This window comes from Kitasatospora sp. NPDC101176 (assembly GCF_044768035.1).
Classification (GTDB): Bacteria; Actinomycetota; Actinomycetes; order Streptomycetales; family Streptomycetaceae; genus Kitasatospora.
On record NZ_JBIWPA010000008.1, the window covers coordinates 1 to 57671 of the forward strand.

Sequence of the window (57671 nt, forward strand, 5' to 3'; positions counted from 1 at the left end):
ACATTCCGAACCCGGAAGCTAAGCCTCACAGCGCCGATGGTACTGCAGGGGGGACCCTGTGGGAGAGTAGGACGCCGCCGAACAATTCTTCGAGAGAAGCCCCCGCCGGGTGAACCGGACGGGGGCTTCTCTGTTGTAAGGTCAACGTGCAGTGTCGTCACACGGATCAGGAGGCCCCCGGGTGGAGGTCCAGGAGACGCGGGTCCAGACCGATCGCGTCCTCACCATCCCCAACCTGCTCAGCATGGGCCGGCTGGTCGGCGTTCCGCTTTTTCTCTGGCTGATTCTCTGGCCGGTCTTCGACGGCCCCAACAACGACGGTTGGGCGCTGCTGATCCTGGCGTTGAGCGGGATCAGCGACTACCTGGACGGAAAGCTCGCCCGGCGGTGGGGGCAGATCAGCCGGGTGGGGCAGCTGCTCGATCCGCTGGCGGACCGGCTCTATGTGCTGTCCACCCTGGTCGGATTGACCTGGCGTGAGATTCTGCCGTGGTGGCTCACGGCGATTCTGCTGGCGCGTGAAGTGTTTATCGCCGCGCTGCTGCCCATTCTGAACCGGCACGGCTACGGACCGCTGCAGGTGAGTTTTCTGGGGAAGGCCGCGACCTTCAACCTGATGTACGCGTTTCCGCTCCTGCTGCTCGGCAGCGTGGACAGCTGGATCGCGCGGCCGGCCGAGGTGGTCAGCTGGGCCTTCATCTGGTGGGGGACCACGTTGTACTGGTGGGCCGGTATTCTCTACGCCGTTCAGGCGCGGCGCATCATCCGGGCGAGTACCGCGGGCTCCGCGTCCGCAGTCTGAGACACAGGCTGAGAGAAGTCCCACGTCGTATCGGTGCGTCGGACGATACCTTCAGGGTAGAGATCCCTCTGGAACGGTTTGATGGACCTGCAGGTCCACCACCGCGAAGGAGGACGCACCCGTAATGAAAGCCGTAGTCATGGCAGGGGGCGAAGGCACCCGACTCCGCCCGATGACCTCGAGCATGCCGAAGCCGCTGCTACCGGTGGCCAATAGGCCGATCATGGAGCACGTGCTCCGGCTGCTGAAGCGGCACGGTCTCTCCGACACCGTCGTCACCGTCCAGTTCCTGGCGTCACTGGTCAAGAACTACTTCGGTGACGGCGAGGACCTGGGCATGCATCTGACCTATGCCCACGAGGAGACGCCGCTCGGCACTGCGGGGAGTGTCAAGAATGCCGAGGACGCGCTGAAGGACGACTCCTTTCTGGTGATCTCCGGTGACGCGCTGACCGACTTCAATCTCTCCGAATTGATCGACTTTCACCGCAGTAAGGACGCACTGGTCACCGTCTGTCTCACCAGGGTGCCGAATCCCCTGGAGTTCGGAATCACGATCACCGATGACGACGGACGCGTCGAGCGGTTCCTGGAGAAGCCGACCTGGGGGCAGGTCTTCTCCGATACCGTGAACACCGGTATCTACGTGATGGAACCCGAGGTCTTCGACTACGTGGCGGCGGGTGAGTCCGTCGACTGGTCGAGCGACGTCTTCCCGCAGTTGTTGAAGGAGGGCAAGCGGGTCTACGGGTACGTCGCCGAGGGCTACTGGGAGGACGTGGGCACCCACGAGAGCTACGGCAAGGCCCAGGCGGACGTCCTGGAGGGCAAGGTGGACGTCGAGATCGACGGCTTCGAGATCTCCCCGGGGGTCTGGGTCGCCGAGGGCGCCGAGGTGGACCCGGAGGCCGTCCTGCGGGGCCCGCTGTACATCGGTGACTACGCCAAGGTCGAGGCCGGGGTGGAGATCCGTGAGCACACCGTGCTCGGCAGCAACGTGGTGGTCAAGCGCGGCGCCTTCCTCCACAAGGCGGTGGTGCACGACAACGTCTACGTCGGGCCGCAGAGCAACCTGCGCGGCTGCGTGGTGGGCAAGAACACCGACGTGATGCGGGCCGCTCGGATCGAGGACGGCGCGGTCATCGGGGACGAGTGCCTGATCGGCGAGGAGTCGATCATCGGGGCGAACGTCCGCGTCTACCCGTTCAAGACCATCGAGGCCGGCGCCGTGGTCAACACCTCGGTGATCTGGGAGTCCCGCGGCCAGGAGCACCTCTTCGGGCTCCGGGGCGTCTCCGGGATCCTGAACGTCGAGATCACCCCGGAACTGGCCGTGCGGCTGGCCGGCGCGTACGCCACGACCCTGAAAAAGGGGGCGACCGTCACCATCGCGCGTGACCACTCGCGTGGTGCGCGTGCGCTCAAACGGGCGATGATCTCGGCGCTCCAGACCTCCGCGATCGACGTCCGGGACCTGGAGAACGTGCCGATGCCGGTGGCCCGGCAGCACACCGCGCGCGGGAGCGCCGGCGGCATCTTCCTGCGGACCACACCGGGGGTGCCGGACTCACTGGACATCCTCTTCTTCGACGAGCGCGGGGCCGACCTCTCGCAGGCCGGGCAGCGCAAGCTGGACCGCGTGTACGCGCGCCAGGAGTACCGGCGCGCCTTCCCCGGCGAGATCGGCGACCTCACCTTCCCGTCCAGCGTCTTCGACTCCTACGCGGGCAACCTGCTGCGGGCCGTGGACACCACGGGCGTCCGGGAGGCCGGGCTGAAGGTGGTCGTCGACACCGCGCACGGCAGCGCGGGCCTCGTCCTGCCCAGCATCCTCGGGCGGCTCGGGGTGGAGGCTCTGACCGTCTCCAGCGGGCTGGACGAGGCCAGGCCGACGGAGGACGCGGAGGAGCGGCGGGCCGGGCTGGCCAGGCTCGGGGAGCTGGTGGCCTCCTCCCGGGCGGCCTTCGGCGTCCGCTTCGACCCGGTCGGCGAGCGCGTCGCCTTCGTCGACGAGCTCGGGCGGGTGATCGACGACGACCGGGCCCTGCTGGTGCTGCTGGACCTGGTCGCGGCCGAGCGGCGCAGCGGTCAGGTGGCGTTGCCGGTGACGACCACCAGGATCGCGGAGCAGGTCGCGGCGTACCACGGCACCCAGGTCATCTGGACCACGACGACCCCGGACGACCTCGCGAAGGCGGCCTCCGCCGAGGGCACCGTGTTCGGCGGGGACGGGCGCGGCGGTTTCGTGGTGCCGGAGTTCAGCGGGGTGCTGGACGGGGCCGCGGCCTTCGTCCGGCTGGTCGGCCTGGTGGCGCGCACCCAGCTCACGCTGAGCCAGATCGACGCCCGGATCCCGCAGGCGCACATCCGCCGCCGGGACATCGCCACGCCGTGGGCGGCCAAGGGCATGGTCATGCGTTCGGTGGTGGAGGCGGCCGGCAGCCGGCGGCTGGACACCACCGACGGCGTCCGCGTCGTCGAGGCGGACGGGCGCTGGACGCTGGTGCTGCCGGACCCCGCCGAGGCGACCACCCACCTGTGGGCGGAGGGCCCGGACGACGAGGCGACCGAGGCGCTGCTGGACGAGTGGGCCGCGGTGGTCGACGGGGCAGGTCGGTGACGACGACACCGGTCTGACCGAGGAACGGTCCTGACCAGCGGGGCGTGCGGCGGAAGCTGTGCGCCCCGCTGTCCGTTTCACACCCTTCGGCCCGATCCGTCACTTTGCGTCGTGTTTGCAGCTCAGGGGGCGTGCACGGGGCCCGTCTCCGACGTGGGACGATGGTCCGCATGCCAGCGACGCCGACGCCGAGTGCTCCGAACGGACGGTACAACCGCCCGGACGCCTCGATGTCCCTGCTGACCAACGTGATGGACCACAGCCTCGACGAGGGCTACGCCGAGGCGGCCGCGGCCCGCGGCGGCGACCGCGACGGCCGGATACCCAGGACGGCCCGCGGCCTGCTCACGCTGGGCGCCGGGCTGGCCCTGGTCGGGGCCGTGGTGACGGTCGGTGCGGTGAACGCGCACAAGGCGGAGCCGACGCTGGCCAAGGAGCGGGACGCGTTGATCCACCGGATCAACGACAGCAACGGCTCGGCGGACCACCTGCAGCAGCAGGTCCAGGACCTGCGGCGCAAGGTCGAGAGCACGCAGCAGCAGGCGCTCGCCACGGGGAGCGGCGACGCCGGCGGGCTGACGGGTGCGGTGGGGCTGGGCGAGGTGACGGGACCGGGGGTGAAGCTGGTCCTGGAGGACGCCGCCGGGACCGGCGGCGGGGGCAACGTCGACCCGCGGGCCGGGCAGGGCTTCTCCAACAGCGGCCGGCTGCGGGACCGTGACCTGCAGCTCGTGGTGAACGGTCTGTGGGGATCCGGGGCGGAGGCGGTGGCGATCAACGGCCAGCGGCTGACCGCCCTCTCGGCGATCCGGGCCGCGGGCGAGGCGGTGCTGGTGGACAACCGGCCGCTCGTCCCGCCGTACAACATCCAGGCGATCGGGGACGGCCCGAAGCTCCTCACCGCCTTCGAGAACGACATGGCCGGGCAGTACCTGCGGCTGCTCCAGGAGAAGTACGGCATCAAGTCGACCCTCTCCGCGCAGAAGAGCCTGACGCTTCCGGCGGCCGTGGGCGTCTCGCTGCGGACCGCGCAGCCCGTCACCCCCGAGCCCTCACCCACGGCGAGCCCGTCGGCCGCGCCGAGCGTGACGCCGTCGCCCACGGCCGGAACCTCCGAGAGCCCGAGCGCGTCCGTCCCACCGTCCGCGAGCGGCACCGGCACGCCCTCGGGCCCCGCGCGCCGGACCCCGGGCTCCACCACCAAGACCACGACAGCCCACTCGTCCACGACGGCCCCCACAGGGTCGTCGTCCGCAGGGACAGGAGCAGCTAGACCGTGATTGCCGTACTGGGTCTCGTGATCGGGGTGGTCGTCGGGCTTTTCGTCCAGCCCGAGGTGCCGGACGCCGTCGTGCCGTACCTGCCGATCGCGGTGGTGGCGGCGCTGGACGCCGTGTTCGGTGGTGTCCGGGCGATGCTGGACGGGATCTTCAACGACAAGGTGTTCATCGTCTCCTTCCTCTCGAACGTGGTGGTCGCGGCGCTGATCGTGTTCCTCGGTGACCAGCTGGGCGTCGGCTCGCAGCTGTCCACGGGCGTGGTCGTCGTCCTCGGCATCCGCATCTTCTCCAACGCGGCCGCGATCCGGCGCCATGTCTTCCGTGCCTGAGCCGGGCCGCGCGGCGGCGGAGGAGAACGTGGACGGACGGGCCGAGGAGGCGGCGCCCGGGGCGACCGCGGCGAAGGACGCGGCGGGGGTGCCCGGGAAGGCCGTTCAGCGGGTTCCCGCGCCGGCCGCCGAGCAGCCCGCCGAGGCGGCCGGGGAGGGCCCGGAGGCCGCTGCGGCGGCGGACGCGGTCGCGCCGGCGGACCCCGCGGGGGAGGCCGAGGACGCCCGGGCCGAGGACGTCGAGGGCGTGGAGGAGACCAGGCCGGTGGAGCCGGCCGGGGACGCTCCGACGGAGCCCGCGGCGACCGGGGCCGAGGCGACGCCTGCGCCCGAGCCCGGGGCCGCGGCGGTGGCCGAGCCGACCCTGCAGCTCACCAAGGTGGTGCGGCCGGAGGCGGAGCGGAAGCCGGCGGAGCGGAAGCCGCAACCGGCAGCCGTGTCCGCGTCCGGGGTGGAGCCGGAGCGGGAGCCGGCGTCCGTACCGGTGGTCGAGGCGGCTCCGGAGTGCGAGCAGGAGCAGGAGGCCGCGGACGAGGCCGGGAGTGATCAGCCGCCCGCCGCGGACCGCAGCGCCGGGCGGCGGCGCCTGAAGGCGGCGCTGTGGCCGCCGAGGCTGTCCCGCGGGCAGCTGGTGGTGGCCCTGCTGCTGTTCTCCCTCGGCCTGGCCCTGGCGATCCAGGTGCGGTCGACCAACGACCACCACAGCCAGCTGCGCGGGGCCCGCCAGGAGGACCTGGTCCGGATCCTCGACGAACTGGACAGCCGCCAACAGCGTCTACAGCAGGAGAAGGCGGAGTTGGAGCAGTCCCTGGCCAAGTTGGAGAACAGCTCCAACCAGGCCAAGGAGGCCCAGGAGCAGACCAGGAAGAAGACGACGGAACTCGGCGTGCTCGCCGGTACCGTCAAAGCCACTGGTCCGGGCATCGTACTGACGGTCGATGATCCCCAAGGGCAGGTGAAGGCAGATATGCTGCTGGACACCCTGCAGGAACTTCGAGCGGCGGGGGCGGAGGCGATTCAGATCAACGATGTGCGCGTGGTGGTCAACACCTACTTCACCGACCTCTCGGGCGGTGGTGTGCAGATCGACGGGAAGAAGGTCTCGCAGCCCTATCGGTTCACCGTCGTGGGGAACCCGCAGGACCTGACGCCCGCGCTGAACATCCCGGGAGGCGTCGTCCGCACCCTGGAGAGCCACCAGGCCCGGGCGACGATCGCGCAGCAGCAGAAGGTCGTCGTGGACGCCCTCGTGGATCTGAAGACGCCGCAGTACGCCAAGCCGGCTTCGAAGTGACGGGGCACCCGACGAACGTCCCGTCACGTGCGGGCGGCACCCGGAGCGGGACGCCGCCGTCGCGTGGGCGAGACTGGTTCGCACGAGTACGCACCGGAGCACCAACCGCAGCACATTCCGTCGGAGCACCGCTCCAGCGGGTCCGGACCGCAACCGGGCCCGCTGCTTGTCCGAGGTTCTCACCCTGCCCCGCGGGCGGGTCTGTCACACGCAAGGGGATTCGCCCGTGAGTTTCTTCTCGAAGTTGTTCGGTCGCAACAAGGGCCGCGACGCGGCCGCCGTCGAGGCGCCCACCGCGCGCCACCGCCGGCCCGAGGACGAGCCCGCCGTGCCGGGCATGCGGCCTGCCCCCGAGGCGCCGCAGTACGCCGAGCAGCAGCTGTTCCGGGACGGCGGCGCCGCCCAGTACGCGGGGAATCCCGCCGGCTACGGCGCGTCGGTTGACCCTTCCGGCGACCCGCGCATAGGTTTCCAGTCGGGACCCTCAACCTCTGGTGGAGGGTTTGCCCCGGATCCGTACGCCGGGCACAACCCGTCGGGTGTGCCGCGCCAGGAGGCTGTGAACATGGCTGGCCCGACTCCGTGCCCCAGGTGCGGCAACCAGAACCCGGCCTCGGCCCGGTTCTGTTCCAACTGCGGTACGGCGCTGCGCGGCGGCCTGATCCCCGAGGGGGCGGCGGAGACCACGTCGACCATCTCCATCTCGGGCCTGGAGTCGTACGACCCCAACACCACGACCGGCACCGGCGCCACGCCGGCCCTGTCGGCCGAGGTGCTGTCGGCCATCGACGCGCTCCCGCCGGGCTCGGCCCTGCTGATCGTGCAGCGCGGCCCGAACTCGGGCAGCCGGTTCCTGCTGGACTCGGACGTCACCACGGCCGGCCGTCACCCGCAGGGCGACATCTTCCTGGACGACGTCACGGTCTCGCGCCGGCACGTGGAGTTCCGCCGCACGCCGGCCGGCTTCAGCGTCGCCGACGTGGGCAGCCTCAACGGCACCTACGTCAACCGGGAGCGGATCGACGAGGTGTCGCTGAACAACGGCGACGAGGTGCAGATCGGGAAGTACCGGCTGGTGTTCTTCGCCGGCCACAACCGGGGGTACTGAACCCAACGTCGGCAGGAGCCCGAGTGAGTACGAATCCCCCCTCACCTTCTCTCGGGGCGACCACCCCCGCGTCGTCCGGTCCGCAGGCGGACCGCGGCGGGCGCGGGGTGGTCGCGGGCCCCAGGCAGCCGGTCCGCCCGGACCGGCCGGGGGTGCGGCGGCGCGGCGGCGACGAGCTGCTGAGCATCGGCGCCGTGCTGGCCTTCCTGCGCGACGACTTCCCCGAGGTCACCATCTCCAAGATCCGCTTCCTGGAGGCGGAGGGGCTGGTCGAGCCGCAGCGCACGCCCTCGGGGTACCGCAAGTTCAGTCCGGCCGACGTCGAGCGGCTGGCCTACGTCCTGCGCATGCAGCGGGACCACTACCTGCCGCTGCGGGTGATCCGCGAGCACCTGGACGCGATCGAGCGCGGTGAGGCCCCGCCCGCGCTGCCGCCCTCCGCCGACACCCGGCCCGGCCCGCTGGAGGAGGCCGACCGCGAGCTGGTCGCCGCCGCCGACGCGGCGTCCGGGGTCCGGCTGGGGCGGGCCGAGCTGCTGGCGGCCGCCGAGGCCGGGGAGCGGGAGCTGGCCGAGTGGGAGTCCTACGGCCTGGTCGCGCCCGGTGCGGACGGCGGGTACGACGGTGAGGCGCTGCAGGTCGCCCGGCTGGTCGCGGAGCTCGGCCGGTTCGGGCTGGAACCGCGCCACCTGCGGGCCATGAAGGCGGCCGCGGACCGCGAGGTCGCCCTGGTGGAGCAGGTGGTGGCGCCGCTGCGCCGGCACCGCAACCCGCAGACCAGGGCCCACGCGGAGGCCACCGCCAGGGAGCTCGCCACGCTGTCCGTCCGGCTCCACGCGGCGATGGTGCAGGCCGGTCTGCGCACGCGCGGGTAGCCGCCCGGGCCGCCGGCCAGGCGGCCGGGTGCACCGCCCTGACCAGCGGCGTCGGCCCTGCGCTTTCATATCCGGGACCGGAGCCATAGGGTTGCCTGTGTGAATGAGCTCGACGTCGTGGGTGTCCGAGTGGAGATGCCTTCCAACCAGCCGATCGTGCTGCTTCGGGAGGTCGGGGGCGATCGTTACCTGCCGATCTGGATCGGCCCCGGCGAGGCGACCGCGATCGCCTTCGCCCAGCAGGGCATGACGCCGGTGCGCCCGCTGACGCACGACCTGTTCAAGGACGTCCTGGAGGCGCTGGGCCAGCAGCTCACCGAGGTCCGGATCACCGACCTGCGGGAGGGCGTCTTCTACGCCGAGCTGGTCTTCGCCGGCGGGGTCGAGGTCAGCGCGCGGCCGTCCGACGCGATAGCGCTGGCGCTGCGCACCGGGACGCCGATCTACGGGAGCGAGGAGGTGCTCGCCGAGGCGGGCATCGCGATCCCGGACGAGCAGGAGGACGAGGTCGAGAAGTTCCGCGAGTTCCTCGACCAGGTGTCGCCCGAGGACTTCGGGGGCAGCGGCCCGCAGTAGCGCGAACGGGACGGTGTACTGATCAGGTAGCCGTCGCACCGGTCGTTTTGCCAAAAACCGTCCATCTACCCACACTAGGGGCACGAAAAACCACTCTCCTGAGTGACGTGGTTTGTCCGGCCCGGCGTGGCGATCGTTGACGGGTCATAGGGGACTGCCTACCGTCAGGAGTGGCTGTCCGGGTGACCGATGCCCGCAGTCTCGGGTTGCCCGCAGCACCAGTGGACGGAGGTAGGCATGAGCAGCACCGGCGACGACGCGGCCGTGGGAGGCCGGTGCGCCGTGCACCTGCCGCGCATCGCTCGTACCGTGACGGACCTGCCCCGGGTGAGCAGGTTCCCGGCCGTGCAGCCGGGGCAGCCCGCCATCGAGCGGCTGGCTCCGACGTCCGAACTGATCGGCTACCGCGGCCCGACGGCCTGTGCGGCGGCCGGCATCACGTACCGCCAACTGGACTACTGGGCCCGTACCGGACTGCTGGAGCCCAGCGTCCGCAGCGCGTACCCGGCGACCAGCCAGCGGCTCTACAGCTTCCGCGACATCCTGCTGCTGAAGATCGTCAAGCGGCTGCTCGACGCGGGCGTCTCGTTGCAGAACATCCGGGTGGCCGTCGCCCATCTGCAGGCCGCCGAGCAGGGTGACCTGGCCGGGATGACGCTGCTGTGCGACGGCGCGACGGTGTACGAGTGCACCACGCCGCAGCAGGTGGTCGACCTGCTGAAGGGCGGTCAGGGGGTGTTCGGCATCGCGGTCGGAGCGGTCTGGCAGGAGCTGGAGCGGGTGGTCGCGCGGCTGCACGCCGAACGCACCGACACCGGCGAGACGGTGGTCGGCCACGACCCGGGGGACGAGCTGGCGCAGCGCCGCAACCGGGCGGTCTGACCGACGATCTGACGAGGCCGTGGGCCCGGACGGGAACCGTTCGGGCCCACGGCCTCGTCGTTTCGCCCGGTGACGAGACCGAGGGAGGGCACGTGGGGTTCGGCGGCGCGGTGACGGACCGGCTGAGACGGCGGGGCGGGCGGCTGGTGGCCGCACTGCGGCAGCGGCCCGCGCAGCGCAGGGCCTTCCAACTGGGGACTGTGCTCTGCTCCCTGGCGCTCGCGCCGAGCGCCTGGCTGTGGGTCTCGGCGGGCGACCGGGTGGGCACGGTGGAGAGCGTGCCGGCGGCGCCGGTCGCGGTGGTCTTCGGCGCCGGGCTGGACGACGGCAGGCCGTCCCCGTACCTGGAGCACCGGCTGGTCGCGGCACTGGACCTGTACCGGGCCGGGAAGGTGCAGGCGATCCTGGTCACCGGGGACAACGGGCGGGACAGCTACGACGAGCCGGACGCGATGCGGCGGTACCTGATCGAGCACGGCGTGCCCGAGGTGCGGGTGGTGGGCGACTACGCGGGCTTCGACACCTGGGACTCCTGCACCCGCGCGCGGCGGGTGTTCGGGGTGGACCGGGCGGTGCTGGTCAGCCAGGACTTCCACGTCCGCCGGGCGCTGGCGCTCTGCGCGGCCGCGGGCATCGACGCGCACGCCGTCGCGGTGCCGGAGCCGCACGACGTCACCTGGCTGTACGGCGGGCTGCGGGAGGTCCCGGGGGCCGGCAAGGCGGCGGTCAACGCCTGGCTGCGGCCGGACCCGGTCTTCCTCGGGCCCCGCGAGGAGGGCATCCCGAGGGCCCTGGCGGACGCCGCCCGGCGGTAGGCCGCTCCGCCGGGCCCGGAGCCCGGCGGGCCCGGCGGCGGGGGCGTCGGCCGGGTTCGTACGCACTGTCGGACCCGTGGGCGATGATCGGCGGGTGCGATCACTGCCGAGCATCATCCACCTCGACATGGACGCCTTCTTCGCGGCGGTGGAGCAGGCGGCCAAGCCGAGCCTGCGCGGGAAGCCGGTGATCGTCGGCGGGCTCGGCGGGCGCGGGGTGGTCTCCACAGCCTCCTACGAGGCGCGCAGGTTCGGGGTCCACTCGGCCATGCCGATGGCGCAGGCGCGCCGGCTCTGCCCCAACGCGGCCTTCCTGGCCGGGCGGTTCGAGGCCTACCGGCAGGTCAGCGAGATCGTGATGGGCCTGCTGCGGGAGCTGTCGCCGCTGGTGCAGCCGCTCAGCCTGGACGAGGCGTTCGTCGACCTGGAGGCCGGCCCGTACGGTCCGGTGCTGGCCGAGGCCGACCACGGGACGGGGGAGCGGCTGGTGCTCGCCCTGGCGGAGGACCTGCGGGCCGACATCCTCGAGCGCACCGGGCTGACCGCTTCGGTGGGGGCGGCCGGGTCCAAGCTGATGGCGAAGATCGCCTCCGAGCAGGCGAAGCCGGACGGGCTGGTGCTGGTCGAGCCCGGGCAGGAGCGCGCCGTCCTCGGCCCGATGCCCGTCCGGGCGCTGCCGGGGATCGGGCCGGCCACCGAGCAGGTGCTGCGGCGGGCCGGGCTGAGCACGGTGGCCGACCTGGCCGAGGCCGGCGAGAGCGAGCTCGTCCAGCTGCTCGGGCGCTCGCACGGCGCGGGGGTGTTCCAGATGTCCATAGGGCTGGACGAGCGCCCGGTGGTGGCCGACCAGGACGCCAAGTCCGTCTCCGTGGAGGACACCTTCGAGGTGGACCTCGCCGACCGGGACCGGGTGCTGCGCGAGGTGGAGGTGCTGGCCGCCCGGTGCGTCCGGCGGCTGCGCGCGGCCGGGCGCTCCGGGCGGACGGTGGTGCTGAAGGTCCGGCGGTTCGACTTCTCGACGCTGACCCGGTCGGAGACGCTGCGCGGGCCCACGGACGACGAGGCGGTGATCACCGAGACGGCGCGCCGGCTGGCGGCCCAGGTGGACATCACGGGCGGGATCCGGCTGCTCGGCGTGGGCGTCGCCCAACTGGCCGACTACACCCAGGAGGACCTCTTCGCGCAGGCCCTCCGGGAGGAGGCCGCGGAGCACCCGGAGGCGGCGGAGGGGGAGGCCGAGGAGGAGCCGGCGACGGCCGTCCTGCGGCGCTGGCTGCCCGGGCAGGACGTCCGGCACGCGGAGCTGGGGCCCGGGTGGGTGCAGGGCAGCGGCGTCGGGCGGGTCACCGTGCGGTTCGAGACGCCGTGGAGCGGGCCGGGGCGGATCCGGACCTTCGCGGTGGACGATCCGGCGCTGGAGCCGGCCCGGCCGCTGCCGTTGCGCGGGGGCGGCGAGGAGACGGCGGGGGAGCCGGGCCCGGCCGGGCGGTGAGACGCGAAGCGGCCCCACCCGGTCCAGGGGGAGTACCGGGTGGGGCCGCATTACCGTGCCGGACCCCGGTGCGGTCGTGATGCCCTCACGACCGGCCGGGGGCCGGGCCCCCGCGCCCTGTCCCGGGGCGCGGGGGTCGGACGCCTCGTCAGGCGTCGGTCTTCACCAGCTCGGGGCCGGCGTTCTGGTCGGCCGCGCCGCCCTGGGCGACGGTGGCGGCCGGCTTGACGGTGCGGATCAGGAAGGGGACGGCGCCGGCGACGGCGCAGACCACGGCCGCGGCCCAGAACGCGTGCTTGTAGGCGTCCAGGGTGGGCAGCGTCAGCGGGATCTGCGGGGGCAGCTTCATGGTGTCGCCGGTCAGGATGGCGGCCATCACGGCGGTGCCGATCGCACCGCCGACGGTGCGCAGCACGGCGTTCATGCCGTTGGCGATGCCGCTCTGCTCCACCGGGACGGCGCCGTTGATGTAGGCCGGCATCGCGGAGAAGGCCAGGCCGATGCCCAGACCGAAGATCGCCGAGGCGGTGTAGATGTCACCCTCGCTGCTGTGCCGCAGGGCCAGGTAGGCCATCGCGACACCACCGAGGACGCCACCGAGGACCAGCGGCAGGCGCGGGCCGCGGCGGGCGATCAGCATCGCGCCGAGCGGGGCGGCCACCATCGAGCCGATGGCGGACGGCAGTAGCATCACGCCGGCGTGCAGGACGGTCGCGGTGAAGCCGTAGTGGGTGAGCTTCTCCGGGGTCTGGGCGAAGTTGCTGATCACCATGAACGAGCCGTACATGCCGAAGCCGATCAGCAGGCCGGCCAGGTTGGTGAAGGCGACGGCCGGGCGGGACATCATCCGCATGTCGACCAGCGGGTGGGCGACCTTGGTCTCGATGACGCCCCAGATCAGGGCGACGACGGCGGCCACGGCGAACAGGCCGAGGGTCTTGGTGGAGGTCCAGCCCCAGTGGTTGCCCTGGCTGACCGCGACCAGCAGCGCGGAGAGCCAGCCGGCCAGGGTGAGGGCGCCGAGCGGGTCGGCGCCGCCGTCCTTGTCGGTGACCGGGTCGGACGGGACGCGCAGGGCGACCAGCAGGACGGCGAGCAGGCCGAAGGCCAGACCCATCCAGAAGATCGACTTGTAGCTCCAGTGCTCCAGCAGGAGACCGGTGGCCACCAGGCCGAGGCCGGAGCCGACGCCCATCGAGGCGCTGATGGCGGCGACGCCGCCGGTCACCTTCTGCTTGGGCAGCTCGTCGCGGACGATGCTGATCGCCAGCGGGAGCACGCCACCGCCGGCGCCCTGCAGGACACGGGCGACGACCAGCCAGGTGAACGAGTGGGTGCTGACCGCCAGCGCCGAACCGGCGACCAGACCCGCCAGCGAGATGAGCAGCATCGGCTTGCGGCCCCGGAGGTCGCCGAAGCGGCCCAGCAGGGGAGTCAGCACGGCGGCGGAGAGCAGGTTGGCGGTCATCAGCCAGGTGATGCTGGACGCGGAGACGTTCAGTTCCTTGGCCAGCGAGGGCAGGATCGGGACGACCGCGGTCTGCACCACGCTGAACGACAGCATCGCCAGGATGAGGGCCGGCAGGACCCGGGCGCTGCTCTGCTTCTCGGCCGCGATGGTGGGCTGGGGTGCCTCACTCACGGTTGCTTCCTCCCGTACATAGTGAATGAACTGAAGTAACCATGCCGGGAGATACTTCAGAGTGTCAAATATCGATCGGTGAAGCTTTGGCAAAGTCGAAGGATCCCGGTGCCGGCGGCGGGCCGAGGGGTGCCGTCCGGGCGCAGCGCGAGGCCCCCGGACCGAGGGTCCGGGGGCCTGGTGGAGCGGGTCAGGAGGGCTGGTGGAGCCCGTCGGAGCGGCGTCGGGGCGGCGTCAGGACAGCGGGCGCAGGGCCGCGGGGCGGCCGTTGTCGGCAGCCGGGGCGGAGCCGGGAGTCGGAGCGTGGGCCGGGCTCTGGCCCGGGTTGTGGTCCGGGTTGTGGTCCGGGGTGTGGTCCGGGCTCTGGGAGGAGGACCCGGGGGCGCCGGGAGCCGAGGTCTCGTCGTGGACCTCGACGTGCTCGCGCCGCAGCTCGTCCGTGACCACCTCCTCGGCGGTGTAGCGCTCGACCACCAGGCGGACCCGCTCGATCGGGGCGAGGTACTTGCGGACCACCGGGCGCTCCTCGCGCAGGGTGACCTCCTCCACCGCCTCGGCGATGTCCTTCTCGGTCAGCGAGGCGCGCTCGGCGTCGCTCACCGGCATCCGCTCCACCCGGACCCGCTCGCGCACCACCGGGACGCGGCGCTCGACCGGCTCGCTGGTCACGTACTTGCGCAGCTTCGCGGTGCCCAGGACGTGCCACTCGGTGGTGATGTCCAGGCGCTCCTCGCGGCAGGTGATCTCCAGCGGGCCGCTGGGGGAGGAGGACGACGGGGCGTCCGCCCCGGGGGCTGGGGTGGTCGCGGGCGGGACGACCTGCGGCTTCGGCTCGACGACGGGTGCCGCCGCCGCGGCGGCGGCGACGGGCGCGAGGGTGCTGAGAGTGCGCACGCTGGCCTCCGGGGCGGTGCTGGTGCTCGTGGCGGTGGTCGGGGAGGGAGTGGGGGCGGGGGAGAGGAGGGCGGCGGCCTTCGCGGGCTCGGCCGCCGGGGTGGAGCCGAAGTCGAGGTCGGGCTGCGCGGGCCGGTCGCCCGACCCGTTGGCCGACCCGCCCTCGACGGGGGTGTCGAGGCCGTAGTAGCGGTAGAGCTGGAGCTCCTGGGCGGGCGAGAGGTGCTGGCCGACGCCGAAGTCCGGCGAGTCCTTGACCAGCGACTTGTCGTACGGGACCCGGAGCTCCTCGCCGGAGAACTCGCTCGTGGTCAGCGGAACGAAGGCGTCCCGGCCGAAGATGCCGGTCCGGACGGCCGCCCACTCCGGCTGGCCGGTCGCGTCGTCCAGGTAGACCTCGTCGACCGTGCCGATCTTGTCCCCGTTGCGGTCGACCGCCTTGTGGCCGATGAGGTCCCGGGGGTCGATGTCGGTTTGCACTCTTTCCTCCAGTGCGCTGCACCTGCGGAACTCCCGCAGGACGGCGTCGGAGCACCCGTCCCGTCCGCCACTTCACACCAAAAGCCATGAACCGGGCGGGCGCGACCGGTGCGCCGCCGGACGGGCTGCGCGTTGGGCCGTCCGGGGTACGCGCGTAGACCTCGGGTGACCTGACGCACCCGTGATCGGACGGCCTCCCGCTGGTACCCTGGGCCGCGACCGCCGAGCCCGCTCGGGAGAGTCCCCGCCGGCGGAATCCGCTGGTCGGGGCGCCGAAGGAGCAACTCCTCCCCGGAATCTCTCAGGCATCCGTACCGTGCGGGATAGGTCACTCTGGAAAGCAGGGCAGGAGCGTCGGCACGTGAGCCGGCGACACCACCCTCACCGACGGTGCAAGCCGACGGCGCGCCACCGCGTGTCGTGCGGGCGAAGCTCTCAGGTCCCGATGACAGAGGGGGAGGCCTGTCGGGTTCGTCCGCCCAAGTCGCTCCGCTGCCCGCAGCGGGGTAGGCCCGCCGGCGTGCGTACCCCCGCCGGTCCGTGACCAGGAGGCCTCGACCACATGAACGCCCAGCCGAACGCGGGACGCCCCACCGGCGCCTCGACCCTCACCGAGCTTGAGCTGGCCAGCCCCTTCGAGAACCGCCACATCGGCCCCGACGCCGCCGCGCAGGAGAAGATGCTGGCGTCCATCGGCTACGGCTCGCTCGCCGAGCTCGCCGACACCGCCGTTCCCGAGGCGATCCGCTCCATCACCGCCCTGGACCTGCCCGCGGGCCGCAGCGAGGCGCAGGTCCTCGCCGAGCTGCGCGAGCTGGCCGGCCGCAACCAGGTGCTCCAGCCGATGATCGGCCTGGGCTACTACGGCACCTTCACCCCGCCGGTGATCCTGCGCAACGTCATGGAGAACCCGGCCTGGTACACCGCCTACACGCCGTACCAGCCGGAGATCTCCCAGGGCCGCCTGGAGGCGCTGCTCAACTTCCAGACCCTGGTCTCCGACCTGACCGGCCTGCCGACCTCCGGCTCCTCGCTGCTCGACGAGGGCACCGCGGCCGCCGAGGCGATGGCACTGGCCCGCCGCGTCACCAAGGTCAAGGGCGGCGTCTTCCTGGTCGACGCCGAGACCCTGCCGCAGACCGTCGCGGTGATCCAGACCCGCGCGGAGCCGACCGGTGTCGAGGTCGTCGTCGCCGACCTGTCCGCCGGCATCCCGGCCGAGATCGTCGAGCGCGGCGTCTTCGGCGTCCTGCTCCAGTACCCGGGCGCCACCGGCGTGGTCCGCGACCTCACCCCGCTCGTCGAGCAGGCGCACGGCCTGGGCGCGATCGTCGCCGTCGCCGCCGACCTGCTGGCGCTCACCCTGCTCAAGTCCCCGGGCTCGCTCGGCGCCGACATCGCCTGCGGCACCTCGCAGCGCTTCGGCGTGCCGATGGGCTTCGGCGGTCCGCACGCCGGCTACCTGTCGGTGCGCGCGGAGTACGCCCGCTCGCTGCCCGGCCGCCTGGTGGGCGTCTCGGTCGACTCCGACGGCAACCGCGCCTACCGCCTGGCGCTGCAGACCCGCGAGCAGCACATCCGCCGCGAGAAGGCCACCAGCAACATCTGCACCGCCCAGGTGCTGCTCGCCGTGATGGCCTCCATGTACGCCGTGTACCACGGTCCGGACGGCCTGGCCGACATCGCCCGCCGCACCCACCGCTACGCCGCCGCCCTCGCCGAGGGCCTGCGCGCCGGCGGCGTCGAGCTGCTGCACGGCGAGTTCTTCGACACCGTCACCGCCGTCGTCCCGGGCCGGGCCGCCGAGATCGCCGCGGCCGCCCGCGCCAACGGCGTCAACGTGTACCAGGACGGTGCGGACCGGATCTCGGTCTCCACCGACGAGACCACCACCCGCGAGCACCTGGCCGGTGTCTGGGCCGCCTTCGGCGTCCCCGCGGTCGAGGTCGCCGAGGCCGCCGACGCGCTGCCGGCCGCGCTGCTGCGCGAGGACGAGTACCTGACCCACCCGGTCTTCCACAGCCACCGCTCGGAGACCGCCATGCTGCGCTACCTGCGCCGCCTGTCGGACCGGGACTACGCGCTGGACCGCGGCATGATCCCGCTGGGCTCCTGCACCATGAAGCTCAACGCGACCACCGAGATGGAGGCGGTGACCTGGCCGGAGTTCGGCCAGCTGCACCCCTTCGCGCCGATCGAGCAGGCCCAGGGCTACCTCACCCTGATCCGCCAGCTGGAGCAGCAGCTGGTCGAGGTGACCGGCTACGACGCCGTCTCGATCCAGCCGAACGCGGGCTCGCAGGGCGAGCTGGCCGGCCTGCTGGCCGTCCGCGCCTACCACCAGGCCAACGGCGACACCCAGCGCGACGTCTGCCTGATCCCCTCCTCCGCGCACGGCACCAACGCGGCCTCGGCCGTGATGGCCGGCATGCGCGTGGTCGTGGTGAAGACCCTGGTCGACGGCGACGTCGACGTCGACGACCTGAAGGCCAAGATCGAGCAGCACCGCGACAGCCTCGCCGTGCTGATGGTCACCTACCCGTCCACCCACGGCGTGTACGAGACCGAGATCACCACCATCTGTGCCCTGGTGCACGAGGCCGGCGGCCAGGTGTACGTGGACGGTGCCAACCTGAACGCGCTGGTCGGCCTCGCCAAGCCGGGCAAGTTCGGCGCGGACGTCTCGCACCTGAACCTGCACAAGACCTTCTGCATCCCGCACGGCGGTGGCGGCCCGGGCGTCGGCCCCGTCGCGGTGCGCGCCCACCTGGCGCCGTACCTGCCGAACCACCCGCTCCAGGAGGAGGCCGGCCCGGCCACCGGCGTCGGCCCGATCTCGGCGGCGCCGTGGGGCTCGGCGGCCATCCTCCCGATCTCCTGGGCGTACGTCCGGCTGATGGGCGGCGAGGGCCTCAAGCGCGCGACCCAGGTCGCGGTGCTGAACGCCAACTACATCGCCAAGCGGCTGGCCCCGCACTTCCCGGTGCTCTACACCGGCCCCGGCGGGCTGGTCGCGCACGAGTGCATCATCGACCTGCGCCCGCTGACCAAGGAGACGGGCGTGACGGTGGACGACATCGCCAAGCGCCTGATCGACTACGGCTTCCACGCGCCGACGATGTCGTTCCCGGTGGCCGGCACGCTGATGATCGAGCCGACCGAGTCCGAGGACCTGCACGAGATCGACCGGTTCTGCGACGCGATGATCGAGATCCGGGCCGAGATCGACAAGGTCGGCTCGGGCGAGTGGGCCGCCGAGGACAACCCGCTGCGCAACGCCCCGCACACCGCCGCCGCCCTGGCCGGTGACTGGGCGCACGGCTACTCGCGGCAGGAGGCGGTCTTCCCGGCCGGCGTGAACCCGGCGGACAAGTACTGGCCGCCGGTCAGCCGGATCGACGGCGCGTACGGCGACCGCAACCTGGTCTGCTCCTGCCCGCCGCTGGACGAGTACGGCGTCTGACCGGGTCCGGACCCCGCGCGGTGACGCGCACGGCAGGGCCCCGGCGGAGCGATCCGCCGGGGCCCTGCCCGTCGTCGTCCGCGGCGGCTGCCCCCGCCGGCGCGGTCAGGCCGCGTGGGCGACGGCGCGGCGCGGGGCGATCACCCGGCCGTCGGGCAGCAGCTCTCCGGTGTCCTCGAACATCAGGACGCCGTTGCAGAGCAGGCTCCAGCCCTGCTCCGGGTGGCAGGCCACCGTGACGGCGGCCTCGCGGTCCTCGGACTCCGCCGACGGGCACTCAGGACGGTGCTGGCACATACGCGTACCCTCGCTTCGCTCTGCGATCCTCCCCCGTGATGCGGTCGCCGGCGGTGGAGCCGTCGGGAGCCGCCGCGGTAGCCGGATCCTGTCCGCGCACCGACCAGGTGTGGACCGGCGCTCAAGTGGGTAGGACAGGTGGTCCTTCCACGCTGGTTCCCAGTGTCGGCATCTGCGGACGCGCGCGCAGCGATTTCGTGACATGCGCCACAACTCCCCGGCATAGATCACCCGTTCAGGTGGGTCCGGCGGGAATCCGCGCACCGACGGGTCAGTCCGGGCATGGCCCGAGGCGACCATGCCCGGATGACTCGTCCGGGTGGTCCGGGAGGGTGTGGGCGGCGCGCGCGCCGCCGGGCCGCCGGATGCGCTGACCCGGTGGCCCGTCGGTGGCGGTGGCGGCGGTCGTTCAGGAGGAGAGCAGCAGCGGCTTGGCGAGCGGCGCCCGGGCGAGCAGTGGCAGCAGCTCGGCCGCCGGGTAGGCGCGGTGCGCGGTGACGCCGAGCGGGGCCGGGGCCAGCGGGATCAGCTGGTCGGCGTCCGGGCCGGTGTCCGGGCAGTGCAGCCACAGCGCCGTCGCGTACTGGCCGGGGAAGGTCAGCAGGCGCGGCTGCTGCCGGGCCCGGGAGCCCTGCGCGATCTGCCAGGCCTGGCGCAGCGCCCGGACCGTCGAGTCGAGGTAGGGGCCGGCGGTGAAGTGGGAGAAGGTGTGGCCCTCGACGCTCTGGACCACCTCCGCGGCGGCGGCCACCTCGGCGCCGTCCTTGATCAGGAAGCGCCAGCCCGTGCGGCGGGCGGCGGGGAGCTCGGGGCGCGGCCCGTCCAGGACGTGGACGGCGAGCGCGTGCGCGGGCAGCAGCGGGCCGATCGGACGGCGCAGCGCCGCGGCGGCCGGTTGGCGCAGCGCCGTGTCCGAGTCGAGCGCGGCCAGGACGGCGCGCAGCGCGCTCGGCGGGGGTTGTGGGGTCTGCAGAGTCATGGCGGGGTCCGCCTCTCCGTGCGAGATCGGCGTGCGAGTGCGGCATACCGGCGTGGCGCGGCGTGTCATCGGTGACGGGACCCGGCCGTGTCCGGTTGTGCATGATCGCGGTGCCGGCGCGGTCGCCGCCGTCGACGAGGGCCTCGGGGCGGGGAGCGGACCGGCCGCAGCGCAGTGCGAATTCTATCGAACAGGTGCGCAGGGTGACCTGTTTATCACAGGCGGTGGCGCCGGGCAAGTCGGCAGATTCGCTGAATACGCGTCAGTTTCCTTGCATTGCAAGCCAGTACAAGCATTCGGGTATCGATCTTCGAGGTGGGCATGATGCTTGCACGGTCGGGTCGGCCGGTGGCTCAGGAGGAGGGGACCGTGGGCGAGAAGGTCGTGGCGACTCGGGCCGATCTGGCGGACCGGCAGCTGTACCGGCGCAAGCTCCAGGCCTGTCTCGACGCGCTGGGGCGGATGCTGCGGGAGGACCGCTTCGACCGGCCACGGGCCGTGATGGGACTGGAGATCGAGCTCAACCTGGCCGACGAGGAGGGCCTGCCGGCCCTGCGCAACGCCGAGGTGCTGAGCGCGATCGGCTCCAGCGACTTCCAGACCGAGCTCGGGCAGTTCAACGTCGAGGTCAACATCGTCCCGCACCGGCTCTGCGGGCACGTCTTCGAGGAGCTGCGCGAGGAGATCGACACCGGGCTGCGCTACGCCGACCGGCGGGCCGCGGAGGCCGGCGCCCGGATCGTCATGGTGGGCATCCTGCCGACGCTGGAACACGGCCACACCGGGCTGGACGCGATCTCCCACAACCCGCGCTACAGCCTGCTCAGCGACCAGATCCTGGCCGCCCGCGGCGAGGACATCGCCCTGGACATCGAGGGGGTCGAGCACCTCCAGCTGGAGACCATCACCATGGTGGCCGAGGCGGCGGCGACCTCGCTGCAACTGCACCTGCAGGTGACCCCGGAGCGCTTCTCCTCGGTGTGGAACGCGGCCCAGGCGATCTGCGGGCCGCAGCTCGCGCTCGGCGCCAACTCGCCGTTCCTGTTCGGGCGGGAGCTGTGGCGGGAGACCCGTCCGGTGCTCTTCCAGCAGGCCTGTGACACCCGTACGGCGGAGCTCAAGGCCCAGGGCGTGCGCCCGATCACCTGGTTCGGCGAGCGCTGGGTGGACTCCGCGTACGACCTGTTCGAGGAGAACCTGCGGTACTTCCCGGCGCTGCTGCCGATCTGCGACGACGAGGACCCGTTGAAGGTGCTCGCCTCCGGCGGCGCGCCCCGGCTCGCCGAGATGCGGCTGCACAACGGCACGATCTACCGCTGGAACCGGCCGGTGTACGACGTCGCCGGCGGGGTGGCGCACCTGCGGGTGGAGAACCGGGCGCTGCCCGCCGGCCCGACGGTGGCCGACACCCTCGCCAACGCCGCCTTCTACTACGGGCTGGTGCGGGTGCTCGCCGAGCAGTCCCGGCCGGTCTGGACCCGGCTGCCGTTCGAACGGGCGGAGGAGAACTTCCGGCAGGGCGCCCGGTACGGCATCGACGCGGTGTTCCACTGGCCGCGCCCGGGCCGGGCCGGCCGCGGCGGCGGGCTGACCACGGTGTCCGCCGTCGACCTGGTGCTCAACGAGCTGCTCCCGATGGCCCACCAGGGGCTGGACGAGTGGGGCGTGGAACCCGCCGACCGGGACCGCTACCTGGGGATCATCGAGCAGCGCTGCCTGCGCCGCACCAACGGCGCCTCCTGGCAGAGCGCCACCTTCCACCGGCTGCGCGAGCAGTACGGGATGGACCGGTCGGCCGCGCTGGCCGCGATGACCAGGCGCTACGTCGAGCACATGCGGGGCGGCGAGCCGGTGCACACCTGGCCGGTCGGCTGACCGTCCGGCTGTGTCAGGATGATCGCTCCGGCGGTCGGCCGACGGCCGGAGCGCCGCCCGCCCCGCTGGAGCCCCCGTGACCACCGTCCCGACCGCGCCGGAGACCGATCGGCCCACGCGCCGGCTGCTCGGTGCGGAACTGCTGATCGTCCTCGGCCTCTCGCTCGGGGCCAGCGGCGTCAGTGCGCTGATCAGCTTCGCCGGCTCGCTCACCGAACCCCTCACGCTCGGCCAGCAGGTCGCCACGCTCAACGGCTCGCGCGCGCCCGGGCGGCCCTGGTTGGACCTGGTGTGGCAGCTGTACTACATCGGGCGCGGCCTGATGCCGGTGGTGCTGGTCGGCTACCTGCTGGTGCGCGAGGGCGTCTCGCTGCGGATCCTGGGCTTCGACCTCGGGCAGAAGCTGCGAGACCTCGGCCGGGGCGCCGCCGTGGCGGCGGTGATCGGCGGCTCCGGACTGGCGCTGTACCTGGGCGCGCAGGCGGCCGGGTACAACCTGACGGTGGCGCCCTCCGGGCTGCCGGACGTGTGGTGGCGGGTGCCGGTGCTGCTGCTCTCCGCCTGGCAGAACGCCGTCCTCGAGGAGGTCGTCGTCCTCGGGTACCTGCTGCGCCGGCTGGGTCAGCGGGGATGGTCCTGGCCGGCGGCGGTGGCGGCCAGCTCGGTGCTGCGCGGGTCGTACCACCTGTACCAGGGGGTCGGCGGGCTGGTCGGCAACATGGTGATGGGGGCGGTGTTCTGCCTGCTGTACCGGCGGTGGGGGCGGGTGATGCCGCTGGTGGCGGCGCACGCGCTGATCGACACGGTAGCCTTCGTCGGCTACGCGCTGCTGGCGGGGCACGTCAGCTGGCTGCCGACCCCCTGAGCGGGTGGCGGGCCGCCAGCGGGCGCGGCGGGCGGGCGAGCAGCCGGTCGACGTGCCGGCGCTCCAGCCCCTGGCCCGGGTCGATCGGCAGCAGCAGGCGGTCCCGGCGCCAGAGCGCGCGGCGGACCAGCCGCGGCGGGATGACGTCGTCCACCCAGGCGAACGGGCGGCCCGCCGCGTAGCGCAGCAGCGGGGCCCACTTGCGGGCCGAGAGCAGCTCCATCAGCGGGACGCGCGGGTCACCCGGTTGCGGGACGTCGCCGGTGAAGCGGACCAGCGGGAGCTCGGGCAGGCCGATGGCCGGGGCGACGTGGGTGTTGGCGTGCTCCTCCCAGGTCGTCGCCCAGACGAGCTCGTAGCTGCCGGCCAGCTCGCGCAGCCAGGCGCCGTGCCGCTCCGACAGGAGCACCGAGTAGCCGAGCAGGGTGTGGGTGTCGAATCCGGCGTCCGGGTGCGGGCAGACCGGGTTCAGCACCCCGTCGACGTCCAGGAACAGCAGTGGCTTCGGCACCGGTGGCCCCCCAAAGGCGATGGCGTTGCTTGACCGGTCGGACGAGCCGGGGGCACCGCTGGTTGCGTACGGGCGGGCGCACGCGGGGCGCACGGGGCGCTCACGGCGCGAAGGCGGGCTCGCCCGCGGACTCCGGTGCGTCCGCGGTGCCCCTGCGGGCCGGCCGGACGATCCGGCGTCGTGCGCCCGGCGGGATCCGGAGGAGCGGGCCCTAACCCAGGTGGCCCCAGAGGAAGCTGAGGGTGCGGCGCCAGGCCGTCCGGGCCTGCAGCGGGTCGTGGGTGCCGAGCAGGTCCTCGTCGTTCATGAAGGCGTGCCCGGCCGGGTAGAAGTGGAACTCGGGCCGGACGTCGGTGGCCTCGCCGATCCGGATCGCGGCCTCGTCGACGGCGGTCTCCGGGATCGAGCCGTCGAGTTCGCCGAAGTGCCCGAGGACGTGCGCGGTCAGGCCGCGGTAGTCGAAGTCCGGATTGGGCGGCAGGCCGTAGAAGGGCACCACGGCGGCGACCCGGTCGCCGGCCCGGGCGGCCAGCAGCAGGGCGAGGCCGCCGCCCATGCAGAAGCCGACCACGCCGACCGCGTCGCCGACCACGCCGTCCAGGGAGAGCAGGTGGTCGACCGCCCCGGCGAGGTCCTCGGCGGCCCGTTCGACCGGGAGGTCGCGCTTGAGCCGGGCCGCCTCGGCGCGGTCGTGGGTGGTCTCGCCGCCGAACAGGTCGGGCGCGAGGACGGTGAAGCCCTCGGCGGCGAAGCGGTCGGCCATCGTCGCGATGTGCGAGGTGAGCCCCCACCACTCCTGCACCACCACCAGACCCGGCCCCACGGCCTGCGGCGGGCGGGCCAGGTACCCGTGCGCGGTGCGGCCGGCGCTCGGGAAGGTGGTGTTCTGCCGGGAGCCGCGCTGGTCGGGCATGGCGTCCTCTCGGTGGGTCGGGCCGGGTGCGGCGGGGACTCGACGGGGGAGCGGCCCGGGTGCGCCTCGGGGTGCGCGCCCGGGGTTGCGGCGGGGCGGGCTCAGCCCATCTCCTCCAGGGCGCGGCCCTTGGTCTCCTTGATGCAGTAGGCCACGAACGGGATGGAGAGCAGCGCGAAGACCGCGTAGATGACGTACGTGGCGGACAGGTTCCAGTCGGCGAGGTCCGGGAAGCTGACGGTGATCGCCCAGTTGGCGATCCACTGGGCCGAGGCGGCGACGGACAGCGCGAGCGCGCGGATCCGGTTGGGGAACATCTCGCCGAGCAGCACCCAGACCACCACGCCCCAGGAGAAGGCGAAGCAGAACACGAAGACGTGCGCCGCGACCAGGGCGACGGTGGCGTGGGTGTCGTCGAGGGTGGCGGTGTCGCCGGTGCCGTGCCGGTAGGAGAACGCCCAGGCGGCGGTGGCCAGCGACAGCGCCATGCCGACCGAGCCGGCCAGGGCGAGCGGCTTGCGGCCGATCCGGTCGACCAGCACCATCGCGACGACCGTGCCGATCACGTTGACGATCGAGGTGGAGAGGCTGATCAGCAGGGAGTTGGACTCGTTGATGCCGACCGACTGCCACAGGAAGGACGAGTAGTAGAAGATCACGTTGATGCCGACGAACTGCTGGAACACCGAGGCGCCGATGCCCACCCAGACGATCGGCAGCAGGCCGAACCGGCCGCCCAGCAGGTCCTTGACCCGGGGCTTGTGCGCGGACTCCAGCACCGCGCGGATCTCCGCGACCCTGACGTCCAGGTCCACGCCCTCGCCCTCCACCTCGAGCAGGACCTTGCGGGCCTGCTCCTCGCGGTGGTCGGCGATCAGGTAGCGCGGGGACTCCGGGATGGCGAGCGCCATCAGGCCGTACACCAGGGCGGGGATGGTCTCCACGCCGAGCATCCACTGCCAGGCCTGGATGCCGCCCAGGTGGCCGGTGGACTCGCCGCCGGCCGCCTGGTTGAGAGCCCAGTTGGCGAGCTGGGAGACGGTGATCCCGAGCACGATCGCCATCTGCTGGAAGGAGGCGAGGCGGCCGCGGTAGGCGGTCGGCGCGACCTCGGCGATGTACGTCGGCGCGATCACCGAGGCGATGCCGATCGCGACGCCGCCGACCACGCGCCAGGTGGCCAGCACCTGGATGCTCGGCGGGAACATCGAGCCGATCCCGCTGATCGCGAAGAGGGTGGCGGCCAGCAGCATGGTGCGGACCCGGCCGAGGTGGTCGGCGAGGCGGCCGGCGGCCACCGCGCCGGCCGCCGACCCGAGCAGCGCGATGGCGACCACGAAGGCCGTCTCGCCGTTGCCCACCCCGAAGTGCTTCTGGATGCCCGTCACCGCGCCGTTGATCACCGCGCTGTCGTAGCCGAACAGGAAGCCGCCCATCGCCGCGGCCGCCGAGATGAAGACCACGTGGCCGAGGTGCGCCTCGCCGGACCGATGGGTGTTGACTGTGGACAAGCGCGCTCCCCGGGTGGACGGCCCGCTCCGAGGGCCGGGTGGGCAGGACTCGTCTCACATTCGAGCAGCGGCGGCGCCGCGGTGCGCGGATTGGGGGCCGAACGGGTGACGGCGTGTCGCCTGAACGGGTGTCAGGACGTCGGCCCGTCGGCCGGTTCGCGGTTCGCGGTGCGGTGCGGTGGGCGTGCCGTGCGGTCCGGCCGGTGCGGGTCTACGGCCCTGCCGGTGCGCCGTGCCGTCAGCGGGTGCGCCGCCGGTGGCGGCGGAGCAGCTGGGTGCGGGCGCCGGCGTCGTGGTCGCGCCGCGGGCCGCCTGAGCCCCCGCGTTCGGCGAGCCGGTCGGCGATCTCCTCCTGCGCGACGGGCGGCTTCTTGTCGTCGTACTTGAACTTGGCGCGGACCTCGTCCACCGTCAGGCGGAGGCCGCGCAGGCCGGGCAGCAGTCGGGAGAACTCGCCCTCGCCGGGCACCACCCGGGTGTCCGGGGTCTCCGGCTGGAAGTGCGCCAGCTGGCGGTTGAGGATCCCGGCCTTGCCCGCCGCGGACTCGACCACTTCGGCGGTGCAGTGGAAGTGGACGGAGGCGTAGTAGCTGGTGGGCGTGCCCGGCTCGCCGCGCCAGTGGCCCGGTGCGAAGGCGTAGTCGTCGGTGACGGCGAGGGTCACCTTCGGGTCGGCCCGGACGGCGGCCAGCAGCGGGTTGGGCGCGGCGAGGTGGAGCAGGATCTCGCCGCGGTCGGCGTCCAGCAGGAAGTGCGTCGGGACGAGCACCGGGCCGGCGCCGGGGGCGCCGTTGGCGGCGAGCAGGCCGAAGTCGCGGCCCTCGGCCAGCCAGGCGCGCCACTCCGCCTCGTCGCCGCGGTCCCAGGATCGGATCAGCATGGGCGGACCTCCGGTCAGCGCGGGTAGGAGCGCAGGTGCGCCGGGAGCGGGACGGTGGTGGAGGCGTCCGGCTCGGGCGTGCCGTGCACGGTGGAGACCGGTATCAGGCCGGCCCAGTAGGGCAGGTCCAGGTCCTCCGGGTCGTCGTCGGCGCCGTCGGCGCGGGTCTTGGCCGAGACCTCGTCGAGCTCCAGCCGGATCACGGCGGTGGCGGCGAGCTCCTTGGCGTTGGCCGGGCGGACCTCGGCGGAGCGGCCCGGGACGGCGTGGTCGACCAGGGCGGCGAGGGCGACGTCCAGCTCCTCGGGGTCGGTGACCTGGTGGGCGGTGCCGTGGGCGACCACCGAGCGGAAGTTGACCGAGTGGTTGAACGCGGACTTGGTCAGCACCAGCGCGTCGACCACCGTCACGGTGACGCAGACCGGCAGGCCCCGGTCGCCGGAGGCGCCGCGCAGCGGACGGCTGCCGGTGGAGCCGTGCACGTAGAGCCGGCTGCCGACCCGGGCGTAGATGGTCGGCAGCACGACCGGGGCGCCGTCGGCGACGAAGCCGAGGTGGCAGATGTACGCGCTGTCGAGGACGGCGTGGATCGCGTCCTGCTCCCAGGTGGCGCGGTCCTTGTACCGGGTGGGGGTGGTGCGGGGCGTGCGGGAGTAGCTGGAGGGGGCGGAGCCGTCTGCGGGGAGCGACATGACAACCTCGTTGTACTAGTGCATAATTTGCTTTGTGCTAGGAGACTATCCGCTGAAAGGGCGACGCGCCAGCGAGATCGCCACCCACATCGAGCAGGGCGTCAGCAGTGGACGCCTCGCCCCCGGAACCGCGCTGCCCCCGCTGCGCGACCTCGCCGCCGAACTCGGCGTCAACCCCAACACCGTCGCCGCCGCCTACCGGCTGCTCCGCGACCGCGGAGTGATCGAGACGGCCGGCCGCAAGGGCAGCCGCATCCTGCCCAGGCCCGCCCTCACCCCGCGCGACCAGATCCGGATCCCCGTCCCGCCGCACGCCCGCGACCTCTCCCACGGCAACCCCGACCCGGCGCTGCTCCCCGACCTCGGCCCCGCGCTCGCCGCCGCCGCCGAGGCCGCCCGGGCCGAGCCCGTCCTCTACGGGCACCCTGCCGTGGACCCCAGACTGCTGGCGCTCGCCCGCGCCTCCTTCGAGGCCGACGGCCTGCCCGGCGGCCCGATCGCCCTCGCCTCCGGCTCGCTCGACACCCTGGAACGCATCCTCGTCACCCGGCTGCGCCCCGGCGACGCCGTCGCCGTCGAGGACCCGGGCTGGGGCAGCCTGCTCGACCTGCTGCCCGCGATCGGCCTGCGGCCGGTGCCCGTCCGCCTGGACGACGAGGGCCCGCTGCCCGGCCCGCTCGCCGCCGCACTGGCCGAGGGCGCCCGTGCCGTGGTGGTCACCAGCCGGGCGCAGAACCCCACCGGCGCCGCGCTCACCGCCCACCGGGCCGACGAGCTGCGCGACGTCCTGGCCGGCCACCCCGACGTGCTGCTGATCGAGGACGACCACGGGCACGGCATGGTCGAGCAGCCCTACCACCCGCTGGTGGGCGCCGGCACCCGGCAGTGGGCGGTGGTGCGCTCGGCGGCCAAGGCCTACGGACCGGACCTGCGGCTCTCGGTGGCCGTCGGCGACGAGGACACCGTCGGACGGCTGACCGGGCGGCTGCGGCTCGGCGCCGGCTGGGTCAGCCTGCTGCTGCAGCGCACCGTCGCCGAGCTGTGGCGCACCGACGCGGCACCGGTCGCCCGGGTGGCCGGCGTCTACCGAACCCGGCGGGACGCGCTGCTCGACGAACTCGCCGCCCGCGGCATCGCCGCGCACGGCCGGAGCGGGCTCAACGTCTGGCTGCCCGTGCCGGACGAGACCTCGGCGCTCGCCGCGCTGGTGCAGCGCGGCTGGGTCGCCGCGCCGGGCGCCCGGTACCGGCTCCAGTCGCCGCCCGGGCTGCGGATCACCACGTCCCGGCTGGACCCGGCGGACGCCCGGCGGCTGGCCGAGGACCTCGCCGGCGTGCTGGGCGCGGGCGGGGTCGGCTCGCGCCTGGTGTGACCCGGGCGGCGGCCGGTCACGGGCGTGTCACCCGTGGGGCGGGTGGTGTTCGGGTGCCGTGCAGGTCAGCGGCCCGCAGGGCGCCCGCGCGCCGTCCGGTGAGGTTGCGCGGCGTCCAACCCCCGGCCCCACTGGTCTGAACCCGGCGGTAACAAAGCGGGAAACCTGCTGCAGATACCTAGCGGTAACTAACGCGGGCATGTCATCTTCATCGCGCCACCGGCCGGCGGCCCACCCTCACCTAGGCGTCCTCCCGTCCCCACCGCGCGGGAGGACCGAGCCGCAGGAGTTCCGCCGTGCCCGAAAACGGTTCGAGCATCACCCGCAGCACCCCTCGACTCGCCCGACGGCTGCTCACCGCAGCCCTCGCCCTCCCGCTCGCCGCCGGCGGCCTGATGGCCGGGGGCCTCGCCGCGGCCGCGCCGGCCCGGGCCGCCACCTCGGCCGTCCCGAGCGGCCCCACCGCCAGCGTCACCCTCGGCGACAGCTACATCTCCGGCGAGGCCGGCCGCTGGAAGGGCAACGCCGCCGGCACCAGCGGCAGCCGCAACGGCACCGACCGCGCCTGGAACGGCAGCTCCGCCGACGCCTCCCGGATCTACGGCGCGACGGCCTCCAGCGGCTGCGACCGCTCCGACGTCGCCGAGGTCCTCAGCGCCTCGACCGGGGCCCAGAACGAGATCAACCTGGCCTGCTCCGGCGCCGTCGCCGCCAACGTCTACCGGGCCGCCAACGGTGGCCAGTCCTACAAGGGCGAGGCCCCCCAGGCCGACCAACTCGCCACCGTGGCACGGCAGAACAACGTCAAGCTGATCACCCTGTCGATCGGCGGGAACGACCTCGGCTTCGCCGACATCATCTCCAACTGCGTCCAGGACTACCTGATCTGGTACTCGTACTGCCACGACTCCGCGCAGTCCTCGATCGACTCCAAGCTGCCCACCGCGATGGCCGGGGTCGGCAAGGCCATCGACGAGATCCGCGCGGTGATGACCGGCGCGGGCTACGCCCCCGGCGACTACCGCCTGGTGCTGCAGTCCTACCCGTCGCCGATCCCGCGCAGCTCCGAGATGCGCTACCCGGAGAGCGGGTGGACCCGCTCCAACACCGGCGGCTGTCCGTTCTGGGACGGCGACGCCGACTGGGCGCGCGACTCGATGGTGCCGCAGATCTCCACCGCGCTGGCCGGCGTCGCCTCCGCCAAGGGGGCGCAGTTCCTGGACCTCTCCGACATGCTGCAGGGCCGCGAGGTCTGCTCCACGGCCACCCGGCAGCCCACCTCCGCCTCCGGGCCGTCCGCGACCACCAGCGAATGGGCGCGCTTCCTGGACGGCGGCCTCAACAGCACCCAGGGCGCCCTGCAGGAGTCGATGCACCCCAACTACTACGGGCAGCAGGCGCTCGGGCGCTGCCTGACCCTGCTGTGGGGCCGCACCAGCGGTGACTACTCCTGCCGCAACACCGCCGGGCAGGACGCGAGCGGGATGTACCTGGCCGCGCGCTGACACCACGCCCGGTGCCCCTCGCGGGCGCGGGGGGCACCGGGCGTGCGGGCTCAGCCCTTGGCGAGCAACGCCTGTGCGTGTGACCGCACCTGATCCTTCGTCAGATAGGCGTCGGTGTACTCGAAGTCCTGCAGCCGGGCCGGCTGCCGGGCGAGGAAGCCGGTGCGGACGAAGTCGTCCCCCGCGGTCGCGTTGAGCAGCCAGTTCGCGCCGACCCGGAACTTGGCGACATTGGTGCGCATCGCCATCAGGTGGTAGCCGCGGGCCACCAGCTGCGCCGGCACCCCGCGCAGCTCCACGCCGACCGGCTTGGACACCGCGTCCTTGCCGCCGAGGTCGACCACCAGGCCCAAGTCCTTGTGGTAGTAAGGCTCCAGGGGCTGGTTGCGGAGCGCGGCGATCACGTTCGCGGCCACCGCGCGCCCCTGCCGGGCGGAGTGCTGGGCGGTCGGCGGGCAGACCGCGCCGTCACCCTTGGCGAGGTCAGGCACCGCGGCCGCGTCGCCCAGCGCGAACACGCCCTCGAACTGCGGCACCCGCAGCTCCGCCGTCACCGCCAGCCGGCCGCGGACCGTCTCCGCGTCCAGCGTGCCGATCAGCGGGCTCGCGGCGACCCCGGCCGTCCAGATCAGCGTGCGGCAGGGGAGCACCCGGCCGTCGGTGAACTTGACCGACTCGGCGCCCACTTCGGCCACCGAGACGCCCAGCGAGACCTCGATGCCGCGCTCGCGCAGCACCTCCAGCGCGGCCGTGCCCAGCGCGTCGCCCAGCTCCGGCATCAGCTTCGGGGCGATGTCGATCAGGTGCCACTTGATCTGCCGGGCGTCCAGCCGGGGGTAGCGGCGGGCGGCGGCCGTGGTCAGGCGCTGCAGGCAGGCCGCCGTCTCGGTGCCGGCGTAGCCGCCGCCCACGACCACGAACTGCAGCCGGGACTCGCGCTCCCGCTGGTCCAGGGTGGCCGAGGCGAGGTCGAGTTGGGCGATCACGTGGTCGCGCACGTAGGCGGCCTCGGCGAGCGTCTTCATGCCGCGGGCGTAGTCCGTGAGGCCCGGGATGTCGAAGGTGCGGGTGACGCTGCCGGGGGCGAGCACCAGGTAGTCGTACTTCTGCGCCACCACCTCGTCGGTGATCTTGCGGACCACGCACACCTTGGCGGCCGGGTCCACGCCGATGGCGCCGCCAGGGACGATGTGGGTGCGGCGCAGCGACCGGCGCAGCGACACCGCCACGGACTGGGGGGTCAGCACGCCCGCCGCGACGTGCGGCAGCAGGGGCAGGTAGAGCTGGTAGCTGAACGGAGTGACCAGCGAGATCTCGGCCTCGGCCGGCGAGAGCTTGCGTTCGAGTCGGCGAGCGCACTCCAGGCCGGCGAAGCCACCGCCCACGATCAGGATCCGAGGTCGTTCCATCGCTCATCCCTTTGCCGTGCGGGTCGTGACCGCGAAGGTCCCCATTACTGTCCGCCACACTCGCACGGCGCAGCAGGGCCTGCCACCGGGGCGGGGCTGATGGGGGGTGAGGGGCCGGTGGGGGTGCGGGGAGCAGGGTGACGGGCCGGTGGTGCGGGCCGACGGCGCGGAGCGGCAGGGGCGGGAGGCACCGCTAGGCTGTCGGGCGTGCTCCCCGAGGTGACGGCGATCCGCTACGTGACGCCACTGCGAGAAGGCGGCTCGATGCCGGGCCTGGTCGAGGCCGACGACCGGCGGCTGTACGCGCTGAAATGGGTCGGCGCCGCGCAGGGGCGCAAGGCCCTGGTCGCGGAGGTGCTGGCCGGTGAGCTGGGCCGGCGGCTCGGGCTGCCGGTGCCGGAGCTGGTGACGATCGACCTGGACCCGGTGCTCGCCCGCAGCGAGCCCGACCAGCAGGTCCAGGACCAGATGCGCGCCAGCGGCGGCACCAACCTCGGCATGGCCTTCGTGAGCGGCGCGCTCAACTTCGACCCGCTCTGCTTCGAGGTGGACCCGGAGCTGGCCGGCCGGGTGATCTGGTTCGACGCGCTGATCGGCAACGTCGACCGCTCCTGGCGCAATCCGAACCTGCTGGTGGCGACCGGCGGGCTGCGGCTGATCGACCACGGCGCGAGCCTGATCTTCCACCACGCGTGGTCCGGGGCGGCGGCCTGGGTGCGCCGCCCGTACGACGCCTCCGACCACGCGCTGCTGCGCGCCCGGCCGGACCTGGCGGCCGCCGACGAGGCGCTCGCCCCGCTCGCCGAGGCGGCGGTCGAGGGGGCGGTGGCGCAGATCCCGGACGTCTGGCTGCTGGACGAACCGGGCTTCGACGCACCCGAGGCGGTGCGCGCCGCGTACCGCGACCAGCTGACCGGGCGCCTGGCCGGTCCGCGCGACTGGCTGCCGGAGGTGCCCGCATGACCGAGCCGAGGACGTCCGTGCCGTCGGCGGCCGTGGAGCTGCACGACTACGAGTACGCCGTGATCCGGGCGGTGCCGCGGGTCGAGCGCGGCGAGTGCGTCAACGTGGGGGTGCTGCTGTACTGCCGGCAGAACGCCCACCTCGCCGCGCGCACGCACCTGGACCAGGCCCGGCTGCTGGCGCTGGACCCGGTGGCGGACGTGCAGGGGGTGCGGCGGGCGCTGCACGGCATCGAGGCGGTGTGCGCGGGCGGCCCGCAGGCCGGTCCGGCGGAGGGGGACAGCCCCGGGCAGCGGTTCCGCTGGCTGACCGCGCCGCGCAGCGCGGTCGTCCAGCCGGGGCCGGTGCACACCGGGCTGACCGCGGACCCGGAGGCGGAGCTGCGGCGGCTCTTCGACCAGCTGGTCCTCTGAGGTCCGGTCCTCCCCGGCCCTCCCTGGTCCTCCGCGGTCTTCCGCGGTGACGGTTCCGCCTCCCGGTGACGGTTGCCGTGGTCAAAGCTTGAGTTGGTGAAGCACTCCGCCGTACGCTGGTCCCATGGGTTCGACAGCGACGACGACCGTACCGACCAACGCCGAGTTGATGGAGGCGCTGGCCGCCGTCGGCGCGGCGTACTTCCAGGACTTCGCGGCCGCCGCCGCCCGGCACGGGCTCTCCTCGTCCCAGGCCAAGGCGCTGGGCTCGGTGCAGGAGCCGGTGCCGATGCGGGCGCTGGCCGGTCGGCTGGGCTGCGACGCGTCGAACGTCACCGGGATCGTGGACCGGCTGGAGTCGCTGGGCCTCGCCCACCGCGAGGCGGCGGCCGGTGACCGCCGGGTGAAGATCGTCGTGATCACGGACGAGGGCCGGGAGATCCTCACCCGGATCCGCGGCGAGATGGCCCGCACCCACCAGGCCTTCGAGGCGATGACCGACGAGCAGCGGATCGCGCTGCACTCGATCTGCGGGCAGGTCCTGCCGGTGCTGGCCGGGCGGGCGGGCACCGGGGCCTAGGATGCCGCAGCCCGGGCGTAGCGGCCCGGGCATGAGGCCCGGGCGTCGTGACCCGGGCACTGAGGCTCGGGCGCCGCGGGCGGGTGGGGCGCGGCCGCGGATCCGGCGGCGTTCCGGCTGACCTCGGCTGTTAGGCTTGCGAAGCGTGAGCGCGAAGCCCCAGATCCCCAATGTCCTGGCCTCCCGGTACGCCTCGGCGACCCTGGCCCAGCTGTGGTCCCCCGAGCACAAGGTGGTCCTCGAGCGCCACCTGTGGCTCGCCGTCCTGAAGGCCCAGCAGGACCTCGGTGTCGAGGTGCCGGCGAACGCCGTCGCCGACTACGAACGGGTGATCGACCAGGTCGACCTCGGCTCGATCGCCGCCCGTGAGCGGATCACCCGCCACGATGTGAAGGCCCGGATCGAGGAGTTCAGCGAGCTCGCCGGCCACGAGCAGATCCACAAGGGCATGACGTCCCGGGACCTGACCGAGAACGTCGAGCAGCTGCAGGTCCGCCAGTCGCTGGAGCACGTGCGCGACCGCACGGTGGCCGTGCTGGTCCGGCTGGCCCGCCTGGCAGCCGAGCACTCCGAGCTGGTCATGGCCGGCCGCTCGCACAACGTGGCCGCGCAGGCCACCACCCTGGGCAAGCGCTTCGCCTCGATCGCCGACGAGCTGCTGGTCGCCTTCCGCCGCCTGGAGGAGCTGATCGCCCGCTACCCGCTGCGCGGGATCAAGGGCCCGGTCGGCACCGCCCAGGACATGCTGGACCTGCTCGGCGGCGACACCGCGAAGCTGGCCGAGCTGGAGCAGCGGGTCGCCGGCCACCTCGGCTTCGAGAACGTGCTGACCAGCGTGGGCCAGGTCTACCCGCGCTCGCTGGACTTCGAGGTGCTCACCGCCCTCGTCCAGCTGGCCGCCGCGCCGTCCAGCCTGGCCAAGACCATCCGTCTGATGGCCGGCCACGAGCTGGTCACGGAGGGCTTCAAGGAGGGCCAGGTCGGCTCCTCCGCGATGCCGCACAAGATGAACACCCGTTCCTGCGAGCGGGTCAACGGCCTCGCGGTCATCCTGCGCGGCTACGCCTCGATGACCGGCGAGCTGGCCGGCGACCAGTGGAACGAGGGCGACGTCTCCTGCTCCGTGGTGCGCCGGGTCGCGCTGCCGGACGCGTTCTTCGCCTTCGACGGCCTGCTGGAGACCTTCCTGACCGTCCTCGACGAGTTCGGCGCCTTCCCCGCCGTGATCGAGACCGAGCTGGACCGCTACCTGCCGTTCCTCGCCACCACCAAGGTGCTGATGGGTGCGGTGCGGGCGGGTGTCGGCCGGGAGACCGGGCACGAGGTCATCAAGGAGCACGCCGTCGCCTCCGCGCTGGCGATGCGTGCCGGCGCCCGGGAGAACGAGCTGCTGGACCGCCTGGCCGCCGACGAGCGGATCCCGCTGGACCGGGCCGCGCTGGACGCCCTGCTGGCCGACCGGCTCTCCTTCACCGGTGCGGCCGGTGCCCAGGTCGCCGAGGTCGTCCGCCAGGTGGAGGCCGTCGCCGCCGCCTACCCGGAGGCCGCCAAGTACGCGCCGGGCGACATCCTCTGACGTCGCCTCAGCCCGACGAGGGCCCCGCCGCCGTTCCGGTGGCGGGGCCCTCGTCCGTGTGCACGTGGCCCGGGTCGAGCGGCGGGGTGGTGCCGCAGGTCCACGCGCAGTCCGGCTCGGCGACGGGGTGGTCCTCCGGCGCGAGCACGTTTCCGCGGACGGTGGCGAGGGCGGTCAGCCCGCCGGCGCAGAGCAGACCGGCACAGATCAGCATCGCGGTGTGGAAGGCGGAGTCCACCGCGGACGGCACCCGGTAGGCGTCGCCGCTGAGCCCGGCGAGCGCCGGCAGGGCGGCGACCGCGAGCAGACCGGCCGCGCGGGCGGCGGCGTTGTTGACCCCGCTGGCGATGCCCGCGTGCCGCACCTCGACCGCGGCCAGCACCGTCGCGGTCAGCGGCGCCACCAGCAGGGTCATCCCGCAGCCCATCACCGTCACGGCCGGCAGCACGTCTGCCCAGTAGGTGGAGCCGGCGCCGATGCGCAGCATCAGCAGCACCCCGGCGGCGCACAGCAGCGGCCCGACGGTCAGCGGGATCCGCGGGCCGATCCGCTTGCCCAGCCGCCCGGCGCGCGCCGAGAACGTGAGCATCAGCACGGTGATCGGGACCAGGGCGAGGCCGGAGACCAGGGGGGAGAAGCCCGAGACGATCTGCAGCTGCACGACCAGCAGGAAGAACACCCCGCTGAACGCCGCGTAGACGCACAGGGTGACCAGGTTCACGGCGGTGAACAGCCGGGAGGAGAAGAGGCCGAGCGGCAGCATCGGCTCGGCGGCGCGGCGTTCGACCGTGAGGAAGGCCGCGCCGAGCACCAGCCCGACCGCTCCGGCGAGCCAGACCGCGGGGGAGAGGCCCTCCCCGGCGGCGGTCAACGCGTAGGTGAGCGCACCGAGGGCGAGCGCGGCGAGCAGCGCGCCGAGGACGTCGAAGCGGCCGGTGGCGCTCTCGTCCCGGCTCTCCGGGACGTGCCGGGCGGCGACCGCGACGACGGCGGCCGCCAGCGGCAGGTTGAGCAGGAAGATCCACCGCCAGCCGGGGCCGTCCACCAGCCAGCCGCCGAGGAACGGGCCGACCGCCGCCGACACGCCGCCGAGCCCCGACCACAGGCCGACCGCCGCCGAGCGGTCCTCCGGGTGGAAGACGGCCTGCAGCATGGCGAGCGAACCGGGGGTGAGCAGCGCGCCGCCGATGCCCTGCACGGCGCGGGCCGCGACCAGCACCTGGATGGTGGGGGCGGCGGCGCAGGCCGCCGAGGCGGCGGCGAACCAGACCACCCCGATCAGGAACACCCGGCGCCGGCCGTACCGGTCGCCGAGCGCGCCGCCGAGCAGGATCAGCCCGGCGAGCGTCAGCAGATAGGCGTTCAGGGTCCATTGCAGGGAGGCGAGGGAGGCACCGAGGTCGGTGCCGATCCGGGGCAACGCGACGTTCACCACGGTGCCGTCGAGCATCGCCATGCTGGAGCCGAGCACGGTTGCCAGGAGTACCCAGCGTCCCTGCGCGGTGCCCAGGCGCAGGGTGCCGGCCGCGGAGGTGGCCACGGCCCGATCCTGCGCCCCGCGGGGCCCGCGTGACAAGGGTCACCGGGGGGTGTGTCGACGGTGTGCGGTGCGTGAGCGAACGGTCGCGCAGCGGTGGCGGGATCGGCGCAGCGTCGTGGATCAGTGGCGCCGGGTGAATGGATTGTGCACGCACGGTGCAGCCGATCATTCGGAGTGTCACGGCCCCGGCGGGGATGGTTGTCCGTTCAAGAGATCGACATTGCTTCACCCGGACGGATGGGTTTTAGTTCAGCGACCGCCCGGCCAGTCCGGACGGATCCGCCGGGTGGAACGCCGAATCCTGCCGCTGCCCGGTGGTTCGAACTGAACTCTGTACGGCAGGAGCGGGGGACCCACAGGTAAGTCGCCGGACCGGGATCGGCACGCGCTTCGCGTACCGGATCCCAGGGCCGGCTTGGGGTGAAGCCGCGCATGCGGCCGGGCAACTCCAGCCCGAACCCGACAGCTCACCTCGCAGGCGTCGGAGAGGAAACTTCCATGCCTGCTCAGGCTCGTCGTATCGCCCTGCCCCGCGCCGCCCGCATCGGCATCGCCACCGCGGTCACCGGGGTCTCCTTCGCCCTTCCGCTCGTGGCCGCCGTGAGCGCCCAGGCGCACACCGCCCCGGCCGCCCCGGCCGCGCAGAGCTCCACCTGGACCGGCGCCACCAGCGTCGACGCCAAGCCGGCCGCCCCGGCCGCCGCTCCCGCCACCGCCCCGGCCCAGGCCGAGAGCTACCGCGTCGTCAGCGGTGACACCCTGTCGAAGATCGCCGACGCCAAGCACGTCGACGGTGGCTGGCAGGCGCTGTACGAGCACAACCGCTCGGTCGTCGGCGGCAACCCGAACCTGATCTTCCCGGGTCAGCACCTCTCGATCGCCGGCCACGCCGCGCCGTCCGCGGACGCCGCCCCGGCGAAGCCCGCCGCCCCGGCCGCCCCGGCCAAGCCCGCCGCCCCGGCCAAGCCGAAGGCCCAGGTGCAGGCCAAGACCGAGGCTGCCAAGCCGTCCGCCCCGGTCCAGACCCAGGTGCAGACCGCCGCCCCGAAGCCGGCCGCCGCCGTCACCGCCGCCCCTGCGGCCGCCAGCACCTCGGGCTTCGTCGCCCCGCTGGCCAACCCGAAGCTGGGCACCGCCTACGGCGTGGCCGGTTCGATGTGGGCCTCCGGCCACCACACCGGCCAGGACTTCGTCGCCTCCACCGGCACCCCGCTGCGCGCCGTCGCCAACGGCGTCGTGGTGAAGGCCGGCAACGGTGGCGCCTACGGCAACGAGGTCGAGATCAAGCTCGCCGACGGCCACTACGCCGAGTACGCGCACCTCTCCTCGATCGGCGTGTCGATGGGTCAGACCGTCACCGTCGGCCAGCAGATCGGCCTCTCCGGTGCGACCGGCAACGTGACCGGCCCGCACCTGCACTTCGAGATCCGCACCGGCTCCGAGTACGGCTCGGACATCGACCCGGTCGCCTACCTGCGGGCGCACGGCGTCGCTCTCTGACCCTGACGGGTCGAGGGCCCGGTCCCGCCGGACGGGCCCTTCGGGACTACCGCTGATGCGGGGCGAAACGATCCTCCGGGATGGTCATGTCGGGTGACCGCTCGACCGGGTGATCGCCGCAACGGCGGACATGGGCGCGGGACACGCCCAGGCCGGCCCGGCTCGCGAGACCTCCCTCGCGAGCCGGGCCGGCCGCTGCCGTTTCCGCCGCCGTTTCCAGGGGCGTTCCCGGGGGCGTTCCCGGTGCGTCTCCGCTTCCGGCGCCGGCGCGCGCAACGGGCGGACGGCGCCGGGGGTGTGACGTCGGCCCCGCGGCCGTCCGCCGGGTGCTGCCCGGCGGACGGCCGCCTGCCGCCTGTCGGGTGCCGTTCGCCGGGCTGCGGGTTCAGAGCCGGTGGACGGGCAGGCCCTGCTCCGCGGCGTTCAGCAGCTCGTGCACCCGCTGGCCGAACTCCTCGGTGTCGGCGACGGGTTCGGGGAAGACCAGGCGGACGTCGCGGTGGCCGTGCGGGTGGTCCAGGCGCAGCACCAGGCCGTGCCGGTCCAGGGCGAGCGGCCGGACGTCCGGCCGCCCGGCGAGCAGCGCCGGGTCGAGCAGTCGGGTGAGGACGGCGACGGCGTCCGCGTGGTCGTCGGCGAGGTGGGTGAGCAGTGCGGCCTCGTACCGGGCCAGCGGGTCGGGCGCGGCGTGGGCGAGGTCGGCGGCGGTGAGGGCGCCGGTGCCGTACGGGGTGGACAGGACGGCGTGGGCGACGTCCACGCGCAGGTGGACGCTGATGCCGTCGTCGGCGAGGTGGACCAGGTGCAGCCGGCCGGCCAGGGTGAGACGGGCCCGGATCCGGTCGCGGACGGCGACGGGGGAGACGTCGGTGACGTCGAGCACGACCGCGAGGCCGTCGGTCTCGCGCGCGGCGGCGGTGGAGAGCGGGGAGCCGAGCGGGGCGCGCAGGCGCAGCCGGGAGCCGTGGACGGAGACCGGGGTGTCCAGGTCGTGGTGCTCGCCGAGGGCGCGGACGGTGAGCGAGGAGGTCGCGGCGAGGAGGCTGTGGACCCGTTCGGCGGTGGTGGGCTCGGGCACCGGGGCGTCGTCGGTGGGCAGACTCATGACGGACCTCCAGTTGGTTAGGTGAGCCTAACCTAATCATCGCGGGAGGGTGTGGCAAGTGCCGCCCCGTCCGCGCCGTCCGAGCGGTGCGCGGAAGGGCCCGGACGCGCGGGGCGTCCGGGCCCTTCCGTCCGGGCGGCGGCGCTCAGCCGATCACGGCCTGGGCGTCGATCTCGACCAGCATCGGCTCCTGCGGCAGCTCGACGAAGACCGTCGTCCGGCAGGGCTTCACCCCGCCGGGCCTCACGTTCTCCTCGATGAACTCCGCGTAGACCTCGTTCATCAGCGGGAAGTCGGCCCGCTGCGTGAGGTAGACCCGGAACATCACCACGTCCTCGATGGTCGCGCCACCGGCCTCGACGATCGCCTTGACGTTCTCCAGCGTGCGCCGGGTCTGGGCCCGCACGTCGCCGCGGTACAGGTACTCGCCGGTCGCCGGGTCCTGCGGGCCCTGGCCGGAGACCTGGAGGATCGGGCCCTTGCGGACGCCCTGGGAGAACGTCCAGGCGGGTGCGGGGGCGCCGTCGGTGCGGATCTCGGTCTTGTCGGTCATCGGCTTCCTCGTGTTCTGGCGGTCGGTCAGGTGCGGTCCGGGCGGCCGCAGTCGGCCGAGACGGCGCGGGCGGTGGCGAGCAGCTGCGGGAGGAGGTCCAGCACCTGCTCGTAGGGCAGCACGACGTCCGGGACGGAGATGGACGCGGCGGCGACGACCCGGCCGGTGACGTCCCGGATCGGCGCCGCCACGCAGTTGATGAACGCCTCGTGTTCGGCGTGGTCCTGCGCCCAGCCCTGGGCGGCCACCCGCTCCAGCTCGGCGAGCAGCGCCTCGGGCGTGGTGAGGGTGCGGGCGGTGTGCGGGGTGAAGTCGATCCCGGCGACCACCCGGCGGCGCTCCGGCAGCGGCAGGTCGGCGAGCAGCACCTTGGAGACGGCGGCGCTGTGCAGGGCGGCGCGCAGGCCGATCCGGGAGTACATCCTGACGGGGTGCCGGGAGTCGAACTTGTCGATGTAGACCACCTCGCCGCCCTCGTACGCGGCCAGGTGCACGGTCTGGCCGGTGGCGGCGTTCAGCTCGGCCAGGTGCGGGGCGGCGATCCGGCGCACGCCGCGCTGCTCCAGCGCCAGGCCGGAGAGCGCGAACAGGCCGGCGCCCAGGTGGTAGCGGTAGCCCGCGTCGCGGTAGACGAACCGTTCCTCCTCCAGGCTCTGGAGCAGTCGTAGCACGGTCGTCTTGTGGACGCCGAGCACCTCGGCCAGCTGGTCGAGGGAGCGCTCGCCCTCGCCCAGTTCGGCGAGGATGCGCAGGGCGCGGGTGACGGTCTGGCTCATCGTGCTCCGCTCGGAGGGCTCGGGCTGGGATCGCGGCGCGGGCCGGGGGCGCCGAGTGCGTCGCGGACGCCGCAAGCGCCGCACGCGCCGGGAACGCGGGACGCGCCGGGAGCGCGGCGCCGGCCGGGGCCGCGGCGGGGGCCGGGATCGCTGCTCATTCTGCCCGTGCCCACCGGGCCGTGCGGGCCGGGCCCGCGGGGACGGCCGGGCCGGAGATGCCCCGTGCGCACACCCGGGTCGCCGCCCAGTCGGCGGGCGAGGCGTCGAGCAGAGCCGCCACGACGGCGGCGGGCGGCAGCTCGGCCTGGTCGCCGTGGGCCGTCAGCGCGCAGGCGGCGCTCAGGTGGCCGAGTCGCAGCCGACGGCGCTGGTCCAGGCCGCGCACGGTGCCGGCCAGGTAGCCCGCGGCGAACGCGTCGCCCGCGCCGGTGGCCTCGACCACCTCGACGGCCAGCGCCGGCTCGGCCACCGCCGTGCCGTCCCGCTCCAGGGCGGTGACGACGCGGGCCGCGTCCTTGACCACGACCGTGGCGGGGGAGGGGAAGCGCCGGCGCAGCGCGGACGGGTCCCCGGTGCCGAAGGCGGCTTCCGCCTCGTCGGCGCCGAGCAGCAGCAGGTCGGCGGCGTCCAGCAGCGGTGGCAGGACGGCCGGGTCGCGGCCGTGCCAGAGCGCGGGGCGCCAGTTGAGGTCGAAGCTGATCAGCCGGCCCGGGCGCGGGGCGGCGAGCAGGGCGCGCAGCAGGGCCAGGCAGTCGTCGGAGAGCGCGGCGGTGATGCCGGACAGGTGCAGCAGTCGGGCACCCGACAGCAGGCGCGCGGCCGCCGGGTCGGTGAGCAGGGCGGGCGAGAGCGCTGCGGCCGCTGAGCCGCGCCGGTGGTAGTGCAGCCGGCTGCGGCCGGGCCCGAGGTCGTGGCGGTGGCCGCTGTCGCCACCGACCTCCTTGAGGTAGAGGCCGGTCGGGCGGGCCGGGTCCACGGCGACCGCCGAGACGTCCACGCCGCGGGCGGCGACCTCGGCGAGCAGCCGCCGCCCGAAGCCGTCGTCACCGACCCTGCTGATCCAGGCGGTCGGAACGCCGAGCGCGGCGAGCGCGCCGGCCACGTTGGACTCTGCTCCGCCGACCGACAGCCGGAAGGTGTCCACCGCCTCCAGCGGGCCCGGGCGGTCCGGGAGCAGGACGGCCATCGACTCGCCCACGCAGACGGCCGTCGGGGGAGGCCCGGGGCGGCTCGGGCCCGGGGTGTCCTGTCGCGGCATCAGCTGGGCTCCTCGTCTGCGGCGGCCGTTCCGTTGACCGTGATCCGGCGCCGATGCTAGAACCGTGATGCCAGCATGTGCAACCCTCATTGCATATGTTGCAACATGGCAGATGGAGGAAGACGGTGGAGCAGACGTTCGCAAGCCCCGGCACCGGGCCGGGCATCGACGACGCCGCGGTGGCGGCCCTCGCCGACGAGACGCTCGACTGGCGGTTCAAGGCCGCCCCGTCGGACTCTCCCCCCGCCCGGTACCCCGGAGACGCCGCCGGCGCGCGGAGCGTCCGGGACTGGTTGGCCACCGGACCGACCCTCGACGGGCTCGGCACCCCGCTGCTCACCCTGGACGGCGCCGCGCTCGACCACAACATCCGCACCATGGCCCGCTGGTGCGCCGAGGCCGAGGTCGCACTCACCCCGCACGGCAAGACCACCATGGCGCCCGCGCTCTGGCAGGCGCAGCTCGCCGCCGGCAGCCACGGCATCACCCTCGCCAACCTGCCGCAGGTGCGCGTCGCCCGGGCCTTCGGCGTCGAGCGGATCCTGCTCGCCAACACCCTGATCGACCCGGCCGGACTCGCCTGGCTCGCCGCCGAACAGGCCGCCGACCCGGCCTTCGCCCTCGTCTCCTGGGTGGACTCCACCGAGAGCGTGCGGCTGATGGACGGGGCCCTGCGCGCCGCCGGGGCCGACCGGCCGGTCGAGGTCCTCGTCGAACTCGGCGGCCCCGGCGGGCGGACCGGTGCCCGCGGCGTGGACGCGGCCGTCGAGATCGCCGCCGCGGTGCTGCGCGCCCCCACCCTGCGCCTCGCCGGCGTCGGCGGCTACGAGGGCGCCCTCGCCCACGACGCGACCGCCGACGCACTGGCCACCGTCCGCGGCTACCTCCGGGCCCTCGCCGAGCTGCACGGCCGGCTCGCCCGCGCCTACCCCGACGACGCCCGACCCGTGGTCTCGGCGGGCGGCAGCGCCTACTTCGACCTGGTCGTCGAGGAGCTGACGGCACTGCCGGACGCCATGGTGGTGCTGCGCTCCGGCGCCTACGTCGCACACGACGACGGCTTCTACCGGGGCATCTCTCCGCTGGTCCGGGGCGCCGGCGCGACGCCCTTCCGCGGCGCGCTGCACGGCTGGGCCCGGGTGGTCTCCCGCCCCGAGCCGCAGCTGGCCCTGCTGGACGCCGGCAAGCGCGACCTGCCCTTCGACGAAGGCCTGCCGGAGCCGCAACTCGTCCGCGGCGGAGCCCGGTTGACCGGGACGGCGGCCCGGATCACCGCGCTCAACGACCAGCACGCCTTCCTGCGCGACGCGGGCGACCTCGCTCCGGTCGGCGCGGTGCTGCGGCTCGGCGTCTCGCACCCGTGCACCGCCTTCGACCGGTGGACGGCGATCCCGGTGCTGGACTCCGCCGACGCCGCCGAGCCGAAGGTCACCGGCCTGGTCAGGACGTTCTTCTGATGGCCGGCGGCAGACCGGCGCCCGGGGCGGTCGTGTTCCGGGGCGCGACCGTCGTCGACGGCACCGGGGCCGACCGCTACCGGGCGGACGTGCGGATCGCCGACGGCCTGATCACCGAGATCGGCCACGGCCTCGGCGCCCCCGCGGTGGTGGACGCCGACGGGCTCGTCCTCGCCCCCGGATTCATCGACATGCACGCCCACTCCGACCTCGCCCTGCTGCTCGAACCCGAGCACCCGGCCAAGGTCACCCAGGGCGTCACCTGCGAGGTCCTCGGCCAGGACGGCCTGTCCTACGCCCCGGTGGACGACACCACCCTGCCGCTGCTGCGCCGCCAGCTCGCCGGCTGGAACGGTGATCCGGCGGACCTCGACTGGGACTGGCGCGGCGTCGCGGACTACCTGGACCGGCTCGACCGCACCGGCCCGGCCGTCAACGCCTGCTACCTCGTCCCGCACGGCACGCTGAGGACCCTCGCCATGGGCTGGGCCGACCGGCCGCCGACCCCGGCCGAACTCGACCGGATGCGCCAGCACCTGGCGCAGGGGCTGCTCGACGGCGCGGTCGGCATGTCCAGCGGTCTCAGCTACACCCCCGGCAGCTACGCGGACACCGCCGAGCTGGTCGAACTGTGCCTGGTGGTCGCGGCCTACGGGGGCTTCCACGCACCGCACCAACGCTCCTACGGTGCGGGCGCGTTGGAGGGGTACGCGGAGATGGTGGAGATCTCCCGGCGGACCGGCTGCGGCCTCCACCTGACCCACGCCACGATGAACTTCGACGTCAACCGGGGCCGGGCCGGCGACCTGCTGGCCCTCGTCGACCAGGCCCTCGCCGACGGCGTCGACCTCACCCTGGACAGCTACCCGTACCTGCCCGGATCCACCACCCTGGCCGCCCTGCTGCCCGGTTGGGCCACCGAGGGCGGCCCGGAGGCGACCCTGGACCGGCTCGCCGACCCGGTGGTCCGCGAACGGATCCGGTACGAGGTGGAGGAGAAGGGCAGCGACGGCTGCCACGGCGTCGTCACCGACTGGGCGACCATCCAGATCTCCGGCGTGCGCTCGCCCGCGCTCGCGGACAGCGTCGGCCGGACCGTCGCCGAACTCGCCGCCGAGCAGCGGCGCGGCGGCACCGAGGTCTTCCTCGACCTGCTGCGCCGCGACGACCTGGCCACCACGATCCTCCAGCACGTCGGGCACGAGGAGAACGTCCGGGCGATCATGCGCCACCGGGTGCACACCGTCGGCAGCGACGGACTGCTGGTCGGTGCCCGGCCGCACCCGCGCGCCTGGGGAACCTTCCCCCGCTACCTCGGCCACTACGGCCGGGAGCTGGGCGTCCTGACGCTGGAGGAGACCGTCGCCAGGATGACCGGCCGCCCGGCCGCCCGGCTGGGCCTGCACCGGCGCGGGCGGATCGCCCCCGGCCACCACGCGGACCTGGTGCTCCTCGACCCGGCGAGGATCCGGGACGCCGCCACCTTCGAGCACCCCCGGCGCCCAGCCGAGGGCGTCGAGCACGTGTACGTCAACGGCACCGCCGTCGTCCGGCAGGGCCGCACCACGGGCGCCAGGCCCGGACGCGCCCTGCGCCGCACCGACCGAGGAACCCAGGCCAGATGACCTCCCTCTCCGCCCTGCACGAGGAAAACCAGGTGATCGCGGTGGTCCGCGCCCACCACATCCCGGACGCCGCCGCGCTCTGCGCCGCCCTCGCCGAGGGCGGCATCGGCTGGACCGAGTTCACCTACACCACGACGGACGTGGTGGACCACCTGCGGCGGGCCGCCCGGGCCGGCCACCGGGTCGGCGTCGGCACCGTGCTGACGGCCGAACAGGCCGTCCGCGGCGTCGACGCCGGGGCGTCCTTCCTGGTGACGCCCGGCTGCCGGCCCGAGGTCGCCCGGGCCGCGCAGGAGGCCGGAGTGCCCCTGGTGATGGGGGCGCTGACCCCGACCGAGGTCGCCCGGGCCGTGGACCTCGGCGCCGCCGCCGTCAAGATCTTCCCGGCCCGGGCCTTCGGCCCCGGCTATTTCAAGGACCTGCGCGGGCCCTATCCGGACGTCCGGCTGGTCGCCTCCGGCGGGGTCAACGCGGGCAACGCCGCGGACTTCCTGGCGCAGGGGGCGCTCGCGGTCTGCGCGGGGACGGACGTGGTGCCGCCGGACGCGGTCGAGGCCGGGGACTGGTCGGGGATCACCCGGCGGGCCCGGGCGTTCACCGAGGCGTGCGCGCAGGGCGCCGGCCGCGGCGTGGGGTAACCGGCGGGCCGGCGTGCGCGCGGTAGGCGGCGGGGCGGCCGGCGTGGGGTAGACGGCGGGCCGGCGTGCGCGCGGTAGGCGGCGGGGCGGCGTGCGGTCGGGCGGCGGCGGGCGTCGGTCAGGGGTTGCCCGGCCTGCCGTCGGGGCGGCGGGCTGTCGGGACGGCCGGGTTTGGACGAGAATCGGTGGGCCCCAGCTCCAGCCCCGGCCCGTCGGACCCGGCCCCCGGATCCGGCCCCGGCCCCGGACCAGGTAGGAGGACCAGTTCATGACCTCGACCCGCCCCGGCCCCGACTGGCTCGCCGACGCCGTCCTCTACCAGATCTACCCGCAGACCTTCGCCGACTCCGACGGCGACGGCATCGGCGACTTCGCCGGGATCACCGAGCACCTGGAGCACCTCTCCTGGCTCGGCGTCGACACCGTGTGGCTCAACCCCTGTTTCGCCTCGCCGTTCCGCGACGCCGGCTACGACGTCACCGACTACCTCACCCCCGCCCCGCGCTACGGCCGCACCGAGGACCTGGTGGAGCTGGTCGAGGCCGCCCGCCGCCTGGGCATCCGGATCCTGCTCGACCTGGTGGCCGGCCACACCTCCGACCGCCACCCCTGGTTCCTGGCCTCCGCCGAGGACCCGGCCGACCACCGCTACATCTGGTCCGAGCAGCGGGTGGACGGCTTCGTCGCCTCGCCCGGCAGCCGCACCGGCTGGTACCGGCCGAACTTCTTCGACTGCCAACCCGCACTCAACTTCGGCTACGCGCGGACGAGTTCCGCCGAGCCCTGGCGCCAGTCGGTGGACGCCGACGGGCCGCGGGCCAACCGGGCGGCGCTGCGCGGCATCATGGCGCACTGGCTCGGCCTCGGCATCGCGGGCTTCCGGGTGGACATGGCCTACTCGCTGGTCAAGGACGACCCGGGCCTGGTGGAGACCGCCAAGCTGTGGACCGGCGTCCGCGACTGGCTCGACCGCTCGCACCCGCAGGCCGCCCTGTTCGCCGAGTGGGGCGACCCGGCCGCGGCCGTCGCGGCCGGCTTCCACGCGGACTTCTTCCTGCACTTCGGGGGCGCCGACCACGGCCTGCCGCTGCGGTCGCTGTGGAACAACGGCGCCGGGACGGTCGAGGAGTTCTGGCGGCAGGGCCCCTGCTACTTCGAGGCCGAGGGGCGCGGCACCCCGCAGACCTTCCTGGACGCCTGGCGTTCCGCCGCCGAACTGACCGAGGGCGGCGGCTACATCGCGCTGCCCACCGCCAACCACGACTTCTCCCGGCTGGCCACCGGCCCGCGCACCGCCGAGCAGCTCGCCGCGGCCTTCGCGTTCCTGCTCACCTGGCCCACCCTGCCGGCCGTCTACTACGGCGACGAGATCGGCATGCGCTACCTGCCCGGGCTGCCCGACGTGGAGGGCAGTGTGCTCGGCCCGCGGTACAACCGGGCCGGCTCGCGCACGCCGATGCAGTGGCGGCCCGGACCGGCGGCGGGCTTCTCCAGCGCGCCGCCCGCGCGCCTCTACCTGCCCGTCGACCCGGACCCGCGGCGGCCGGACGTGCTCTCCCAGCGGGCCGACCCGACCTCGCTGCTGCACACCGTCCGGCGGTTGATCGCGCTGCGCCGGGCGCACCCGGGCCTGGGCGCGTCCGGCGGGGTGGAGGCCCGGCACGCCGGGTACCCGCTGGTGTACGTCCGGTCCGGTCGGTACCTGGTGGCGGTCAACCCGCGCAGGGAGCCGGGGTCGGTGCGGCTCGCGGACGGTCCGGCGCGGCCGCTGGACGTGCAGGGCGTGCGGGTGGTGGACGGGGAGCTGCGGGCGGACGGGTTCTCGTACGGGGTGTTCGACCTGGGCTGACGCCGCGGCCGGCGGGTGCGGCCGGTGGGCCGGGGCCGGCCGGGTGGCGGGGTAGCCGGGTGGCGGGGGTGGCCCGGCTTCCGGTCGATGTCGGATAGTTGTAAGCTACATCCGTAGATGGTTGCATTTACCACCTGGTTTGGTGGCGTCCGCCATCCGCGAGTCCTGCATCGATCCCACCGGAGGGCGGCCAGCACGCCATGAGCACACCCCAGACCCCCGCCGCGCCGCCCACCCCGGGGCACGCGCTCAAGCACCTCGCCACGCACCTGATCACCCCGCTGCTGATGTGCCTCGGGATGGCCCTCGCCTACCAGGGCGCCTTCCACCAGCCCGAGCCGCGCCACCTCGCGGTCGCCGTGGTCGGCACCGACGCGCAGGCGCAGGGTCTGGCCCGGGCCGTCCGGGCCGAGGCCGGCGACGCCCTCGACGTCCGTACCCTGCCCGACCGGGCCGCCGCCGAGCAGCAGCTGCGCGACCGCACCCTGGTCGGCGCCTTCGTCCCGGACGCGCACCGCCCCGAACTGGTCGTCGCCAAGGGGAACTCGGAGACCTCGGTGGTCGCCGCCACCGCCGTGTTCAGCACGGTCACCGACCGGCAGGGCGTCCCGCTGCACGTCACCGACCTCACCACGCCGGCCGAGGGCGATCCGACCGGCCAGGGCCTGTTCTTCCTGCTGGTCGCGCTGAGCATCGGCTCCTACGCCAGCGTCGCGGCGATCGGCGCCGCCGGCGCCGGCCTGAGCCTGCGGACCCGGGCGCTGGCCGGCCTCGCGGTGTCCCTGGTGGTGAGCGTGATCGGGATCGTCACGGCGGGCCCGGTCTTCCACGTGGTCGACCACGACCGGGCCGCGGTCTGGGCGCTCGGCTGGCTCTACTCGGCGGGTGTGGTGACCATCGGCGTCGGCCTGCACACCTTCCTGAAGAAGTGGACCACGCTGGCCCTGATGGTGCTGTTCGTGATGCTGAACTTCACCACCTCCGGCGGCATCTACCGGCCCGAGCTGCAGAACGCCTTCTTCGGTGCGCTGCACGGGTTCTGGACCGGCGCCGGCTTCCTGGAGGGCGCCCGCGACATCCTCTACTTCGACGGGGGTGCGGGCCTCGGCGGGCACGTCCTGACGCTGGCGGTCTGGCTGGTGCTGGGCGGGGCCGTGCTGGCGGCCGCCGGGTGGTCCGAGCGGCGCGGGCGCCGCCCGGTCGGGACGGCGGCCGAGAGCGAGGAGGAACTGGCGGAGGCGGTCGCGGTCTGACCGCCCGCCGAGAGGCTCCACCCGGGCCGCGGGCACCGGCGCCGGGTGGGACCGAAGGCCCCGCGCCCGGCCCCGGACAGGCCGGACGCGGGGCCGTGGGCGAGCCGTCCGGGCCCGGCGGGCCTCAGCCGCGCCGGGCCGGTGCGGGTGGCCGGGTGAAGCAGCAGTCGCCGCAGACCCCGGCGCCCGGCCCCACCCGGTAGTACAGGCAGCAGCTCGAACGACGGAAGGCGGCGCCGTGCGGCCCGGTGCGCAGCGTGCCCGTCCCGGCCAGCGGCGGACGGGCGAGCAGTTCGGCGACCAGCGCCCGGGCCCGGCCCGGGGCGTGCGCGTCCAGGACCCGCAGGGTGCCGGCCAGTGCGGACGCCGCGTTGCCCAGCAACAGCCCCGCGGACAGCGGCACGGCGGCCCGGACCGCCGCGGCCAGCGGCTCCAGCCGGTCCGTCAGGACGGTCCGGTGCAGCCGGTCGGCGAGGCTGTCCGGCGTGCCGGTCGTGCCGGCTGGCGGGGGCGTCGCGGGTGCGGGCTCCGGCGGCGTCCAGAGGTCGATCGGCCCTTGGTCCGGGATCCGCGTCCAGGCCCGCTCCAGCGTCGGGACCGTCCCCAGCAGCACGGCCGACCCGAGCCCCACCGACCAGAACCGGGCGGCCAGCCCGAGGTGCAGGATCGACGCCGCGACCCGTGGTTCGGCGGTGCCCAGCCGCTGCGCCACCACCCGGATCCGCCCGGCCAGCGGAGCGTCCGGGCCGGTGCCGAACAGGTCGGCCAGCGGGCGGAAGCCCGGCGGCGGGCCCTGGTCGGGTGCGGTGGGGGTGTCGAGCGCGAAGTACGGTCCGACGGCGGCGAGCCGCCCGTAGTCGACGGGCGGGCGGTCGGGTGCGGGGGTCACCGGCCTTCCCCTGTGAGGTCGGTGACCCCCGCGCCCGGGTCGGTGGGCCCGGGGGCGGCGCCCGGTGCGGGGCGGGGCTCGATCGGGCGGTCGACGGGCATCGGGTGGTCCTCCGGGGCGCTCGGGCGGGCGGTGGCGCCGCGCGGCGACGGGAGGCCCCGGCGGGGGTGGCTCAGCCGCGCACGGTGAAGTCGCCACCGGTGGTGCGGATGAAAGGTACCGTGCCCTGGCAGTCCGCGACCGGCAGCCCGAAGGCGCCCCAGACCCAGCCGAGCCGGTCCCCGCGGGGCCCGTCGTCCTCGACCGAGACGGCGACCTTCTGGCCGACCAGCGTGAGGCCCGGGAACCACGGCGCATCGCCCTTGGTGATCACGCCGGTGGCGATGGCCTCCCGGCCGCCGACGCCCAGGCAGGTGACGTCCCCCTCGAAGTCCGCCACCAGCCGCCCGTCGGTGTGCACGTGGCGGACGTGGAAGTGCCCGCGGGTGGTCCGGGGGTCGGTGTTGACGTCGGCCCGGGCGTCCAGTTCGAAGCGGACCGGGTCGCCCGCGAAGTCGCCGAACGCGGCGGTGAGGACGGTTCCGCCGGTGCCGTGCAGCCGGGCCGTCCCGGCGGCGCCCCGGCCGGCCGGGGCCGCACCGGTCGGGTCCGCGGCGGCGGGAACGGCGGCGGCGACGGTCGCCAGCAGGCAGAGGGCGGCCGCGGTGACGGCGGGGCGACGGTTCATGGCGGGTTCGTCCTTCTCGACGGATGGGGACCGGTTCCGGTGCCACCACTCTCGTCGCAAGGGGTGCGGCCGCACCTCCCGCCGGGGAGGGGAGTCGGCGGCCTCGGGCTCCACCGCGAGGAGGAGTGCGGCCTCCCCCGGGAGAGCCGCCGTCCCGCCGTCAGGCCTGGTCACGGACACGGCGGACACGGGGGCGCGGCGGGCGCGGCGGATCGGCGTGAACGCGCGGACGGTGTCGCGGATTCCCTCGTCCCGCCCCGCCCCGCTCCGGTGTCGGACGGCCTGGACGCAGGGCGTCCACGGGGCCGAGGGGGTGCCCCGTGGACGCGTGGAACCTGCGAGGTGGGGGTGGCCTCCGGGCGTCACGCCCTCCGGCCGGCAGTTCGATCGTCGACCGAGGTAGTGCCAGCGGCAGACCCTGATCCGTCTCGATCTGTCGCCACTGCCTCCTGCGGTCGAACTCCTTCAGCTACCTCGCAGGTCCACTCCCATCATGCGCCTCCCACGCCGGGTGCACCAGGGGTCGACGGCCTGGAATCGGGCGTTTTTCGCAACCCGGGCGGATCGTGCGTTCCCGGGCGCCCGTCGGGCGCGTCCTACGGCGCGGGCCACCCGTCGACGAAGCCGAGGGTGCGGTGGTACGGCCCTCCGGGCCCGGTGCTGCGGTAGTCCTCCGTGCTGGTCCCGGTGCGGACGGTGGTGTCCCCGTCGTGGCGGTGGGCGGTGGGCCGCAGGGTGTGGTCGACGGTGGAGCGCTCGGTGACGTGCCCGCCGGTGGCCGTGGTGGCCTCGCGGTGGTAGCCGAGGTCCATGGTGGTCCGCTGGTCGGTGTTGCCGGCGGCGTCGTGGGTGGTCCGGTAGCCGACGTCCAGCGGTTCGCCCTCGTGCACGGTGGTGGTGCGGCGCGGGCCGCCGCCCCAGCTGGTGGTGGTGCGGGTGAGGTCGGTGCCGTTGTGCAGGGTGATGTCGTTCCCGCCGTCGCGCAGTTGCTGGGCGGAGCGGAAGGCGAGGTCGTCGCGGACCTCGGTGGTGACCCGGCCGTGGGAGGTCTGGACCCAGCCGCGGGCGAGGTCGTGGCGGCCGGCCGTGACGGTCCAGTCGCCGCTGCCGCCGCCGTGGTCGGTGAGGTCGGTGCCGACGGTGGCCTCGGCGGCGACCCGGTGGTCGGTGAGCTGTCCGGTGGTGCGGGCGGCGCCGTGGTCGACGTCGGCGAACAGGTTGACCTGGCCGGTCCAGACGTCGTTGCTCTGCGCCTCGGCGGCGTTCACGCCGATGCCGACGGTGTGCGGGCGGCCGTCGACGAGCAGGCCGACGTAGGGGGTGAGGTCGAGCCGGTAGGCGGGCAGGTCGAAGGCGAAGACGCCGGGCACGGGCCGCCAGAGCAGCGGGTCCCAGCCGCCGGTGTAGATCACCGGGTAGGGCCAGACGGCGCCGGCCGTGCGCCCGTCGACGGTCAGCCGCAGCTCGCGGAACGGGCCCTTGCCGCAGGCGCCGAGGCCCGGGTTGGCGCTGACGAAGGCGTCCGGGGCGGAGGCGTAGGCGAACTCCTCGCAGGCGCCGCCGCCGCGGGTGTAGACCTCGGCGGTGAGGCGCTCCAGGTTCTGCGGGAAGGTGAGGTCGCGGCCGGCGGTGGGGGCGGCCTGGGTGAGCGCGAACGGGCCGGTGGTGAGCAGCCGGTCGGCGGTGCGGACGGCCGGCCGGTGGCGGTCGGCGGTGTAGAAGGTGAGGCTCGCGCTGATCGTGAAGACGCCGGTGTAGGTGGCGTCGGTGACGTTGGCGAGGTCGAAGGAGAAGGGCTGCGGGCCCGCCGTGAACAGCGGGGCGTAGCGGGTGACGTCGTGTTCGAGGCTCCACTCGATGCCGTCCTTGGACGGTTCGGGGGTGGAGGAGAGCAGCACCTGGACGCCGCCGACGCGGACGCTGAAGATCCGGTCGAACTGCCGCCCGGCGACCTGCCCGTGGAGATCCATGACCACGGCCGACCAGGGGCCGGCGCAGTCGGCGGGCGGGGTCAGGGTGGCGGTGTACGGGGTGTCGGGCGGGTTGCCGTAGCCGTTGCGGAACGGCTGGTCGTGCATCACCTCGACGGTGCAGGAGCGGGTGTCGGGGCGGGTCAGCGGCTGCGTGGCGGTGACGGGGTCGTGGTAGTCGGTGCCGAAGTCGGCGCGGGCGGGGCCGGCGGCGGTGAGGGTGCCGGCGAGCGTCAGGACGGCGGCGCCGAGTAAGCCGGCGGCGCGGCGGAGCAGGGGGCGGACGGCCAAGGCGGATCCCCGGGGTCGGGCGGCCGGCGGGCGTCGCCGCGGGCCGGGTGGGTGATCCGGGCATCCTTCCGGTGCTGGCATGGCAGCGTCAATGGGCCGGGGTGGCGGCCGGTGGTCGGTGGTCGGTGGCCGGTGGTCAATGGGTCGGTGGTCGGGGGGTAGGTGTTCGGCCCGTGCCGCCCTCCGCCGCTCCGGGGGCTCAGTCCGCCGCCAGGGCCGCGGCCTCCTGCCGGAACAGGTCGCGCAGGGCGCCCAGCAGCGGGCGCCGGTCGTCCGCCCGCCACTGCATCTCCAGCGGCAGGGTGGCCCGGCCCTCCAGCCGGACGGTGGTCACGTCCCCGGTGAGGTGGCCGGTCATCGAACCGGGCACCAGCGAGAACGCGCGGTTGCGGGCGAGCAGGTACAGCCGGGACCCGACGATCCGCGGCGGGCTGACCAGCACCGGCGGGTCGACGCCGCGCTCCGCGCAGAGGCCGAGGACGTGGTCGTGGTAGCGCGGGTGCTGCTCGCGCGGCCACGACAGCAGCGGCAGGTCGCCCAGTTCGGCGAGGTGCAGGGCGGCCCGGCCGGCCAGCGGATGGTCCCGGCCGAGGGCGACCCGCACCGGCTCGTCGGCGAGCCGCTCCAGACGGTAGCCGGGCGCCTCGTCGAGGAACCGGCCGAGGCCGATGTCGGCGAGTTCGGCGGCCAGGGTGGCGGAGACCTGCCCGGTGTCGACGGCGAGTTCGGCGGTGGTGAGGGCGGGCAGTTCCAGCTCGGCCCGGCTGACGACGGCGGGGAGCAGCCGGTTCACCACGCTCGGCGAGGCCACGATCCGGGCCGTCCGCAGCCGGGACTCCTCGTGCAGCCGCACCCGGGCCAGCAGCGACTCCGCCTGCCCGAGCAGCCGGCCGCTCTCCGCGGCCATCACCGCGCCGGCCCCGGTGAGCGCGACCGACCGGCGGCTGCGGTCGAACAGCTCGACACCGACGGCCCGCTCGAGCCGGGCCACCTCCTGGCTGACCGTCGGCTGCGAGATGTGCAGCCGTTCCGCGGCCCGGCCGAAGTGCAGCGTGTCGGCGACGGCGAGGAAGACCTCGAGCTGACGCAAGGTGAGACCCATGCCCGAAGACTAGTTCGCGCCCGTGACCGATAGCCGGGAGGCTATCGGAAGCCCCGGGACTCATTCTGGATTCCGATGCGGACGGTCCATACGCTGAACGGCACGTCGCCCCGTCCCGGTGGCACCTCACAGGAGGACCGCATCATGACCGGACTGCCCATCAGCACTCCCGAGGCCGGCGGCCCCCCGCGGGCCGTCCACGTGGCGGACGAGGTCGCCCGGGCCGTGGCCGACGGCCGGCCCGTCGTCGCCCTCGAGTCGACGATCTTCACGCACGGCCTGCCGCGGCCCCGCAACCTGGCCGTCGCGCTGGCGGCCGAGGCGCAGCTGCGCGACGCGGGCGTCGTGCCGGCCACCATCGGCGTGCACGAAGGGGTGCCCACCGTCGGCCTGACCACCGAGCAGATCACCGAGCTCGCCGCGACCGACGGCCTGGACAAGGTGAGCCTGCGCGACCTGCCCGTGGTCGCCGCGTTCGGCCGGCACGGCGGGACCACCGTCGCCGCCACCGCCTTTCTCGCCCACCGCGCCGGCATCCGGGTGTTCTCCACCGGCGGCCTGGGCGGCGTGCACTTCGGCGCGTCCGAGAGCTTCGACGAGTCGGCCGACCTGACCACCCTGGCCGCCACGCCCGTCACCGTGATCAGCGCGGGCGTGAAGTCCATCCTCGACATCCGGGCCACCCTGGAGCGCTTCGAGACCTACAACGTCCCGGTCATCGGCTACCGGACCCGCCGGTACCCCGGCTTCTACGTCACCGACTCCGGCCACGAGATCGCCTACCGCGTCGACTCGCCCGAGGAGGCCGCGCGGGTCATCGACGCCCGGGACGCCCTCGGGCTGCCGCAGGCCGTCCTGATCGCCAACCCCGTCGACCCGGCCAAGCAGCTGCCGCCGGACGAGCTGGACGGCATCCTGGCCCGCGCCCGGGCCGAGGCCGAACGCCGGGGCATCACCGGGAACGCCGCCACGCCGTTCCTGCTCGACCACATCCAGCGCGACACCGGGGGCCGCAGCCTGGAGGTCAACGTCGAGGTCTACCGGGGCAACGTCCGGCTCGGCGGCGAGATCGCCACCGCCCTCGCGGCGGCCGCGAAGACCGGGGCCTGACCGTGCTCGGGGTGCTCGGCGACCTCGTCGAGGACGTCGTCGTCTGGGTCGACGGGCCGCTGCGCCACGGCACCGACTCGCCGGCCCGGGTGTTCCGGCGTCGCGGCGGCAGCGCGGCCAACGTGGCCGGCTTCGCCGCCGGGCGGTGTCCGGCCCGGTTCCTCGGCTGCGTCGGCGACGACCCGGTCGGCGACGCCGTGGTGGCCGAACTGGCCGGCCACGGCGTGGACGTGAGGGTGCAGCGGCGCGGCCGGACCGGCAGCGTCGTGGTCCTGATCGATCCGGACGGCGAGCGGACCATGCTGCCCGACCGCGGCGCGGCCACGCTGCTGGAACGGGTGCCCGACGCATGGCTGGCCGGCCTGACCCACCTCCACGTGCCCGCCTACTCCTTCGACGGCGATCCGGTCGGCCGCACGGCGGTGGACGCGCTCGCCCGGGTCCGCAGGGCCGGCGGCACCACCTCCGTCGACGCCTCCTCCACCGGGATGCTGGAGCGGTACGGGCGGGAGCGCTTCCTCGCCCTGCTGGCCGGGCTGGCACCGACCTTCGTGTTCGCCAACCGCTCCGAGTCCGAGTTCCTCGGACTGCTGGCGGGCGGGCTGCCCGGGCCGGAGCGGGCCGGGCTGCCGGCCACCACGGTGGTCACCAAGGCGGGCGCCGAGCCGACCACCGTCGACGCGCCGGGGAAGGCGCTGCGCACCGTGCCGGTGCCACCGGTGAGCGAGGTGCGCGACCTCACCGGCGCGGGGGACGCCTTCGCCGCCGGGTTCCTCGCCGGGTTCCTGGAGACCGGCGACCTCTCCGGGGCGGCCGCGCTCGGGCACCGCACGGCGGCCCGGGTGCTCGCCTCGCCGGGGGCCTCGTTCGCCGGGGGGTGAGCGGTTCGCGGCGGTTCGGGCAGGGACGGGCCGGGGTCGTTCGGGGCGGGGCGGCCGTCGCGGCGCGGGGTGGTGCGGCTCAGCGCAGCGCGTCCTTGCGGAGGAAGCGCTTCAGCCGCTGCCACGGCCAGGTGTTGATCACGTCCTCGGCGGTGAGCCCGCCGCGCTGCGCCGTGCCGACGCCGAAGCGCGGGTAGGCGAGCTGGCCGGTGGCGTGGGCGTCGCTGTCGATCGAGAATCGGACGCCGTGCCGCTTCGCCCGCAGCACGTCCTCGTCGCGCAGGTCGAGGCGCTGCGGGGAGCTGTTGACCTCGATCGCGGTGCCGGTGCGCGCGGCGGCCGCGAACACCGCGTCCAGGTCGACGTCGATCGGCCCGCGCCGGCCGATCCGCCGGGTGGTGAGGTGGCCGATGACGTGCACGTACGGGTTCTCGCAGGCACGGATCAGCCGACGGGTCTGGGCGTCGCGGCCGGCCGTGAAGTGCGAGTGGACGGAGGCCACGCAGACGTCGAAACCGGCCAGGAAGTCGGCCGGCCAGTCCACCCCGCCGTCCGGGCCGATGTTCAGCTCGGTGCCGTGCAGCAGGCGCAGCCGGCGGTGGCGGCCGGCGAGGGCGCGCAGCCGTTCGCGCTGCGCGAGCATCTTCTCGTCGGTCATCCGCTGCATCACCAGGTCCGGGGCGTGGTCGGTGACGGCGTAGTACGAGTAGCCGCGGGCGGCGGCGGTGTCGACCATCTCCTCCAGGGTGGCCAGTCCGTCGGTCAGGTCGGTGTGCGTGTGCAGGTCGCCGCGCAGGTCCGACTCCTGGACGAGGTCCGGGAGTTCGCCGCGCAGGGCGGCCTCGATCTCGCCCCGGTCCTCGCGCAGCGGCGGCGCGATCCAGGGCAGGCCGAGCGCCGCGTAGACCTCCTCCTCGGTCGCCGAGACCACCTTGGCCCCGCCGTCGACCTCGAACAGCCCGTACTCGGAGAGCTTCAGCCCGGCCCGGACGGCCATCGTGCGGAGCCTGACGTTGTGCGCCTTCGAGCCGGTGAAGTAGAGGAGCGCCGCGCCCCAGTCCTCCTCGGGGACGACCCGCAGGTCCACCTGCACGCCCCCGGTGGTGCGCACCGAGGTCTTGGTCGGCCCGCTGCCGATCACCTCGGCCACGTACGGGAGTCCGGTCAGCGCGGCCATCAGCGGCGCGGAGTCGCCGGCGGTCGCCAGCACGTCGATGTCGCCGACCGTCTCGCGCATCCGGCGCAGCGAACCCGCGTACGCGCAGCGGGTGCAGCCGGGGACGGCGGAGAGCGCGGCGACGAGCTGTTCGGCGAGCTCGGTGGCCGCGTCGAGCAGGCTGCGTCCGCCGGACTGCCGCATCACCTCGATGCCGTGCAGGATCTTCTCGCCGCTGCGCTCGCCGAACCCGGCCACGTCGGACAGCCGGTCGGCGCGGACCGCCGCGGCCAGGTCGTCGACGGAGGCGAGGCCGAGGTCGCGGTGGAGGGCGAGGGCCCGCTTGGGGCCGACGCCGGGCACCGCCATCATCTCCCGCACGCCGGGCGGGATCTCGGCGCGCAGCTCGTCCAGGGCGGTGATGCTCCCGGTGGACAGGTACTCGGCGACCTTCTCGGCGGTGGACCTGCCGACCCCGGGGATGCGCTGCAGGCCCTTGGCGTCCAGGCCGGCGAGGTCCTCGGCGTGGCCGCCGACCGCGCGGGCGGCCTTCTCGTAGGCGCGGGCCCGGAAGGCGTCCCCACCGGTGATGTTGATCAGGTCGGCGTACTCCTGGAGCAGCTCCCGCACCTGGTCGTTGAGCCGGGGCATGGGGTCAGTCTAGGTCCTGCCCCGGGACCCGGCCCGGGGCGTGGTCCGGGCCGCCGCCGCCCGCCGCCGGACCCTCCTGCGCGGGTCCTCCGGCACTCCTCCACGAGACCTCCACCAGGCCGCCGGGTGCGGTCCGGAGGGGTCCCGAGACCGGTCGGGCCCGTTCCGACGGGCCGCCCCGCCGGTCGGCGGGTGCCCGACCGGCCGCTCGGCGGGGGCGGCGCGCGGCCCCCGGCCCCCGAGCCGGATTGTCACCGGGGCGGGGGAGGCGCAGGCTGGCAGGAGGGCCTGGGAAGCGGCCCGCAGCGGTGGGCCGCCGTACCGGGGACGGCCGCCGGAGAAGCACGAGGGGCAGGGCGATGGCACGCGGGAAGCTCTGGGGCTACGTCGCGTCGGGGGCCCGGGCGCTCGGCGCCCGGGGCGTTCCGGGACGGGCCGGCGGCGGGG

49 protein-coding genes, 1 rRNA gene and 2 riboswitches (1 of these 52 running past the window's edge) are annotated in these 57671 nt (G+C 74.2%); of the genes, 30 read left to right on the forward strand and 20 right to left on the reverse strand.

The window, feature by feature from the left end:
* The 12 genes from rrf to ACIRS1_RS14255 form a co-directional block, all read left to right on the forward strand.
* A 5S ribosomal RNA gene (gene rrf, locus ACIRS1_RS14200) occupies positions 1-83 on the forward strand; the annotation flags it as partial.
* Between the two features lie 98 nt (positions 84-181).
* Positions 182-802, forward strand: coding sequence for a CDP-alcohol phosphatidyltransferase family protein (locus tag ACIRS1_RS14205; protein WP_360223038.1), 621 nt, complete (start codon positions 182-184; stop codon positions 800-802).
* A gap of 124 nt (positions 803-926) precedes the next feature.
* Positions 927-3422 carry a mannose-1-phosphate guanyltransferase gene (locus ACIRS1_RS14210; protein WP_360223041.1) on the forward strand — a complete coding sequence of 832 codons (2496 nt, stop codon included), beginning with the start codon at positions 927-929 and terminating at the stop codon, positions 3420-3422.
* 170 nt (positions 3423-3592) lie between these two features.
* Positions 3593-4702, forward strand: a complete 1110-nt coding sequence (locus ACIRS1_RS14215) for a DUF881 domain-containing protein (RefSeq protein WP_402839295.1) — start codon at positions 3593-3595, stop codon at positions 4700-4702.
* On the forward strand, positions 4699-5031 hold the full coding sequence (locus ACIRS1_RS14220; RefSeq protein WP_030062488.1) for a small basic family protein: 333 nt from the start codon (positions 4699-4701) through the stop codon (positions 5029-5031). Before ACIRS1_RS14215 ends, ACIRS1_RS14220 begins: the two co-directional genes overlap by 4 nt.
* 364 nt (positions 5032-5395) lie before the next feature.
* Positions 5396-6325 (forward strand): DUF881 domain-containing protein, encoded by a 930-nt coding sequence (locus tag ACIRS1_RS14225; RefSeq protein ID WP_402839676.1) that lies wholly within the window; start codon positions 5396-5398, stop codon positions 6323-6325.
* Positions 6326-6551: 226 nt separating this feature from the next.
* On the forward strand, positions 6552-7433 hold the full coding sequence (locus tag ACIRS1_RS14230) for an FHA domain-containing protein (protein WP_387903827.1): 882 nt from the start codon (positions 6552-6554) through the stop codon (positions 7431-7433).
* Positions 7434-7612: 179 nt separating this feature from the next.
* The gene (locus ACIRS1_RS14235) at positions 7613-8308 is read left to right on the forward strand and encodes a MerR family transcriptional regulator (RefSeq protein ID WP_402839678.1); all 696 of its coding nucleotides are present in this window, start codon (positions 7613-7615) and stop codon (positions 8306-8308) included.
* A gap of 99 nt (positions 8309-8407) precedes the next feature.
* A complete protein-coding gene (locus ACIRS1_RS14240) occupies positions 8408-8884 on the forward strand; it encodes a bifunctional nuclease family protein (RefSeq protein WP_030303568.1) in 477 nt (158 codons plus the stop codon).
* A 237-nt stretch (positions 8885-9121) separates the two neighbouring features.
* Entirely contained in the window at positions 9122-9766 is a 645-nt protein-coding gene (locus ACIRS1_RS14245) for a MerR family transcriptional regulator (protein ID WP_402839297.1), read from the forward strand.
* 122 nt (positions 9767-9888) lie between these two features.
* A complete protein-coding gene (locus ACIRS1_RS14250) occupies positions 9889-10581 on the forward strand; it encodes a vancomycin high temperature exclusion protein (RefSeq protein ID WP_402839681.1) in 693 nt (230 codons plus the stop codon).
* A 94-nt stretch (positions 10582-10675) separates the two neighbouring features.
* Positions 10676-12073 (forward strand): DNA polymerase IV, encoded by a 1398-nt coding sequence (locus tag ACIRS1_RS14255; protein WP_402839299.1) that lies wholly within the window; start codon positions 10676-10678, stop codon positions 12071-12073.
* 148 nt (positions 12074-12221) lie between these two features.
* Here ACIRS1_RS14255 and ACIRS1_RS14260 read toward each other — a convergent pair whose 3' ends face one another.
* Positions 12222-13715: an MFS transporter gene (locus ACIRS1_RS14260; protein ID WP_402839301.1), complete on the reverse strand. Its 1494-nt coding sequence runs from the start codon at positions 13713-13715 to the stop codon at positions 12222-12224.
* Positions 13716-13949: 234 nt separating this feature from the next.
* On the reverse strand, positions 13950-15089 hold the full coding sequence (locus tag ACIRS1_RS14265; protein WP_402839303.1) for a PRC and DUF2382 domain-containing protein: 1140 nt from the start codon (positions 15087-15089) through the stop codon (positions 13950-13952).
* 223 nt (positions 15090-15312) lie between these two features.
* A riboswitch (glycine riboswitch) is annotated at positions 15313-15416 on the forward strand.
* Between the two features lie 235 nt (positions 15417-15651).
* On the opposite strand from ACIRS1_RS14265, the gene gcvP reads away from it, so the two are divergent.
* The gene (gcvP, locus tag ACIRS1_RS14270) at positions 15652-18552 is read left to right on the forward strand and encodes an aminomethyl-transferring glycine dehydrogenase (protein ID WP_402839304.1); all 2901 of its coding nucleotides are present in this window, start codon (positions 15652-15654) and stop codon (positions 18550-18552) included.
* A 105-nt stretch (positions 18553-18657) separates the two neighbouring features.
* On the opposite strand, the gene ACIRS1_RS14275 is transcribed toward gcvP, so the two are convergent.
* Both ACIRS1_RS14275 and ACIRS1_RS14280 read right to left on the reverse strand, forming a co-directional pair.
* Positions 18658-18849 carry a DUF5999 family protein gene (locus ACIRS1_RS14275; protein ID WP_360220953.1) on the reverse strand — a complete coding sequence of 64 codons (192 nt, stop codon included), beginning with the start codon at positions 18847-18849 and terminating at the stop codon, positions 18658-18660.
* Positions 18850-19258: 409 nt separating this feature from the next.
* Complete coding sequence (locus ACIRS1_RS14280) at positions 19259-19828, reverse strand: hypothetical protein (protein WP_402839306.1); 570 nt, start codon at positions 19826-19828, stop codon at positions 19259-19261.
* A 369-nt stretch (positions 19829-20197) separates the two neighbouring features.
* Here ACIRS1_RS14280 and ACIRS1_RS14285 point away from each other — a divergent pair, with 369 nt between their 5' ends.
* Together ACIRS1_RS14285 and ACIRS1_RS14290 are read left to right on the forward strand one after the other, a co-directional pair.
* Entirely contained in the window at positions 20198-21703 is a 1506-nt protein-coding gene (locus tag ACIRS1_RS14285; RefSeq protein WP_402839308.1) for a glutamate--cysteine ligase, read from the forward strand.
* 76 nt (positions 21704-21779) lie between these two features.
* Positions 21780-22568 carry a CPBP family intramembrane glutamic endopeptidase gene (locus tag ACIRS1_RS14290; RefSeq protein ID WP_360220961.1) on the forward strand — a complete coding sequence of 263 codons (789 nt, stop codon included), beginning with the start codon at positions 21780-21782 and terminating at the stop codon, positions 22566-22568.
* On the opposite strand, the gene ACIRS1_RS14295 is transcribed toward ACIRS1_RS14290, so the two are convergent.
* The 5 genes from ACIRS1_RS14295 to ACIRS1_RS14315 all read right to left on the reverse strand — a co-directional run bounded on the left by ACIRS1_RS14295 (position 22546) and on the right by ACIRS1_RS14315 (position 27075).
* Positions 22546-23079, reverse strand: coding sequence for an HAD domain-containing protein (locus ACIRS1_RS14295; RefSeq protein ID WP_402839310.1), 534 nt, complete (start codon positions 23077-23079; stop codon positions 22546-22548). The two genes, ACIRS1_RS14290 and ACIRS1_RS14295, sit on opposite strands and share 23 nt — an antisense overlap.
* Positions 23080-23290: 211 nt before the next feature.
* Positions 23291-23992: a dienelactone hydrolase family protein gene (locus tag ACIRS1_RS14300; protein WP_402839312.1), complete on the reverse strand. Its 702-nt coding sequence runs from the start codon at positions 23990-23992 to the stop codon at positions 23291-23293.
* Positions 23993-24093: 101 nt separating this feature from the next.
* On the reverse strand, positions 24094-25503 hold the full coding sequence (locus ACIRS1_RS14305; RefSeq protein WP_402839314.1) for a sugar porter family MFS transporter: 1410 nt from the start codon (positions 25501-25503) through the stop codon (positions 24094-24096).
* Positions 25504-25741: 238 nt separating this feature from the next.
* The gene (locus tag ACIRS1_RS14310) at positions 25742-26383 is read right to left on the reverse strand and encodes an FMN-binding negative transcriptional regulator (RefSeq protein ID WP_402839315.1); all 642 of its coding nucleotides are present in this window, start codon (positions 26381-26383) and stop codon (positions 25742-25744) included.
* A gap of 14 nt (positions 26384-26397) precedes the next feature.
* On the reverse strand, positions 26398-27075 hold the full coding sequence (locus ACIRS1_RS14315; RefSeq protein WP_387903845.1) for a pyridoxamine 5'-phosphate oxidase family protein: 678 nt from the start codon (positions 27073-27075) through the stop codon (positions 26398-26400).
* A 34-nt stretch (positions 27076-27109) separates the two neighbouring features.
* On the opposite strand from ACIRS1_RS14315, the gene ACIRS1_RS14320 reads away from it, so the two are divergent.
* Both ACIRS1_RS14320 and ACIRS1_RS14325 read left to right on the forward strand, forming a co-directional pair.
* Complete coding sequence (locus ACIRS1_RS14320; RefSeq protein WP_402839317.1) at positions 27110-28447, forward strand: aminotransferase class I/II-fold pyridoxal phosphate-dependent enzyme; 1338 nt, start codon at positions 27110-27112, stop codon at positions 28445-28447.
* Positions 28448-28743: 296 nt separating this feature from the next.
* Positions 28744-29952, forward strand: coding sequence for a GDSL-type esterase/lipase family protein (locus ACIRS1_RS14325; protein WP_402839319.1), 1209 nt, complete (start codon positions 28744-28746; stop codon positions 29950-29952).
* 50 nt (positions 29953-30002) lie between these two features.
* Here the strand turns inward: ACIRS1_RS14325 and ACIRS1_RS14330 are convergent, their stop codons facing one another.
* Positions 30003-31361 (reverse strand): NAD(P)/FAD-dependent oxidoreductase, encoded by a 1359-nt coding sequence (locus ACIRS1_RS14330; protein WP_402839321.1) that lies wholly within the window; start codon positions 31359-31361, stop codon positions 30003-30005.
* Positions 31362-31568: 207 nt separating this feature from the next.
* Between ACIRS1_RS14330 and ACIRS1_RS14335 the strand changes: the two genes are divergently transcribed.
* The 4 genes from ACIRS1_RS14335 to purB all read left to right on the forward strand — a co-directional run bounded on the left by ACIRS1_RS14335 (position 31569) and on the right by purB (position 34893).
* Positions 31569-32324 (forward strand): HipA family kinase, encoded by a 756-nt coding sequence (locus ACIRS1_RS14335; protein WP_402839323.1) that lies wholly within the window; start codon positions 31569-31571, stop codon positions 32322-32324.
* Positions 32321-32737 (forward strand): DUF3037 domain-containing protein, encoded by a 417-nt coding sequence (locus ACIRS1_RS14340; RefSeq protein WP_360220991.1) that lies wholly within the window; start codon positions 32321-32323, stop codon positions 32735-32737. The genes ACIRS1_RS14335 and ACIRS1_RS14340 overlap by 4 nt, the downstream gene beginning before the upstream one ends.
* A gap of 124 nt (positions 32738-32861) precedes the next feature.
* A complete protein-coding gene (locus tag ACIRS1_RS14345) occupies positions 32862-33317 on the forward strand; it encodes a MarR family transcriptional regulator (RefSeq protein ID WP_360220994.1) in 456 nt (151 codons plus the stop codon).
* Positions 33318-33462: 145 nt separating this feature from the next.
* Positions 33463-34893 carry an adenylosuccinate lyase gene (gene purB / locus ACIRS1_RS14350; protein WP_360220997.1) on the forward strand — a complete coding sequence of 477 codons (1431 nt, stop codon included), beginning with the start codon at positions 33463-33465 and terminating at the stop codon, positions 34891-34893.
* Between the two features lie 7 nt (positions 34894-34900).
* On the opposite strand, the gene ACIRS1_RS14355 is transcribed toward purB, so the two are convergent.
* Positions 34901-36433 carry an MFS transporter gene (locus tag ACIRS1_RS14355; protein ID WP_402839325.1) on the reverse strand — a complete coding sequence of 511 codons (1533 nt, stop codon included), beginning with the start codon at positions 36431-36433 and terminating at the stop codon, positions 34901-34903.
* A 312-nt stretch (positions 36434-36745) separates the two neighbouring features.
* Positions 36746-36929: riboswitch (cyclic di-AMP (ydaO/yuaA leader) on the forward strand.
* Positions 36930-36931: 2 nt separating this feature from the next.
* On the opposite strand from ACIRS1_RS14355, the gene ACIRS1_RS14360 reads away from it, so the two are divergent.
* On the forward strand, positions 36932-37933 hold the full coding sequence (locus ACIRS1_RS14360; protein WP_402839327.1) for a peptidoglycan DD-metalloendopeptidase family protein: 1002 nt from the start codon (positions 36932-36934) through the stop codon (positions 37931-37933).
* Between the two features lie 385 nt (positions 37934-38318).
* Here ACIRS1_RS14360 and ACIRS1_RS14365 read toward each other — a convergent pair whose 3' ends face one another.
* The 4 genes from ACIRS1_RS14365 to ACIRS1_RS14380 all read right to left on the reverse strand — a co-directional run bounded on the left by ACIRS1_RS14365 (position 38319) and on the right by ACIRS1_RS14380 (position 41625).
* The gene (locus ACIRS1_RS14365; RefSeq protein WP_402839329.1) at positions 38319-39038 is read right to left on the reverse strand and encodes a DUF2470 domain-containing protein; all 720 of its coding nucleotides are present in this window, start codon (positions 39036-39038) and stop codon (positions 38319-38321) included.
* Positions 39039-39183: 145 nt separating this feature from the next.
* Positions 39184-39591: a RidA family protein gene (locus ACIRS1_RS14370; RefSeq protein WP_402839331.1), complete on the reverse strand. Its 408-nt coding sequence runs from the start codon at positions 39589-39591 to the stop codon at positions 39184-39186.
* 26 nt (positions 39592-39617) lie between these two features.
* A complete protein-coding gene (locus tag ACIRS1_RS14375; RefSeq protein WP_402839333.1) occupies positions 39618-40367 on the reverse strand; it encodes an IclR family transcriptional regulator in 750 nt (249 codons plus the stop codon).
* Positions 40368-40521: 154 nt separating this feature from the next.
* Positions 40522-41625, reverse strand: a complete 1104-nt coding sequence (locus ACIRS1_RS14380) for a sugar kinase (protein ID WP_402839335.1) — start codon at positions 41623-41625, stop codon at positions 40522-40524.
* Between the two features lie 125 nt (positions 41626-41750).
* On the opposite strand from ACIRS1_RS14380, the gene ACIRS1_RS14385 reads away from it, so the two are divergent.
* The 5 genes from ACIRS1_RS14385 to ACIRS1_RS14405 all read left to right on the forward strand — a co-directional run bounded on the left by ACIRS1_RS14385 (position 41751) and on the right by ACIRS1_RS14405 (position 48447).
* Positions 41751-43082, forward strand: a complete 1332-nt coding sequence (locus ACIRS1_RS14385; protein ID WP_402839337.1) for an alanine racemase — start codon at positions 41751-41753, stop codon at positions 43080-43082.
* Positions 43082-44707: an amidohydrolase family protein gene (locus ACIRS1_RS14390; RefSeq protein WP_402839339.1), complete on the forward strand. Its 1626-nt coding sequence runs from the start codon at positions 43082-43084 to the stop codon at positions 44705-44707. Before ACIRS1_RS14385 ends, ACIRS1_RS14390 begins: the two co-directional genes overlap by 1 nt.
* Complete coding sequence (locus tag ACIRS1_RS14395; RefSeq protein ID WP_402839341.1) at positions 44704-45345, forward strand: bifunctional 4-hydroxy-2-oxoglutarate aldolase/2-dehydro-3-deoxy-phosphogluconate aldolase; 642 nt, start codon at positions 44704-44706, stop codon at positions 45343-45345. The genes ACIRS1_RS14390 and ACIRS1_RS14395 overlap by 4 nt, the downstream gene beginning before the upstream one ends.
* Before the next feature lie 268 nt (positions 45346-45613).
* Complete coding sequence (locus ACIRS1_RS14400) at positions 45614-47194, forward strand: alpha-amylase family glycosyl hydrolase (protein ID WP_402839343.1); 1581 nt, start codon at positions 45614-45616, stop codon at positions 47192-47194.
* Positions 47195-47394: 200 nt separating this feature from the next.
* On the forward strand, positions 47395-48447 hold the full coding sequence (locus tag ACIRS1_RS14405; RefSeq protein WP_402839345.1) for a hypothetical protein: 1053 nt from the start codon (positions 47395-47397) through the stop codon (positions 48445-48447).
* Positions 48448-48571: 124 nt separating this feature from the next.
* Here the strand turns inward: ACIRS1_RS14405 and ACIRS1_RS14410 are convergent, their stop codons facing one another.
* The 4 genes from ACIRS1_RS14410 to ACIRS1_RS14425 form a co-directional block, all read right to left on the reverse strand.
* Positions 48572-49336 (reverse strand): (2Fe-2S)-binding protein, encoded by a 765-nt coding sequence (locus ACIRS1_RS14410; RefSeq protein ID WP_402839347.1) that lies wholly within the window; start codon positions 49334-49336, stop codon positions 48572-48574.
* A 172-nt stretch (positions 49337-49508) separates the two neighbouring features.
* The gene (locus tag ACIRS1_RS14415; RefSeq protein ID WP_402839349.1) at positions 49509-50063 is read right to left on the reverse strand and encodes a hypothetical protein; all 555 of its coding nucleotides are present in this window, start codon (positions 50061-50063) and stop codon (positions 49509-49511) included.
* A 596-nt stretch (positions 50064-50659) separates the two neighbouring features.
* A complete protein-coding gene (locus tag ACIRS1_RS14420) occupies positions 50660-52324 on the reverse strand; it encodes a peptide-N4-asparagine amidase (protein ID WP_402839351.1) in 1665 nt (554 codons plus the stop codon).
* Between the two features lie 199 nt (positions 52325-52523).
* The gene (locus ACIRS1_RS14425; RefSeq protein ID WP_402839353.1) at positions 52524-53426 is read right to left on the reverse strand and encodes a LysR family transcriptional regulator; all 903 of its coding nucleotides are present in this window, start codon (positions 53424-53426) and stop codon (positions 52524-52526) included.
* Between the two features lie 144 nt (positions 53427-53570).
* Here ACIRS1_RS14425 and ACIRS1_RS14430 point away from each other — a divergent pair, with 144 nt between their 5' ends.
* Positions 53571-54536 (forward strand): pseudouridine-5'-phosphate glycosidase, encoded by a 966-nt coding sequence (locus ACIRS1_RS14430; protein WP_402839355.1) that lies wholly within the window; start codon positions 53571-53573, stop codon positions 54534-54536.
* Positions 54537-54547: 11 nt separating this feature from the next.
* Positions 54548-55417, forward strand: coding sequence for a carbohydrate kinase family protein (locus tag ACIRS1_RS14435; RefSeq protein ID WP_402839357.1), 870 nt, complete (start codon positions 54548-54550; stop codon positions 55415-55417).
* Positions 55418-55496: 79 nt separating this feature from the next.
* Here ACIRS1_RS14435 and polX read toward each other — a convergent pair whose 3' ends face one another.
* Complete coding sequence (polX, locus tag ACIRS1_RS14440) at positions 55497-57224, reverse strand: DNA polymerase/3'-5' exonuclease PolX (RefSeq protein ID WP_402839359.1); 1728 nt, start codon at positions 57222-57224, stop codon at positions 55497-55499.
* Between the two features lie 359 nt (positions 57225-57583).
* On the opposite strand from polX, the gene ACIRS1_RS14445 reads away from it, so the two are divergent.
* Positions 57584-57671: the 5' end (the start) of an ATP-binding protein gene (locus ACIRS1_RS14445; protein WP_360211466.1), read on the forward strand. It continues 599 nt past the right edge of the window; only the first 88 of its 687 coding nucleotides appear in the window; its start codon is at positions 57584-57586; the stop codon falls past the right edge of the window.

Excerpts from the sequence above, each read along its gene's own strand:
- ACIRS1_RS14425 (WP_402839353.1), bottom strand. The coding sequence starts at position 53,426 with ATGGGTCTCACCTTGCGTCAGCTCGAGGTCTTCCTCGCCGTCGCCGAC.
- ACIRS1_RS14430 (WP_402839355.1), top strand. The coding sequence starts at position 53,571 with ATGACCGGACTGCCCATCAGCACTCCCGAGGCCGGCGGCCCCCCGCGG.
- ACIRS1_RS14415 (WP_402839349.1), bottom strand. The coding sequence starts at position 50,063 with ATGAACCGTCGCCCCGCCGTCACCGCGGCCGCCCTCTGCCTGCTGGCG.
- ACIRS1_RS14395 (WP_402839341.1), top strand. The coding sequence starts at position 44,704 with ATGACCTCCCTCTCCGCCCTGCACGAGGAAAACCAGGTGATCGCGGTG.
- ACIRS1_RS14380 (WP_402839335.1), bottom strand. The coding sequence starts at position 41,625 with ATGCCGCGACAGGACACCCCGGGCCCGAGCCGCCCCGGGCCTCCCCCG.
- gcvP (WP_402839304.1), top strand. The coding sequence starts at position 15,652 with ATGAACGCCCAGCCGAACGCGGGACGCCCCACCGGCGCCTCGACCCTC.
- ACIRS1_RS14370 (WP_402839331.1), bottom strand. The coding sequence starts at position 39,591 with ATGACCGACAAGACCGAGATCCGCACCGACGGCGCCCCCGCACCCGCC.
- ACIRS1_RS14210 (WP_360223041.1), top strand. The coding sequence starts at position 927 with ATGAAAGCCGTAGTCATGGCAGGGGGCGAAGGCACCCGACTCCGCCCG.
- ACIRS1_RS14280 (WP_402839306.1), bottom strand. The coding sequence starts at position 19,828 with ATGACTCTGCAGACCCCACAACCCCCGCCGAGCGCGCTGCGCGCCGTC.
- ACIRS1_RS14275 (WP_360220953.1), bottom strand. The coding sequence starts at position 18,849 with ATGTGCCAGCACCGTCCTGAGTGCCCGTCGGCGGAGTCCGAGGACCGC.
- ACIRS1_RS14215 (WP_402839295.1), top strand. The coding sequence starts at position 3,593 with ATGCCAGCGACGCCGACGCCGAGTGCTCCGAACGGACGGTACAACCGC.
- ACIRS1_RS14310 (WP_402839315.1), bottom strand. The coding sequence starts at position 26,383 with ATGCTGATCCGATCCTGGGACCGCGGCGACGAGGCGGAGTGGCGCGCC.
- ACIRS1_RS14365 (WP_402839329.1), bottom strand. The coding sequence starts at position 39,038 with ATGAGTCTGCCCACCGACGACGCCCCGGTGCCCGAGCCCACCACCGCC.
- ACIRS1_RS14300 (WP_402839312.1), bottom strand. The coding sequence starts at position 23,992 with ATGCCCGACCAGCGCGGCTCCCGGCAGAACACCACCTTCCCGAGCGCC.
- ACIRS1_RS14390 (WP_402839339.1), top strand. The coding sequence starts at position 43,082 with ATGGCCGGCGGCAGACCGGCGCCCGGGGCGGTCGTGTTCCGGGGCGCG.
- ACIRS1_RS14330 (WP_402839321.1), bottom strand. The coding sequence starts at position 31,361 with ATGGAACGACCTCGGATCCTGATCGTGGGCGGTGGCTTCGCCGGCCTG.
- ACIRS1_RS14400 (WP_402839343.1), top strand. The coding sequence starts at position 45,614 with ATGACCTCGACCCGCCCCGGCCCCGACTGGCTCGCCGACGCCGTCCTC.
- ACIRS1_RS14375 (WP_402839333.1), bottom strand. The coding sequence starts at position 40,367 with ATGAGCCAGACCGTCACCCGCGCCCTGCGCATCCTCGCCGAACTGGGC.
- ACIRS1_RS14245 (WP_402839297.1), top strand. The coding sequence starts at position 9,122 with ATGAGCAGCACCGGCGACGACGCGGCCGTGGGAGGCCGGTGCGCCGTG.
- ACIRS1_RS14340 (WP_360220991.1), top strand. The coding sequence starts at position 32,321 with ATGACCGAGCCGAGGACGTCCGTGCCGTCGGCGGCCGTGGAGCTGCAC.
- ACIRS1_RS14315 (WP_387903845.1), bottom strand. The coding sequence starts at position 27,075 with ATGTCGCTCCCCGCAGACGGCTCCGCCCCCTCCAGCTACTCCCGCACG.
- polX (WP_402839359.1), bottom strand. The coding sequence starts at position 57,224 with ATGCCCCGGCTCAACGACCAGGTGCGGGAGCTGCTCCAGGAGTACGCC.
- ACIRS1_RS14405 (WP_402839345.1), top strand. The coding sequence starts at position 47,395 with ATGAGCACACCCCAGACCCCCGCCGCGCCGCCCACCCCGGGGCACGCG.
- ACIRS1_RS14360 (WP_402839327.1), top strand. The coding sequence starts at position 36,932 with ATGCCTGCTCAGGCTCGTCGTATCGCCCTGCCCCGCGCCGCCCGCATC.
- ACIRS1_RS14345 (WP_360220994.1), top strand. The coding sequence starts at position 32,862 with ATGGGTTCGACAGCGACGACGACCGTACCGACCAACGCCGAGTTGATG.